Source organism: Streptomyces sp. NPDC005402 (assembly GCF_040606575.1).
Lineage (GTDB): Bacteria > Actinomycetota > Actinomycetes > Streptomycetales > Streptomycetaceae > Streptomyces.
The window spans coordinates 56112-111199 of record NZ_JBEXFB010000026.1 but is presented as its reverse complement, the minus strand read 5'-3'; the positions used below and the strand labels follow the sequence as shown (position 1 = coordinate 111199).

Annotated in this window: 59 protein-coding genes and 1 pseudogene (1 of these 60 only partly in view); 41 read left to right on the top strand and 19 right to left on the bottom strand. The window is 71.3% G+C overall.

Annotated features, from left to right (window positions below):
- The first annotated feature begins 191 nt into the window (after window positions 1-191).
- The 18 genes from ABZT02_RS37465 to ABZT02_RS37380 all read left to right on the top strand — a co-directional run bounded on the left by ABZT02_RS37465 (window position 192) and on the right by ABZT02_RS37380 (window position 17811).
- Complete coding sequence (locus tag ABZT02_RS37465; protein WP_356025890.1) at window positions 192-1211, top strand: beta-ketoacyl-ACP synthase III; 1020 nt, start codon at window positions 192-194, stop codon at window positions 1209-1211.
- 100 nt (window positions 1212-1311) lie between these two features.
- Window positions 1312-1566, top strand: coding sequence for an acyl carrier protein (locus ABZT02_RS37460; RefSeq protein WP_356025887.1), 255 nt, complete (start codon window positions 1312-1314; stop codon window positions 1564-1566).
- A 44-nt stretch (window positions 1567-1610) separates the two neighbouring features.
- A complete protein-coding gene (locus ABZT02_RS37455) occupies window positions 1611-2705 on the top strand; it encodes an LLM class flavin-dependent oxidoreductase (protein WP_356025885.1) in 1095 nt (364 codons plus the stop codon).
- A 52-nt stretch (window positions 2706-2757) separates the two neighbouring features.
- Window positions 2758-4143: an MFS transporter gene (locus ABZT02_RS37450; protein ID WP_356025883.1), complete on the top strand. Its 1386-nt coding sequence runs from the start codon at window positions 2758-2760 to the stop codon at window positions 4141-4143.
- A complete protein-coding gene (locus ABZT02_RS37445; RefSeq protein ID WP_356025880.1) occupies window positions 4140-4850 on the top strand; it encodes an HAD-IB family hydrolase in 711 nt (236 codons plus the stop codon). Before ABZT02_RS37450 ends, ABZT02_RS37445 begins: the two co-directional genes overlap by 4 nt.
- Window positions 4851-5618 carry an SDR family oxidoreductase gene (locus tag ABZT02_RS37440; RefSeq protein WP_356025878.1) on the top strand — a complete coding sequence of 256 codons (768 nt, stop codon included), beginning with the start codon at window positions 4851-4853 and terminating at the stop codon, window positions 5616-5618. It abuts the gene before it with no gap.
- Complete coding sequence (locus tag ABZT02_RS37435) at window positions 5618-6385, top strand: AfsA-related hotdog domain-containing protein (protein WP_356025875.1); 768 nt, start codon at window positions 5618-5620, stop codon at window positions 6383-6385. The genes ABZT02_RS37440 and ABZT02_RS37435 overlap by 1 nt, the downstream gene beginning before the upstream one ends.
- 46 nt (window positions 6386-6431) lie before the next feature.
- A complete protein-coding gene (locus tag ABZT02_RS37430) occupies window positions 6432-7046 on the top strand; it encodes a hypothetical protein (RefSeq protein ID WP_356025873.1) in 615 nt (204 codons plus the stop codon).
- A complete protein-coding gene (locus ABZT02_RS37425; RefSeq protein WP_356025871.1) occupies window positions 7046-7894 on the top strand; it encodes a hypothetical protein in 849 nt (282 codons plus the stop codon). Before ABZT02_RS37430 ends, ABZT02_RS37425 begins: the two co-directional genes overlap by 1 nt.
- A 33-nt stretch (window positions 7895-7927) precedes the next feature.
- Complete coding sequence (locus ABZT02_RS37420; protein WP_356025868.1) at window positions 7928-8416, top strand: flavin reductase family protein; 489 nt, start codon at window positions 7928-7930, stop codon at window positions 8414-8416.
- A gap of 64 nt (window positions 8417-8480) precedes the next feature.
- Window positions 8481-9134 carry an MBL fold metallo-hydrolase gene (locus tag ABZT02_RS37415; protein ID WP_356025865.1) on the top strand — a complete coding sequence of 218 codons (654 nt, stop codon included), beginning with the start codon at window positions 8481-8483 and terminating at the stop codon, window positions 9132-9134.
- Window positions 9113-10420, top strand: a complete 1308-nt coding sequence (locus tag ABZT02_RS37410) for an MFS transporter (protein WP_356025863.1) — start codon at window positions 9113-9115, stop codon at window positions 10418-10420. Before ABZT02_RS37415 ends, ABZT02_RS37410 begins: the two co-directional genes overlap by 22 nt.
- A complete protein-coding gene (locus ABZT02_RS37405; RefSeq protein WP_356025861.1) occupies window positions 10417-10566 on the top strand; it encodes a hypothetical protein in 150 nt (49 codons plus the stop codon). The genes ABZT02_RS37410 and ABZT02_RS37405 overlap by 4 nt, the downstream gene beginning before the upstream one ends.
- On the top strand, window positions 10563-11948 hold the full coding sequence (locus ABZT02_RS37400; protein ID WP_356025858.1) for a YcaO-like family protein: 1386 nt from the start codon (window positions 10563-10565) through the stop codon (window positions 11946-11948). The genes ABZT02_RS37405 and ABZT02_RS37400 overlap by 4 nt, the downstream gene beginning before the upstream one ends.
- A 303-nt stretch (window positions 11949-12251) precedes the next feature.
- On the top strand, window positions 12252-12446 hold the full coding sequence (locus tag ABZT02_RS37395) for a hypothetical protein (protein WP_356025856.1): 195 nt from the start codon (window positions 12252-12254) through the stop codon (window positions 12444-12446).
- Window positions 12447-12559: 113 nt separating this feature from the next.
- Window positions 12560-12982: a DUF3052 domain-containing protein gene (locus ABZT02_RS37390; RefSeq protein ID WP_356025853.1), complete on the top strand. Its 423-nt coding sequence runs from the start codon at window positions 12560-12562 to the stop codon at window positions 12980-12982.
- A 117-nt stretch (window positions 12983-13099) separates the two neighbouring features.
- Entirely contained in the window at window positions 13100-13993 is an 894-nt protein-coding gene (locus ABZT02_RS37385) for a glycosyltransferase (RefSeq protein ID WP_356025851.1), read from the top strand.
- A gap of 362 nt (window positions 13994-14355) precedes the next feature.
- Window positions 14356-17811 carry a BTAD domain-containing putative transcriptional regulator gene (locus ABZT02_RS37380; protein WP_356025908.1) on the top strand — a complete coding sequence of 1152 codons (3456 nt, stop codon included), beginning with the start codon at window positions 14356-14358 and terminating at the stop codon, window positions 17809-17811.
- Window positions 17812-17821: 10 nt separating this feature from the next.
- On the opposite strand, the gene ABZT02_RS37375 is transcribed toward ABZT02_RS37380, so the two are convergent.
- From ABZT02_RS37375 to ABZT02_RS37365, 3 genes are all read right to left on the bottom strand, one after another.
- Window positions 17822-19513 carry a bifunctional 3'-5' exonuclease/DNA polymerase gene (locus ABZT02_RS37375; protein WP_356025849.1) on the bottom strand — a complete coding sequence of 564 codons (1692 nt, stop codon included), beginning with the start codon at window positions 19511-19513 and terminating at the stop codon, window positions 17822-17824.
- 481 nt (window positions 19514-19994) lie between these two features.
- A complete protein-coding gene (locus ABZT02_RS37370; RefSeq protein ID WP_356025846.1) occupies window positions 19995-20735 on the bottom strand; it encodes a Clp protease N-terminal domain-containing protein in 741 nt (246 codons plus the stop codon).
- 49 nt (window positions 20736-20784) lie between these two features.
- Complete coding sequence (locus ABZT02_RS37365) at window positions 20785-21414, bottom strand: LysE family translocator (protein ID WP_356025844.1); 630 nt, start codon at window positions 21412-21414, stop codon at window positions 20785-20787.
- Between the two features lie 66 nt (window positions 21415-21480).
- On the opposite strand from ABZT02_RS37365, the gene ABZT02_RS37360 reads away from it, so the two are divergent.
- Window positions 21481-22647: a DUF2786 domain-containing protein gene (locus ABZT02_RS37360; RefSeq protein WP_356025842.1), complete on the top strand. Its 1167-nt coding sequence runs from the start codon at window positions 21481-21483 to the stop codon at window positions 22645-22647.
- On the opposite strand, the gene ABZT02_RS37355 is transcribed toward ABZT02_RS37360, so the two are convergent.
- The 4 genes from ABZT02_RS37355 to rpmB all read right to left on the bottom strand — a co-directional run bounded on the left by ABZT02_RS37355 (window position 22628) and on the right by rpmB (window position 24408).
- Complete coding sequence (locus ABZT02_RS37355) at window positions 22628-23167, bottom strand: DUF4232 domain-containing protein (RefSeq protein ID WP_356025840.1); 540 nt, start codon at window positions 23165-23167, stop codon at window positions 22628-22630. The genes ABZT02_RS37360 and ABZT02_RS37355 overlap by 20 nt on opposite strands.
- Before the next feature lie 87 nt (window positions 23168-23254).
- Window positions 23255-23776: a hypothetical protein gene (locus tag ABZT02_RS37350; protein ID WP_356025839.1), complete on the bottom strand. Its 522-nt coding sequence runs from the start codon at window positions 23774-23776 to the stop codon at window positions 23255-23257.
- Between the two features lie 68 nt (window positions 23777-23844).
- Entirely contained in the window at window positions 23845-24150 is a 306-nt protein-coding gene (gene rpsN / locus ABZT02_RS37345; RefSeq protein ID WP_356025837.1) for a 30S ribosomal protein S14, read from the bottom strand.
- A gap of 21 nt (window positions 24151-24171) precedes the next feature.
- Window positions 24172-24408 carry a 50S ribosomal protein L28 gene (rpmB, locus tag ABZT02_RS37340; RefSeq protein ID WP_352387865.1) on the bottom strand — a complete coding sequence of 79 codons (237 nt, stop codon included), beginning with the start codon at window positions 24406-24408 and terminating at the stop codon, window positions 24172-24174.
- A 62-nt stretch (window positions 24409-24470) separates the two neighbouring features.
- Here rpmB and rpmG point away from each other — a divergent pair, with 62 nt between their 5' ends.
- From rpmG to ABZT02_RS37300, 8 genes and pseudogenes are all read left to right on the top strand, one after another.
- Entirely contained in the window at window positions 24471-24635 is a 165-nt protein-coding gene (gene rpmG / locus ABZT02_RS37335) for a 50S ribosomal protein L33 (protein ID WP_356025834.1), read from the top strand.
- 2 nt (window positions 24636-24637) lie between these two features.
- Window positions 24638-24886, top strand: a complete 249-nt coding sequence (locus ABZT02_RS37330; protein ID WP_356025832.1) for a type B 50S ribosomal protein L31 — start codon at window positions 24638-24640, stop codon at window positions 24884-24886.
- Window positions 24886-26060, top strand: a pseudogene (locus tag ABZT02_RS37325) (GTP-binding protein). Before ABZT02_RS37330 ends, ABZT02_RS37325 begins: the two are co-directional and overlap by 1 nt.
- Window positions 26060-26305, top strand: a complete 246-nt coding sequence (gene rpsR / locus ABZT02_RS37320) for a 30S ribosomal protein S18 (RefSeq protein WP_356025829.1) — start codon at window positions 26060-26062, stop codon at window positions 26303-26305. The pseudogene ABZT02_RS37325 and the gene rpsR overlap by 1 nt, the downstream one beginning before the upstream one ends.
- A gap of 64 nt (window positions 26306-26369) precedes the next feature.
- Window positions 26370-26741 (top strand): VOC family protein, encoded by a 372-nt coding sequence (locus ABZT02_RS37315; RefSeq protein WP_356025826.1) that lies wholly within the window; start codon window positions 26370-26372, stop codon window positions 26739-26741.
- A gap of 10 nt (window positions 26742-26751) precedes the next feature.
- A complete protein-coding gene (locus tag ABZT02_RS37310; RefSeq protein ID WP_356025824.1) occupies window positions 26752-27120 on the top strand; it encodes a metalloregulator ArsR/SmtB family transcription factor in 369 nt (122 codons plus the stop codon).
- A complete protein-coding gene (locus tag ABZT02_RS37305) occupies window positions 27117-27578 on the top strand; it encodes an SRPBCC domain-containing protein (protein WP_356025822.1) in 462 nt (153 codons plus the stop codon). Before ABZT02_RS37310 ends, ABZT02_RS37305 begins: the two co-directional genes overlap by 4 nt.
- 148 nt (window positions 27579-27726) lie before the next feature.
- On the top strand, window positions 27727-27969 hold the full coding sequence (locus ABZT02_RS37300; protein WP_031042736.1) for a DUF397 domain-containing protein: 243 nt from the start codon (window positions 27727-27729) through the stop codon (window positions 27967-27969).
- A 91-nt stretch (window positions 27970-28060) separates the two neighbouring features.
- Here the strand turns inward: ABZT02_RS37300 and ABZT02_RS37295 are convergent, their stop codons facing one another.
- Window positions 28061-28558 carry an ATP-binding protein gene (locus tag ABZT02_RS37295; RefSeq protein WP_356025819.1) on the bottom strand — a complete coding sequence of 166 codons (498 nt, stop codon included), beginning with the start codon at window positions 28556-28558 and terminating at the stop codon, window positions 28061-28063.
- A 365-nt stretch (window positions 28559-28923) separates the two neighbouring features.
- On the opposite strand from ABZT02_RS37295, the gene ABZT02_RS37290 reads away from it, so the two are divergent.
- From ABZT02_RS37290 to ABZT02_RS37265, 6 genes are all read left to right on the top strand, one after another.
- Window positions 28924-29748, top strand: coding sequence for a helix-turn-helix transcriptional regulator (locus ABZT02_RS37290; protein ID WP_356025906.1), 825 nt, complete (start codon window positions 28924-28926; stop codon window positions 29746-29748).
- Window positions 29749-29890: 142 nt separating this feature from the next.
- Window positions 29891-31351: an aldehyde dehydrogenase family protein gene (locus ABZT02_RS37285; protein WP_356025817.1), complete on the top strand. Its 1461-nt coding sequence runs from the start codon at window positions 29891-29893 to the stop codon at window positions 31349-31351.
- 112 nt (window positions 31352-31463) lie between these two features.
- Window positions 31464-32000 (top strand): DinB family protein, encoded by a 537-nt coding sequence (locus ABZT02_RS37280; RefSeq protein WP_356025815.1) that lies wholly within the window; start codon window positions 31464-31466, stop codon window positions 31998-32000.
- Between the two features lie 42 nt (window positions 32001-32042).
- Window positions 32043-32684, top strand: coding sequence for a PadR family transcriptional regulator (locus ABZT02_RS37275; RefSeq protein ID WP_356025812.1), 642 nt, complete (start codon window positions 32043-32045; stop codon window positions 32682-32684).
- Between the two features lie 82 nt (window positions 32685-32766).
- Window positions 32767-33720 carry an ATP-binding cassette domain-containing protein gene (locus ABZT02_RS37270; protein WP_356025810.1) on the top strand — a complete coding sequence of 318 codons (954 nt, stop codon included), beginning with the start codon at window positions 32767-32769 and terminating at the stop codon, window positions 33718-33720.
- A complete protein-coding gene (locus ABZT02_RS37265) occupies window positions 33717-34478 on the top strand; it encodes an ABC transporter permease (RefSeq protein ID WP_356025808.1) in 762 nt (253 codons plus the stop codon). The genes ABZT02_RS37270 and ABZT02_RS37265 overlap by 4 nt, the downstream gene beginning before the upstream one ends.
- Before the next feature lie 744 nt (window positions 34479-35222).
- Here the strand turns inward: ABZT02_RS37265 and ABZT02_RS37260 are convergent.
- Both ABZT02_RS37260 and ABZT02_RS37255 read right to left on the bottom strand, forming a co-directional pair.
- The gene (locus tag ABZT02_RS37260) at window positions 35223-36629 is read right to left on the bottom strand and encodes a glutamate decarboxylase (protein WP_356025805.1); all 1407 of its coding nucleotides are present in this window, start codon (window positions 36627-36629) and stop codon (window positions 35223-35225) included.
- A gap of 30 nt (window positions 36630-36659) precedes the next feature.
- Window positions 36660-37943, bottom strand: coding sequence for an ion channel protein (locus ABZT02_RS37255; RefSeq protein ID WP_356025803.1), 1284 nt, complete (start codon window positions 37941-37943; stop codon window positions 36660-36662).
- 117 nt (window positions 37944-38060) lie between these two features.
- On the opposite strand from ABZT02_RS37255, the gene ABZT02_RS37250 reads away from it, so the two are divergent.
- Complete coding sequence (locus ABZT02_RS37250) at window positions 38061-38822, top strand: MerR family transcriptional regulator (RefSeq protein WP_356025903.1); 762 nt, start codon at window positions 38061-38063, stop codon at window positions 38820-38822.
- Window positions 38823-38847: 25 nt separating this feature from the next.
- Here ABZT02_RS37250 and ABZT02_RS37245 read toward each other — a convergent pair whose 3' ends face one another.
- Window positions 38848-39213 carry a YbjQ family protein gene (locus ABZT02_RS37245; RefSeq protein WP_356025801.1) on the bottom strand — a complete coding sequence of 122 codons (366 nt, stop codon included), beginning with the start codon at window positions 39211-39213 and terminating at the stop codon, window positions 38848-38850.
- A gap of 127 nt (window positions 39214-39340) precedes the next feature.
- Here ABZT02_RS37245 and ABZT02_RS37240 point away from each other — a divergent pair, with 127 nt between their 5' ends.
- Window positions 39341-40252 (top strand): VTT domain-containing protein, encoded by a 912-nt coding sequence (locus ABZT02_RS37240; protein WP_356025799.1) that lies wholly within the window; start codon window positions 39341-39343, stop codon window positions 40250-40252.
- Window positions 40253-40259: 7 nt separating this feature from the next.
- On the opposite strand, the gene ABZT02_RS37235 is transcribed toward ABZT02_RS37240, so the two are convergent.
- A complete protein-coding gene (locus tag ABZT02_RS37235; protein WP_356025796.1) occupies window positions 40260-41927 on the bottom strand; it encodes a threonine/serine exporter family protein in 1668 nt (555 codons plus the stop codon).
- Between the two features lie 100 nt (window positions 41928-42027).
- Complete coding sequence (locus ABZT02_RS37230; protein WP_007383738.1) at window positions 42028-42519, bottom strand: inorganic diphosphatase; 492 nt, start codon at window positions 42517-42519, stop codon at window positions 42028-42030.
- Window positions 42520-42598: 79 nt separating this feature from the next.
- Here ABZT02_RS37230 and dacB point away from each other — a divergent pair, with 79 nt between their 5' ends.
- The 6 genes from dacB to folE all read left to right on the top strand — a co-directional run bounded on the left by dacB (window position 42599) and on the right by folE (window position 50242).
- Window positions 42599-44239, top strand: a complete 1641-nt coding sequence (dacB, locus tag ABZT02_RS37225) for a D-alanyl-D-alanine carboxypeptidase/D-alanyl-D-alanine-endopeptidase (RefSeq protein WP_356025793.1) — start codon at window positions 42599-42601, stop codon at window positions 44237-44239.
- Window positions 44240-44305: 66 nt separating this feature from the next.
- Window positions 44306-45433, top strand: coding sequence for a zinc-dependent metalloprotease (locus ABZT02_RS37220; protein ID WP_356025791.1), 1128 nt, complete (start codon window positions 44306-44308; stop codon window positions 45431-45433).
- Between the two features lie 192 nt (window positions 45434-45625).
- A complete protein-coding gene (gene tilS, locus ABZT02_RS37215) occupies window positions 45626-46660 on the top strand; it encodes a tRNA lysidine(34) synthetase TilS (RefSeq protein WP_356025788.1) in 1035 nt (344 codons plus the stop codon).
- 53 nt (window positions 46661-46713) lie between these two features.
- Window positions 46714-47274, top strand: a complete 561-nt coding sequence (hpt, locus tag ABZT02_RS37210; RefSeq protein WP_020122574.1) for a hypoxanthine phosphoribosyltransferase — start codon at window positions 46714-46716, stop codon at window positions 47272-47274.
- A gap of 206 nt (window positions 47275-47480) precedes the next feature.
- Window positions 47481-49514: an ATP-dependent zinc metalloprotease FtsH gene (ftsH, locus tag ABZT02_RS37205; protein WP_356025786.1), complete on the top strand. Its 2034-nt coding sequence runs from the start codon at window positions 47481-47483 to the stop codon at window positions 49512-49514.
- A gap of 122 nt (window positions 49515-49636) precedes the next feature.
- Window positions 49637-50242, top strand: coding sequence for a GTP cyclohydrolase I FolE (folE, locus tag ABZT02_RS37200; RefSeq protein ID WP_356025783.1), 606 nt, complete (start codon window positions 49637-49639; stop codon window positions 50240-50242).
- A 12-nt stretch (window positions 50243-50254) separates the two neighbouring features.
- On the opposite strand, the gene ABZT02_RS37195 is transcribed toward folE, so the two are convergent.
- The 6 genes from ABZT02_RS37195 to ABZT02_RS37170 form a co-directional block, all read right to left on the bottom strand.
- Window positions 50255-50740, bottom strand: a complete 486-nt coding sequence (locus ABZT02_RS37195; protein WP_356025781.1) for a DUF3180 domain-containing protein — start codon at window positions 50738-50740, stop codon at window positions 50255-50257.
- Window positions 50741-50808: 68 nt separating this feature from the next.
- Window positions 50809-51420, bottom strand: coding sequence for a 2-amino-4-hydroxy-6-hydroxymethyldihydropteridine diphosphokinase (gene folK / locus ABZT02_RS37190; protein WP_356025778.1), 612 nt, complete (start codon window positions 51418-51420; stop codon window positions 50809-50811).
- Window positions 51417-51776 carry a dihydroneopterin aldolase gene (folB, locus tag ABZT02_RS37185; protein WP_356025776.1) on the bottom strand — a complete coding sequence of 120 codons (360 nt, stop codon included), beginning with the start codon at window positions 51774-51776 and terminating at the stop codon, window positions 51417-51419. Before folB ends, folK begins: the two co-directional genes overlap by 4 nt.
- A gap of 235 nt (window positions 51777-52011) precedes the next feature.
- The gene (locus ABZT02_RS37180) at window positions 52012-52527 is read right to left on the bottom strand and encodes a nuclear transport factor 2 family protein (protein WP_356025773.1); all 516 of its coding nucleotides are present in this window, start codon (window positions 52525-52527) and stop codon (window positions 52012-52014) included.
- Window positions 52524-53429, bottom strand: a complete 906-nt coding sequence (folP, locus tag ABZT02_RS37175) for a dihydropteroate synthase (protein WP_356025770.1) — start codon at window positions 53427-53429, stop codon at window positions 52524-52526. Before folP ends, ABZT02_RS37180 begins: the two co-directional genes overlap by 4 nt.
- A gap of 110 nt (window positions 53430-53539) precedes the next feature.
- Window positions 53540-55088: the 3' portion of a phosphatidylglycerol lysyltransferase domain-containing protein gene (locus tag ABZT02_RS37170; protein ID WP_356025901.1), read on the bottom strand. Its footprint extends 263 nt past the window's final position; 1549 of the gene's 1812 nt are visible here — the last part of the coding sequence; its start codon lies beyond the right edge, outside the window; the stop codon is at window positions 53540-53542.

The window sequence follows — 55088 nt, the reverse complement described above, 5'->3', positions numbered from 1 at the left end:
GTACAACGAGTACAAGCAGCAGGACTCCGAGCACCTCCTGGAGACCACCGGCAAGCAGCTGCGCAAGCTCATGTCGTGGGTCGACGAAGCGGCGTGAAGGAAATCGGGTGTGCATGCGCGGGCATGTACAAACTTCCTGCACGGGGCTTCCGTCGATAAAGTAGTCAGTGAAATCAGCGCGAGGGGGAAAGATGATACGCGCAACAGTCCTGGCCGGAATCGGAGCAGCAATTCCGCCACGTTCGGTGACGAATGACGAACTCGCCCGGACACTGGACACCAACGACACCTGGATTCGTACCAGGACCGGTATCCGTACCCGCCACTGGGCCGACACCGGGACCAGCACCGGTGATCTCGCGACCGCCGCCGGCGCGCGAGCCCTGAAGTCCGCCGGGGTCGATTCCGTGGATCTGGTGATCCTGGCGACCAGCACCGGAAACCAACCGATGCCCGGCACGGCGCCGGAGGTCGCGACCGCACTCGGACTCGGGCACGTCGCCGCCTACGACATCTCCGCGGCCTGCTCCGGATTCCTGTACGCGCTGTCCGCCGCCGCCGGGGCGATCGCGTCCGGCGTGGCGGAGCGCGTCCTGGTCGTCGGCGCGGACGTCTGGTCCACGCGGCTCGACCCGACGGATCGTTCCACCACCATCATCTTCGGTGACGGCGCCGGAGCCGCGGTCCTGCGCGCCGGCGACGCCGGCGAGCCCGGCGCGCTGCTCGGCTTCGACCTGGGCAGTGACGGCACCGGTCACGAGCTGGCCCAGGTGGCCGGCGGCGGTTCGCGGGAGCGGGGCAGCGGACTGCCGGCGCGGCCCGAGGGCGCGTATATGACCATGCAGGGCAAGGACATGTTCACCCACGCCGTCAACAGGATGGCCGCCTCTTCCGAGCAGCTGCTCGGGCGCGTCGGCTGGAGCGCGGCGGACGTCGACTGGTGCGCGGCGCACCAGGCGAACATCCGGATCCTGCACACGGTCGCGGACGTGCTCGGCGTCGAGCGGTCCCGCATGCTGGTCCACCTCGACAAGGTCGGCAACACCTCGGCCGCCTCCATCCCGCTGGCGCTCACCGACGCCGCCGTCAGCGAGCGCGTCAAGCCCGGTGACCGGGTGCTGATGACCGCGTTCGGCGGCGGGCTCAGCTGGGCCTCGACCGCCCTGCGGTGGCCGGAGATCGACGTCATGGAAATCACGACGGAAATCTGAACCGACGGGTTTCTCCACCTCACCGCGTATTCCAGCGGATTTCTTCACCGCTTTGCGCCTGCGCTGCATCCTGCCCTGATTCCTGACTGTAGGGGGACTTATGAATTCCCAAGCGGTAGCCGAGAGCATCGTCACCGTCCTGACCGACAATTTCGACCTGGATCAGGATGTGACCCCCGCCACCCGGTTCAGCGAGATAGACCTCGACTCGCTGATCATGCTGGAGCTTTCCGTGATCATCGAGCGGAAGTACGGCATCAAAATCGCCGAGGACGAGCTGGTCGAGGCCGGCAGCGTCGCCGGAGTCGTGGCGCTGATGGAATCCCGCAGCAGCGTCGACACACCCGCCGGCTGAACCGGCCTTCCCACCCCCTTCCGCCCCCTTCTGGAGGACCCGTCATGCACAGCCGTATCGGAATATTCCTGTCCCCCGTGAACGAGCCCGGGCAGGACCCGCACCTGGTGCTGCGCCGACAGCTCGACCTGGTCGAGAAGGCCGACGCGCTCAACCTGGACGAGGCCTGGTTCGGTGAGCACCACACGCTCGGCTGGGGTCTCGTGGGCGCCCCGGAGACGATGATCGCCGCCGCCTCCCAGCGCACCCGGCAGATCAGGCTGGCCAACGGAGTCGTACCGCTGCCCTGGCACCACCCCTTCCACGTGGCCTCGCGTGCCGTGCACCTCGACCACCTCACCCAGGGGCGCTACATCCTCGGTGTGGGCCCCGGCATCTTCCCGGACGCGCAGATGCTCGGCATCGAGGCGAGCGAGCAACGCACCCGTCTCGCCGAGGCACTGCCCGCCGTGATCGAGCTGGTCAACGGTGAGGGCCGGGTCACAGAGAAGACCGACTGGTACGGGCTGCGCGACGCCAAGCTGCAGCTGCCCCGCTACACCCCGGGCGGCATGGAGGTGGCCATCGCCAGCGGCGGCACCTCACCCGGCAGCCCGCTGCTCGCCGGGCAGCACGGCACCAGCCTGGTCTCCTTCGCGCTCAGCCAGCCCGGCGCGCCCCGGACCATCGACCTGGCCCGGCAGTGGAGCTATGCCGAGGAAGCCGCCGAGGAGCACGGCAACACCATGGTCCGTGACAACTGGCGGGTGGCCCTGCCCCTGCATGTCGCGGAGACCACCGAGCAGGCGTTGGCCGATGTCCGCGAGGGCTTCGACCGCTGGCTCTTCGACTTCTTCGGACGCGCGGCCGGCCGCGACGTGTCCACCCCCGGCGTGCCCGAGGGCCAGGAGCTCCAGGCACGTATCGAGGCGGGTGGCGCGATCGTCGGGTCGCCCGAGGACGTCGTCGAGGGCATCCGGCGACTGCAGGAGCGCACCGGCGGATTCGGCACCCTGCTGGTCTACGTACCGGACTGGTGCTCCTGGGAGAAGACGGACCGGAGCCTCGAACTGCTCGCCCGTTACGTCGCACCGCAGCTGACCGGGGCTGTCTCGCGCCCCAAGGAATCCATCGAGCACATCGTGGCGAGCCGGGGCTGACCCCGGGGCCGCTTCCCAGCCACCCCCCACCCACACCCGAACCGGAGCCTTCATGACCGCCGTCGGCAGGAACACGGCCGAGGTCGCGAAGAGCGCGGAGCCCCAGGTCTCGCGACCCCGGACCCCGCTGCTCTTCGCCAGCCTCGTGGCCGGCAACTACCTTGTCATCCTCGACGTCTCCATCCTGAACGTCGCACTTCCCGACGTGCGCAGCGACCTGCACGCCACCGCCGCCCAGCTGCCGTGGACGGCTGACGCGTACACGGTCGTCTTCGCCGGTCTGCTCCTGGCCTCCGGAGCGGTCGCCGACCGCTGGGGTCCGCGCCGCGTCTACCGCTCCGCCCTATGTCTGTTCGCGCTGCTCTCGCTGGCCTGCGCCGCCGCCCCCAGCGCCGGTGGCCTGATCGCAGGCCGAGCCACCCTCGGCATCGCGGCGGCCGGCCTGGTCCCGGCCTCACTCGCCCTGCTCGCCAAGCTCTACCCGGACCCCAGCAAGCGGTCCCGGGCGATCGGCGCCTGGGGCGCGCTGAGCTCCAGCGGATTCATCGCGGGGCCGCTCATCGGCGGCGGCCTGGTCGAACTCGGCGGCTGGCGCGCGGTGTTCCTGGTCAACCCGGTGATCATCTGTCTGGTGCTGCTGCCCACGAAGTGGCTCAGCGCCCACCGTCCGACAACCTCCAAACGGATCGACTACGCGGGTCTCGTCCTGTCCATCCTCGGGCTCGGCGCTGTCACCTTCGGCCTGATCGACGCGGGCAGCCAGGGCTGGGGCCGGCCCGTGCCACTGGCCGCGCTGGCCGTCGGCGTGCTCGCCTTCGTGGCGCTGCTGCTCGTCGAACGAAAGGTGGAGGCCCCCGTACTGCCACCCCGCCTGATGGCGCTCGGCCGGGTCCGCGCCGACCTGATGGCCGGAGCGATGTCGTGCTTCGTCTTCTACGGCTCGTTCTTCGCACTGACCCTGTGGCTGATCCGGGAGCGGGACCTGTCCCCGCTGCAGACCGGTGTCGCCCTGCTGCCGATGACGCTGCCCGCCTGCGTCATCCCGCTGCTCGCGGGCCGCGCGGTCGTCAAGTACGGCGCCAGGACGGTCATCCTGGTGGGGCTGGGGGCGCATGTACTGGCCGGGCTGGGACTGTGCTTCGTCGGCAGCCACCCGCCGCTCGCGGCGCTGGTCCCCATGCAGATCCTGCTGACCATCGGGGGGACGACGGTGGTGCCCGCAGCCACCGCCGACATGGCCTCGGCCGCCCCGCCGGAGCTGGCCGCGACCGGCCAGGGCGCGGCGACCGCCTCCCGGCAGGCCGGAGTCGCCCTCGGCGTCGCCGTGCTCGGCACCCTGTCCACGCTCGCCTCGACCGGGGTGGTCGTGATGGTCGCCTCCGCGCTGGCGCTGCTGGTCGTCCTCACCGTGCTGCGCAGGCCGGCGGGCGTGGCATGAGCGGGGCGCGCGAACGGTCCGGTGCGGTCCGGGGAGCGGCCTTCTTCGACGTCGACGAGACCCTGATCACCGCCAAGTCCATGTTCGAGTTCCTGCGCTTCTGGCTGGCCCGCGGCGGCGACGACGGCACCCGGTACGCGCGCCACGCCGCCGCCCTGCGGGACATGTCCGCGCTCGGCATACCCCGCGAGGAGGTCAACCGCGCCTACTACCAGTACTTCGCGGGCACCTACGCCGCCGACGTACGGGCGGCCGGCCGGGACTGGTACGCCGCCTACCGCGAACGCCCGGACGCCTTCGTCACCGCGGGACTGTCCGCGCTGGCCCGGCACCGGGCGGCCGGGGACACCGTCGTGCTGGTCTCCGGATCCTTCCGGGCCTGCCTCGACCCGCTCGCCGAAGACCTGGCGGCCGACCGGGTGCTGTGCGGCCAACTCGTCGTGGACGAACGGGGGTTCCACACCGGCGAGGTGGTGGAACCGATGATCGGCCGGGCGAAGGCGGACGCCGTCGCGAAGACCATGCGAGAACTCGGCCTGGCCGCCGGGGACTGCTGTGGATACGGGGATCACGCCAGTGATCTCGACATGTTGCGCGTGGTGGGCCGGCCATCGGTGATCGGGGACGACCCGACCCTCGGTGAGCTTGCCCGCACGCATGGCTGGCCGGTGATGTCATCGGCCCACGGAGCAAGAGGGGAAGAGTAGTTGAGTACGCAGACCACACCGCAGGCCCCGGCCGGGACCGTGGACTTCCGGGACCGGGTCGCCCTGATCACCGGAGCCGATCGGGGCATCGGCCGCGCCCTGGCGAGCAGGCTCGGCGCCCAGGGGTGCCGGCTCGTCCTCCACTCGCACGACGCCGAGGGCCTGGCCAAGACCGTCGCTGACGAGGGCTGGGCGGACGGGCAGGTGCTCACCGCCGTGCATGACGTGGCCGACAGCGCGGCCGTCGAGGCGGCCGTGGCCGAGGCGGTCGCCCGGTTCGGGAAGATCGACTACCTGCTGAACGTGGCGGGGATCGCCCACCCGGGCGGTGTCCTCACCACGAGCCGGGAGATCTGGGACCGCACCCTCACCACCAATCTGACCGGCTATTTCGTGACGGCCCGGGCCGTACTGCCGTACATGAAGGACGCCGGCGACGGGTTCGTCGTCAACATGTCCTCGATCTGGGGCAGGCGGACCGCCCCGCCCGGCGCCATGCTCGCCTACTCCGTGTCGAAGTGGGGCGTCGAGGGTCTGACCAGGGCGCTCGCCGAGGAGGCCCGGCCCTGGGGGGTCCGTGTCTCGGGCATCGTCCTCGACAAGGTCGACACCTCCTTCCGCGAGAACATGCCGGGCGAGCTCACGCAGGAGCAGCGCGACCGGATGCTCTCCGCCGCCGACGTGGCCGACGCCACCTGCGCGCTTCTCGGCAGTTCGCGCCGTGCGCACGTCTCCGCTGTCGAGCTCGACGCCTGGCAGTGGGTCTGATGACGCGACAGAGCCCCCTCACCCGCTACATAGTCGGTGACCGCTTCGAGCCGTTCGCCACCCACGACACGATCCGCACGGTCTCCCGCTTCGTCGCCGACCTGCGCGCCGACCGCCACCGGGACGACACGTCACTCGTCCTCGTCGAGGGGCAGGGCCTCACCTCCTTCGACTGGGACCGCATACGTGACGAACTCGACCGTCGAGGTCTCGCAGATCGCGTGCGGATCCGGGAGAGCGACGCGGGCTGCCTGTGCCGGCAGACCGAAACGCACAAGCACCGTGAGTGCAACGTCCTGATCGCGGGCCTCGAACGGGTCGCCGAGAGCCGCTTCCGGGCGGCCCTGCGCATCCACAACGACCAGGAACTGCTGCTTGACCACCAGGGCGGACATGTCCAGGGCATGGTCGTCCTGGAAGCCGCGCGCCAAATGTTCGTGGCCGTGAGCGAGCGGTACTACCTGTCCCACCAGCCCGAGCGGCACTACAGCTTCGTGCTCGACAGCATGGACAGCAAATTCCTGACCTTCCTGTTCCCGCTGGCCGCCGCGATCGAGTACGAGGTCCTCTCCGCGGACCTGAGCGACCCCGCCCAGCTGTCCTTCGACGTCCGGGTCACCTTCGAGCAGACGGGCCTGCCCGCCGCCACCGTGCACATGGTGTGCGGCGCCCTCGACAGCTCGGCCTTGGCCCAGAAGGAACGCCGCGGCACCGCACGGGCCCTGAGGGTGCTCGGCCGCGAGATGGACCCGGTCCCGGCCGGCTGAACCGTTCCGCCCTGGATTTGTGTACCTGACCTCCGAAGGGATTCCCATGTCATCCGCACTGCTTCTGGTCACCGAGCTCCCCGTCGGCGAGCGCGTCGACGAGGCACTCGCCGCGTGGCGGGACCGGCCCACCGCGCCGGGCTCCGTCCTCTACCGGGGCCTGGAGGCCCCGACCCTCCTCGAACTCACCCCGCTCGACGGCCTCGACGCCCTCGCCGGACTCGACGAGCAGTGGAACCGGCAGGCCAAGGAACTGGCAGAGCTGGTCGTCGGAGACGTACGCCGCCAGGTGCTGCGGTTCGTCGAGGCGCCGAAGCCCGCTCCGGTCGGCGCGGCGCTCCCCGACACCCCCTACGTCCAGCTGCGGCACGTCGAGGTGAAGCCGCGCGTGCACGAGGAGTACCTGGACTGGCGGGACGGCACGATCTTCGACGTTGTACGGACCACGGAGCAGGTCGAGACGTTCCTCGCCTACCACTCGCTGCTGTCCACCGAGCCCGGCGTCATGTTCGTCTCCGGGTTCTCCTGCGACCCCGAGGAGTACCTGCCCGCGTTCTCCTCCGAGCGCTACGGGGAGATCGCCCGCTACGCACATGCCCGCTTCGTCACCGAGGAGGGCCTCTACACCCGCCTGTACCGACGCGTCACCGAGGGCGCCTGATGGGTACGCGGTCCGCGTCGTACGAGTTGAGCCTCACCACGCAGGGCCCGCTGTATCCGCCCAGCGAAGTCATGGATCCCGACGGGAACTTCGTGGTGATCGGGTACGTCAACCGGGAGGCGGCCGGCGGAGGGGTCGTCTCCGAGTGGGGCAGCGCGATCGTCGCCGCGGACAGCCCGCTGCCGGAGCTGGGCGGCACGGCCCCCTACCGGGTCGTGCGCGAACTGGGCTCGCGGCTGTCGGCCGCCGACCAGGACCTCGTCCTGCACACGCTGCCGCTGCCGCTGCCGTGCACCAACTACCCCGAGGTCTTCGCCCCGGACCAGCTTGCCGACCCCTTCTCGGTGGTCCGGCCCAGCTACGCCTTCCACCAGGTGCCGTTGCCGGACCTGCGCCCCGAGGACGGGCCCAAGGTGACGGAACCGATCACGCTCGGCCAGTGGGTGCAGGCGGCCGGCGAGGTGCGGGTCACGCTGGCGGACGGAGGCCGGGCGGCCGACTTCCACTGCGAGTTCACCGGGCTCCTCCCCAACAGCCTCTACACCGTGATGTCCGTGCGACGCCGCGACCTGGCGCCCTCGGGGCCGGTGCGGCCGGGCCCGCTCGGGGTGCCGAACGTGCTGATCGCCGACCACAAGGGCAACGGCAGCTACCACGCGCGCATGCCGAACCCGTTCCCCGACCCGGAGGTCGCGGCCGGGGACCGGATCATGAACGTCGTCCTGCTGTGGATGAGCTACCAGCAGAACTACGTGGGCGCCATCGGACGGTTCGGCCTGGGCGGCGACGTCCACGCCCAGCTCAAGCTGCGCGGACCGAGCTTCGCCGAGTTCGTGACCCACGCCTGACACAGGGAAAGGGAGTAGCAAGTGGAGACGAAGGTGCCGACTCAGCGATCCTTCCGCAACGTGCTCGGCCGCTTCACCACGGGGGTCGTCCTGGTCACGGCACAGACCGAGGACGGGCCCGCCGGCATGGCGGCCAACTCCTTCACCTCGGTGTCCCTCGTGCCCCCGCTGATCGCGCTGTGCGCGGCGCGCACCTCGACGACCTGGCCGGCGATCCGCGCGGCCGGGGGCTTCGCGGTGACCATCCTGCGCGAGGACCACGAGGAGGTCTGCCGGACCTTCGCCACCCGGGGCGCCGACCGGTTCGCCGGCCGTGACTGGGTCCGCACCCCGGCCGGGCACCCCCTGCTGTCGGACGGGCTCGGCTGGCTGGACTGCGCCATCGAGCAGATTCACCCGGCCGGAGACCACGAGCTGGTCGTCGCAAGGGCCCTGGAGTGGTCCACGGAGGGCGGCCCGGAGGCCGTCTCGGGGGCCCCGCTGGTCTTCCACTCCGGGCGGTACGTACGGCTGGCATCGTGACCGGGAGACCCCCAACCACTCCATGACGGACGGGACCTCGTCCCGCGGAAAGGCAAGAGCAACGATGAGCTATACCGGTGAGGTTCAGGCCGGCGGTCCCGGGGACACCCGGGAGACGACCGATCTGGTGATCACGAAGGTCTCGGTCGGCGAGATCGACAACAACGTCTACCTCCTGCGCTGCCGGGCGACCGGCGAGCAGCTCCTGATCGACGCGGCGGCCGAGCCGCGGACCCTGCTGGACCTCGTCGGCGACGGCGGCCTGGCCACCGTGTTCACCACCCACCGGCACTGGGACCACCACCGGGCCCTGGCCGAGGTGGTCGCCGCCACCGGAGCCCGCTCCCTCGTCGGACGCGAGGACGCACCCGGCGTCCCGGTCTCCGACGTCCTGGTGGACGACGGAGACACCGTGCGGGTCGGCGCCGTCTCCCTCACGGCGATCCACCTGGTGGGCCACTCGCCGGGCTCCACCGCGCTGCTCTACCGCGACCCGAAGGGGCACCCGCACCTGTTCACCGGGGACAGCCTGTTCCCCGGCGGGATCGGCAACACGGAGAAGGACCCGGCGCGGTTCGCCTCGCTCCTCCACGACGTCGAGACGAAGATCTTCGACCGGCTCACGGACGACACCTGGGTCTACCCGGGCCACGGCAAGGACACCACGCTCGGCGCGGAGCGGCCCAGCCTGCCGCAGTGGCGGGACCGGGGCTGGTGACGGGCGGTCCGCGACCGGCACCCCCCGCCGGACTGCGCGGACTGCCCGCTGTCTTCTGGTGGATCTGGGCCGGCCTGCTGATCAACTGGCTCGGTGCCTTCGCGGGTCCGATGCTGGCCTTCTCGCTCACCGCGGACCGCGGCTACTCCGCCTCGTACGCCGGATTTGTCGTCTCGCTGCCGGGACTCGGCGCGATCGCCGGCAACGCGCTCGGGGGTGTCCTCGCGGACCGGTACGGGCGGCGCGTCACCCTTGTGAGCGGCCACGTGTGGACCGCCGCCGCCATGGCCGCTCTCGGACTCGCGCAGGACCGCACTGCCGTGGCCGCCGCCGCCCTGGCCGTGGGGATCGGCACCGGGGTGGTGCGGCCGGCCGCGGGCGCGGTGCTCGCGGACGTACTGCCGGCCGCGGACCGGCAGCGGGCCTTCGCTCTCAACTACTGGGCGGTGAACGCCGGTCTGGCCATCGCGGCCGTACTGGCCGGGCTGCTGGTCCGGCAGGGCTACACCCTGCTGTTCCTCGCCGACGCGGCCACGACGCTGCTGTGCGCGCTGGTCGTCCTGGTGAAGGTCCCGGAGACCCTGCCCCCGCGAGCGGCCCGCACCCCGGCGGCCAAGGAACCGTCGGGTGCATCCCCGGGATCCGACGGCACCCCGGTCCGCAGAGACCTGCCCTTCGTCCTGTTCACCCTGCTGACGATGCTGTTCGCCCTCGCCTTCGAGCAGCGCTCCAGCTCCCTGGCGATGGTGATGGCCGCCCAGGGGCACTCGCCGGCGGTCTTCAGCCTGCTCAACGCGGTCAACGCGGTCCTGGTGGTCGTCGTGCAGATCCCGCTCACCCGGCTGCTCAGCAGCAGTCCCAAGGGCATGGTCCTGTGCGCCGGAGGACTCCTCGCCGGGGCGGGCCTCGCGATGACGGCCTTCGCCGACGGGCCGGGGCTGTACGTCGCCGCGGTCGTCGTCTGGACGTTCGGCGAGATGTTCCAGGCACCGGCGGGCAGCGCCGTCGTCGCCGAGCGGGCACCGGCGCGGCAGCGTGGCCGCTACCTGGGCCTGTACGCCGCCGCCTGGTCCACCGCCGGCTTCCTCGGCCCGGCGGGCGGTGGCTGGGTCCTCGACCGATGGGGGTCCGCCGTGCTGTGGACGCTGTCCGCCGTGCTCGCCGGCGCGGCCGGCTGCGGCTGGCTGCTGATCACCGGCGCCCAAGGCTTCCGTACGGCACCCGCCGTACGGGAAGAACGCGGGAGCCCGCTCCCGCGTGTCGCAACAGAGGGGAAACGAGCATGAACCAGCACCTGGTCATCGAGAACTGCGTCCCGGCCCACGTCGCCGAGGCGACGGAGCAGCTCGTCGTCGAGAACTGCGTCCCGGCGCACCTGGGCGAGCAGTTCCTCGTCGAGAACTGTGTGCCCGCGCACGTCGCCCGACGATGACCGATCCCACCATGGCGGAGACCGGCCGGGGCGGCACCGTCCGCCCCGCGCCGGGCTCCGGCCCCGCACCGTCCTTCGCGACGACGACCCGCGTGCTGGCCGGTGTCGCGGGCACCCCGCCCGCACTGCGGCTGGCCGTCAGCGATCTCCCCGAGGCCCCCGACCGGCCGTGGCAGAGCAGTCGGCGCGCATTCGGCACCTCCTGGCAGGACCCCGCGCAGGCCCGCCGGGCCGCCGAGGGCGAGGCCGCGGAACGCCACTGCGAGGCGCATGCCCCCGCGCCCGAACGCCTCCACTTCGGCAGCCACAGCGAGCTGACCCGCCGAGGACTGCGCGCGCTCGACCCGCGCCGGCTCATCCTGTACTCCGCCAGGCAGTACGCCACCCCCGGCTTCCCCTTCCGGCCCTTCGGGCCCGACTCGCCGGCCCACTGGCTCGAGGCCCGGTCCGTCACACGGGGCACGCCGGTGCTGGTTCCGGCCTTCCTCGTCCACTCCGCCTGGCCGCACATGCCCCGGCCGCTCCCGGAGCCGCTGTACGCGTTCCCGGCGGTGGGCGGCGTCGCTGCGGGGCCCACCGAGGATTTCGCTCTGACCAGCGGGCTGGAAGAGGCCATCGAACGGGACGCGGCCGCCGTGTGGTGGGCCAACGCCCACCCCTCGCCCGCGCTTCCCGCCGACGCCCGGCTGCGCCGTCTGAGCGAGGGTGCCGGGCGGGCCTTCGACGTCCGCTGCACCCACTTGGCGAACGACTTCGGCGTGCCCGTGCTCGCCGCCGGCGTCCGCAGCCGCGACGAGGGCAGGCTGACGTACGGTTTCGCGGTCCGCGCCGATCCCCTGCAAGCTGCCGCCAAGGCGCTGGCCGAGGCGTACACCCTGCAGATCACCTGTCAGTCTCTGGACAGCCCGTCCGGGATCCCCCATCCGGCCGGACGTCCCTCCCCGTTCAAGCCGTGGCGCCGGGACCGCCGTTATCTGGACGCCTACCGCGCCGACGGGGGCGACGCCGTCGAGCAGCTGTGCCACCTGCAGCTCTACCTGGACCGCCGGGCGGCCGACCGGGTCGCCCCCTGGGCGTGGGCCCCCGCGGCCGGCACGTGGGACCGGGTTCCCACCCTGCCCGGGCGCTCGGCCGACGTGCTCACGGCCCGGGTGGCCGACGCCGGGTTCGAGGTTCTCAGCGTGGACCTGACCACACCCGACACGGCCGCCATCGGCCTGACCGTGCTCCGCGTCATGGTCCCGGGCCTGGCGGGAGCCGCCCCGGCCGCCTACCCGCCGTTGGGTGGGCGGCGCCTGAGCGGCGCCGCCGTCCGACTCGGCTGGCGGACACGGCAGTTGGGGGAAGAGGAGCTCAACACCTTTCCCATGCCGCACTCCTGAGGAGCCGGGCCGGTCGGCCCCGTCTGACGGACCGGGATCGCAACGGCTCCGGGTCGTCGACGAGAACACCTCGACTGGAGGTGCCGTATGTCAGGAACCGGGTCGTACGGCGGCGAGACGCGCGCACGCCAGGCCGCCGAGGCGCGCTCCTGAAGCGGGCCGAGGCCGAGGGCCGAGCGCCCCCGGCATCGGCATCGGCTCCGGCGTCCTGGCCTTGTTTACGCGTTACCGCCAATAACCGCCCGCCCGCTTTGGCGGTCCGCTGCCCTGCGCCGGCGATCGCGGCCCGGCTAACGTCCCGGCATGAGGCGACGCAAGCGCATCGGGACGAGCCGCGCCCTGTCCTTACGACGGGTGCGGGACAGGACGATCCAGCGCCGGGACGACGTCCGGCCCGGCGGCCGGCTCAGACGGTTCGGGCGCCGGGCCGAGCAGGCCCGGCCCTGGCTCCAGTTCCTCGCCGACCTCGCCACGCTGCTCGCGCGGGTGGTGCGGTAGCGCGACAGCCGGTTCGGCGCGCCTCTCCCGTGACGCCGTGTCCGGACGGACATCCTCCGTCCGGACTGTCACGATGGGGCGGACGGGGCTGGGCCGGTGCGCGGAGGTGCCGTATGTCAGGAACCGGGTCGGCCGGCGGCTACTCCGCCACGCCCCTCGCCAAGAAGCTCGGCATCAAAGCGGGGCACCGGGTACGGCTCGACGGCGCGCCCGAGGGCTGGGACATCCCCGGTCTGCCCGACGACTGCGAGGTGGCCGTCGGCGGCTCGCGCGGCGCGGACGTCGTCCTCGCCTTCCACCGCGAGTACGCGCGGCTCGCCGCCGAGGCGGGTGAACTGGTCGCCGGCCTCGCGGACCATGCCGCACTGTGGATCGCCTGGCCGCGCAGGGCCGCCGGGCACGTCAGCGACATCACCGAGAACGCCCTGCGGGAGGTCTTCCTTCCGCTCGGCGTCGTGGACGTGAAGGTCGCGTCGCTGGGGGAGGACTGGTCGGGGCTGAAGTTCGTGCGGCGGAGGGAGAACCGGCGGGCGTGACACGAGGCCTGCACATTCCCATACCTGAGAAGTCCTCACCGTGAACGGCTAGCATCGCGCCGGTCGATGCCCCTCGGGACGACCGGGACAAGGGGACGCAGGGGACGAGGTGGGGACATGGGCGCGCCGAGGATCGCCGTGGCCGTCGTGACGATGGGGAACCGGCCCGACGAGGTCGACGCCCTGTTGCGGTCCATGGCCAAGCAGGACATCGCCCCGGCCCGGATCGTGATCGTGGGCAACGGCTGCCGGCTGCCCGAGTTCGCCGAACGGCTCTCCCTGCCCGGCGAGGTCACCACCCTCGACGTCGAGGAGAACCTCGGCTGCCCCGGCGGGCGGAACGTGGCCCTGGCCCGGCTGCGGGAGTTCGGCGACGTGGACGTCGTGGTCGAACTCGACGACGATGGTCTGCTCGTGGACGCCGATGTGCTCCGGCACGTACAGGAGTTGTTCGCAGCCGACGAGCGGCTCGGCATCGTCGGCTTCCGTATCGCCGACGAGAGCGGCGAGACCCAGCAGCGGCACGTGCCCCGAGTCGGCGCCTCCGACCCGATGCGCGGCGGATACGTCACCGGGTTCCTGGGCGGCGGCCACGCCTTCCGCATGGCCATGCTCGCCGAGACCGGGGACTGGCCAGCCGCGTTCTTCTTCGCGCACGAGGAGATCGACCTGGCCTGGCGGGCCGCCGACCGCGGCTGGCACATCCTGTACGCGCCCGAGCTGCTGCTCCAGCACCCGAGGACCTCACCGGCCCGGCACGCCATCTACTACCGGGTCAACGCCCGCAACCGCGTCTGGCTGGTCCGCCGCCGGCTGCCCCTGCCGCTCATCCCCGTGCACCTCGGCGTGTGGACGGCACTCACCCTGCTGCGGATCCGTTCGTCGAGCGGGCTGCGCGCCTGGTTCGGCGGGTTCGTCGAAGGCCTGCGGGAACCGGCCGGCGAACGGCGGCCGATGCGGTGGCGAACGGTGTGGCACCTGACCCGGCTGGGACGCCCGCCCGTCATCTGAGAGCCCACGGTCCGAGGACAGGACGAGGGCCCCGGTCGTTCACCTCCGCCGACCGGGACCCTCTCGCGTCCCACGGATCCGGCCACGACGGCGACACTCCCCCGAGTTGCGCGTCGTACGCGCGCGCCCTCGGGCCAGATCCGATGTTGTGATCACATCAGGTTGCGCCAACAAATCGCTAACATGTGGCCATCGCATCTACGTTTTGTTGTCCGCCGGTTGGCGCGAAGTCGACGGCGGCGATGGGGGACCGGCGGTGTGCCACCGCGGGACGACAGCGGATTCCGGCAGTGGCCGGCGTCGGACGGCTGGCGGGAAACCGCCGTGAAGAGGGCGGAATTCCGCCAGAAGTGGGCGGCGTGATGGAGCGCGGATCGCAGTCGGGGCTGCGGTTCGGACTGCTCGGGCCGCCGATTCTGTACGGCGACCACGGCGACCACGACCGCCACGGCGACCACGACCGCCACGGCGACCACGACCGCCACGACGGCCATGGCGGCCACGACCGCCACGACGGCCATGGCGGCCACGGCAGCGCCGCTGTACGGGTCGTCGGCAGTCGCAAGCAGCGGATCCTGCTGGCCGCGCTGCTCCTCGAAGCCGGCAGGGTCGTCTCCACCAAGTCCCTCAAGGAGGCGCTGTGGGGGAGCACCCCGCCCGCCTCCGCGAAGGCGTCCCTGCAGAACCACGTCTCCCGGCTGCGACGGCTGCTCGACGACCCCGAACGGCTGCAGGCGGTGGCCCCCGGGTATCTGCTGCGCGTCGCGCCGGGCGAACTCGACGTCCAGGTCTTCGAGAGCCACGCCGCCCTGGCCCGCGGCGCGCATGCCGCCGGGAACTGGACCGAGACCGTCCGGGCATGCGCGGCGGCGCTCGCGCTGTGGCGGGGCGCACCGCTCAGCGGGGTCCCTTCCGAGCTCGCCGGATACGCCCTGGTCCAGCGCCTGGAGGAGGCCCGGCTGCTCCTCCTGGAGTGGCACTACGACGCCGAGCTCGCCCTCGCCGACACCCGGCCGGACGCCCTCGTCCCCGAACTCTCCGCGCTGGCCGCCGAACACCCGCTGCGCGAGTCCTACCACCGCCAGCTGATGCTCGCCCTCCACCGCACCGGCCGCCAGGCCGAGGCCCTCGCCGTCCATCGCGACCTGCGCACCCGCCTGATCGAGGAACTCGGTGTGGAACCCGGGCCGGCGGTCCGCGAGGCACATGTGCGGGTGCTGCGCGGGGGAGCGGGCGGCGGAAGGACCGACGCCGATCGACGCGGCGAGGCGGACCGGACGGGCGGTGAGGTCACCACCGGACGTCCAGGAAAGGCCGTCGGCCTCGGCGCGGCGAGCGAGGAGAGCCGGTCGCCCTCTTCCGACGCCGTCCCCTCAGCCGCTACGCGCGGAGATACTCCGCCCGCCCTCCCACCGTCGACCCCTGTCCTCAACCCGGCACCCCCTGCCCCCCGTCCGGCGCACCCTGCGGTCGATCCGTTGCCGCCTGCCCCCACCGAGCCGTCGCCCCCTGCGACCGATCCGTCGCCCCCTGCTCCCGAAACCCCTCTCCTGCCCCGCCCCGCCCAACTGCCCCCGCCGCCCGGTCACTTCACCGGTCGGGTCACCACCCGTGACGACCTCCGCCGTGCCCTCTCCCTCGACGGCGGCCCGGCCGTCGGTGTCGTCAGCGGGATGGCCGGCGTCGGCAAGAGCGCGCTCGCGCTGCACGTCGCCCATGGGCTGCGGGAACGTTTCCCTGACGGTCAGCTCTACGTCAATCTCCAGGGCGCCACCCCCGGAATGACCCCCCTCACTCCGGCCCAGGCCCTCACCGCCCTGCTCCGCGACCTCGGCGCCGACCCGCGCGGCATTCCCGAACATCCGGATGCGGCGGCCGCGTTGCTGCGTTCGCTGCTCGCGCCCACCCGCACGCTCATGGTGCTGGACGACGCCGCGAGCGCCGCTCAGGTACGGCCGCTGCTGCCGGCCGGCGGCGGCTGTGCGGTGATCGTCACCAGCCGCTCGCCCTTGACCGCCCTCGACGACGCCCACCGCTTCCCGCTCTCGCCGCTCTCGGCCGAGGAGAGCGCGGAGTTGCTGCGCGCGGTGTCGGGCCGGGACGTCCGGGAGCGCCGGGAGGGCCCCGGCGCCGAGGGCGACGACCCCGCCGACCGCATCACCCCCGGCACTCCCGGCACCCCCGATGCCACAACCGACGCCGCCGCCACCCCCATAGACGCCACGCACCCCCTCATAGAACTCACCGGCCGCCTCCCCCTCGCCCTCCGCGTCGTGGCCGCCCGCCTGGCCGCCCGTCACGCCCTCACTCCCGATGTCCTCGCCGACCAACTGGCCGCCACCGAGGACCGGTTGCGGCACCTGGAGTACGACGACCTCTCCGTCCGCCGCTCCCTGGCCGTCGCCCACGACGCCCTCGCCGCATCCGGCCGCCGTTCCGACCGTGACGCCGCGCTCGCCCTGTGCCGCATCGGGGCCCTCGACCTCCCCACCTACGGCGTCCCCCTCGTCGCCCGCCTCCTCGGTACCGACGGCGCCGACGAGACCCGCGCCGAGGACGCGCTCGACCGCCTCGTCGACGTGGCCCTCCTGGAGGAGAAGGCGTACGGCCGCTACGCCCCGCACGGCCTGGTCCGCGACTTCGCACGGGAACTCGCGGGCACCGGCCACGGCCCCGACATCGCCCGCACCGCCCTGCGCTGGTACGCGGCCGTCGCCGAACGCGCCCTCACCGCCATCGTCGAACCCGGCCTCGACCTGGAGGACCGCCGCCGCCCGACCGCCGCGCAGCCGCCGGAGCACGCGGCGCACGTGCTGGCCATCCCGCCGTTCCCGTCCTCCGAGAAGGCCTTCGCCTGGGGTGAGTCGGAGCTGGAGAACATCGTCGCCCTGGCCGAACAGCACACGGACACCCCCGACGAACGCAGCGCCGCCCATGTCTCCACCCTGCTGCGACTGCTCTCGCCCTTCCTCCAGCGCAGCGGCCGGGTCGCCGAGACCGAGGTCCTCGGCCGCGCCGCGCTCACGCTGGCACGGCGGCTCGGTGACGAGGAGGCCGAGGCGTGCGCCCTGGGCGACCTGGCCGGCCTGCACTTCTTCACCGGCCGGCACAGCGAGGCCCTGGCCCTCAACGACCGGGCCCTCGCGATCTGGCGGCGGCTGGGCAGGGACTCCTGGACGCGCCGCTGCCTCAACAACCGGGGTCTGCTGCTCGAAGGCCTGGGCCGGTACGCCGAGTCGGGCGAGGCACTGCGACAGAGCCTCGCCTATTCACGGCAGTTGAACGACCCCTTCGGCGAGGCCGTCACCCACAGCAATCTCGGCAACCTGTACGAGCACACCGACCCGCGCGCCGCCATCGAGCAGCACCGCCGCTCGCTCGCCATCGGTGAGGAGACCGGCAGCGTGGTCGTACGGCACTCGGCACACTGCAACATCGGCTACGCCCATCTCACCCTCGGCGAACCGGCCGCCGCGACGGCGCACTTCGAGGAGAGCCTACGCATCCTCGGCAGCCCGGGTGACTGGCACGGCGAGTCGCAGAGCCGCCTCGGCCTGGTCCGCGCCCTGCGTCTGATCGGCCACGGCGAACGCGCCGCCGCCGAGTGCGCGGAGCTCCTGCGCCGCGCGGACGCCCGCGCCGACCGCTACACCGGCGCCCTCGCCCGCCACCAGCACGGGCTCCTGCTGCGCGAGCGGGGCAGGACCGAGGAGGCGTACGAGCAGTGGCGGGCCGCTCTCGACGCGCTGGACGGCACGGACGAGAAGACGGTGCTCCAGGAGCTCATCGCCCTGCTCGACGACTCCGGCTTACGGTGAGGGCCGGTGATCATTTCGCGTCGGCATAGCACTCCACCACCGCCGTCGTGAACGGAAACCGCACCGGCGTCTCGCCGAACGTCAGTCGGCCGGCCAGCGCCGACGCCTCCCCGATCGCCGCCACGACCGCCTCGGTCTCCTCCTCGGGACAGTGCACGATCACCTCGTCGTGCTGGAAGAAGACCAGTTCGGCCGCCATCCCCGCCAAGGCCTGCCGCAGCGCGGCGAGCAGCAGCAGGGCCCAGTCGGCGGCGCTGCCCTGCACCACGAAGTTCCGGGCGAACCGGCCGCGGGCACGGGTGTTGCTGGAGGCGTACCCCGGCACCCAGGCGTCCTCGCCGGAAGCGGACTGTCCGGCCGGTTCGTCCTGAGGGATGCCCGCCTCCTCCGCGTCACCCGCCCCGGCCGCCGGCGGGCACGTCCGCCCCAGCCAGGTCCGCACCAGCCGGCCCTCCTCGCCCGCGCGGGCCGCGTCGTCGACGTACGCCACCGCCTTGGGAAAACGGCGTCTGAGCGCGGCGAGGTTCTTCAGGCCGTCACCGGAGGTCTGGCCGTAGACCGCGCCGAGCACGGCGAGCTTGGCCTGGGCGCGGTCGCCGGAGAAGGCTCGGTCGGAGACGGACTGGTAGAGGTCGCTCTCGCGTCCGGCCACCTCCATGAGCCCCGGGTCGCGGGAGATGGCCGCCAGTACCCGCGGTTCCATCTGGTCGGCATCCGCCACGACGAGCCGCCAGCCGGGGTCGGCGACCACCGCACGCCGGATGACCTTGGGGATCTGGAGGGCGCCGCCGCCGTTGGTGACCCATCTGCCCGTGACGGTCCCGCCCGCCAGGAACTCGGGCCGGAAGCGGCCGTCCCGCACCCAGTCCTGGAGCCAGGACCAGCCGTGCGCGACCCAGATGCGGTACAGCTTCTTGTACTCGACCAGCGGCTTCACGGCCGGGTGGTCCAGGGACTCGATCTCCCAGCGGCGGGTCGACTTCACCTTGATCCCGGCCTGTGCGAACGCCTTGATGACATCGGCGGGCAGATCGGGCCGCACCCGCCGCCCGAACGCCGCCGACACCTCGTCCGCCAGCTCGGCGAGGCGCCGTGGCTCGCCGCCACCGGCGTACCGCTCGCCGAGCAGTTCGTGCAGCACCCGGCGGTGGGTCTCGGCGCTCCACGGCAGCCCGGAGCGGTTCATCTCGGCGGCCACCAGCATCCCCGCCGACTCGGCGGCGGTCAGCAGCCGCATCCGGTCGGGGTGCGCGGTGGTGTCGTGCCGCCGCTGCTGGTCGGCGTAGACCTCGACGAGGTCGGTCAGCGGCAGATGGACGCTCTGCGGTTCGAACAGGGGTGACTGCGATCCCGGTTCGGCGGCGCGCTGGGGCGGGTCGGGGGGTACGGGGCCGCCGCGCAGCCGGGCCAGGGCGGCGGCGGCCGAGCGGGGCTCGCCGTAGCGCCCGGCGTGGCCGAGCAGGAGGGTCTCGGCGTCCTCGATGTCGTAGCACCGCTCCACCCGCACCCCCGCGGCGAGCAGACGCGGATAGACCTCGGCGGTGGACCGCCACACCCACCGGGCCACCTCCGGCCGCCCCCGCACGGCCTCGGCCAGGTTCCCCTCCCGCCGCACCGGCCCGACGGGCAGCCCGGCGGGCCCGAGGGCGGCCACCTCCACGCCACCGTCCTCGGCCGGAGCGAGAGCCCAGCGGTCGGTCATGCCTGCGAGTCTGCCAGGCCCTTCTGACAACGGACCTTTCGGACAGCGGCGGGTGCGACCGATCCGGCGACCCGCCGTGTTCGGGGCCTGGTGTGCGAGGCTCCGAGCCGCGTCGGCTCCCAGGACTGGGAGAACGTCCGCTGCCCGCGCGCGGGAACGGCACTCCCCGCCCGCGCGGCGCGAACGCGTCCCCGTCCGAGCGGAACGGCCGTCAGCGGCCGGCACCCGAACGACAGAGCCGACGCCGCCCCCGGCGGAAAGGCGCCGCCGCGTGGACTCGCGCCAAGCACGTCCCGCCGCCCCGGAGTTCGGAGTCCCGGAGTCCCGGAGTCCCATCGGCCTGCCGTCCCGCCGGAAAGACGCCTTCCCGCCAGCCCCCGACGCGTTCTCCCGGCGGCCCGAACGGCCCCGACAGAACGGCCCCTCCACACGAACCGCGCCGGGGCCTCCCAGCTGCCCCGCCCCACCCCGGCGACCTCCCTCAGCCCTGCTCGCCCCCGCCCCCCTGCGCCTTCACATACCCCTCCAGCTCCTTGGCGACGGCACCTTCCACCGCCCCCTTCTCGATGCCGAGGCCGGCCAGGACGCCCGCGCCGTGCTCGAACTCCAGGAGGGCCAGCAGGATGTGTTCGGTGCCGATGTAGTTGTGGCCCAGCCGGAGCGCCTCGCGGAAGGTGAGTTCCAGGACCTTCTTGGCGTCGGAGCCGTACGGGATGAGCTCGGGGACTTCCTCGGCGGCCGGCGGGAGCGCGTCGGTCGCGGCCTGGCGGACGGCGTCGAGGGTGACCCCCTGTGCGACGAGCGCCTTGGCGGCGAGGCCCTCCGGTTCGGCCAGCAGGCCGAGGACGAGGTGTTCGGGACGGCCCTCGGGGTTGCGGGCGGTGATGGCCGCGTTGTGGGCCGACATCACCACGTTGCGGGCCCGGGGGGTGTACCGGCTGAAGCCCTGGTCGGCGTTCAAATCCGCCGACTCCTTCGGCACGAACCGCTTCTGGGCCGCCTGCCGGGTGACTCCCATGCTCCTGCCGATGTCCGTCCAGGAGGCGCCCGAACGCCGGGCCTGGTCCACGAAGTGGCCGATCAGATGGTCGGCCACCTCCCCGAGGTGATCGGCGGCGATCACCGCGTCCTGGAGCTGGTCGAGGGGCTCGACATGGACCTTCTTGATGGCCGTGATGAGGTCGTCGAGCCGTACGGATGACGTGATCTCGGAGTTCGTCATGCTGTCAACCTTAGGTTGACACCCTGCCACTGTCAACCCGGGGTTGCCTCTACTTCGGAGAGGCCGCCAGCCGCACCGCGAGCCCCGTGAACACCGTCCCCGAGGCGATGTTCATCCACCGGTTGACGCGCGCACTGCGCCGAAGGGCGCTGCCGAGCCGCCCGGAGAGCAGTCCCACACTGCCGTCCCAGAGGAACCCCATGACCACGAGCGTCATCCCGAGCAGCAGCAACTGCCCCGGGACGTGACCGAGCGACGGGTCCACGAACTGGGGCAGGAAGGCCACGTTGAAGAGGATCACCTTGGGGTTGAGCAGGTTGGTGACGGCTCCCTGCCAGAAGGCCCGTCGCATCCCCGCCCCGCCGGCGACGCCCGCACCCTCATCCGGAACCGACCGGTCCCGGAACGCCTTCACCGCCAGGTGGAGCAGATAGGCCGCTCCCGCCCAGCGCAGCACGTGGTACAGCGTCGGCAGCGTGTTGAACAGCGCCGACAGCCCGGCCGCCGCCGCGACCGTGTGCACGAGCATGGCGCAGGCCACGCCGAACGCGGCCATCACCCCGGCGGCGGGTCCGCCCCGGCCGCCCATCGCCACGATGAACATCATGTCGGGACCGGGAGTGACGCAGAGCGCGAAGGCGGCCACGAGAAAGGCCGCGTACAGAGACATGTCCACCATGCCGCCATGCTCGAAGCGGCACACGCGCGTGGGCGACCGATTTTCGGGGAGTGAGACGATCGCCCCGTGAGCAGCAGTAAGAGCGACAGCGCGGGCGACGGCCCGACCACCACCGTCGACCGCGCCTTCCGTACCGCCCTCTACGCCGACGACGACTCCGCCCTGGACACCGGTGCCTCCCTTCTCGCCGCCGACCCCACGACGGACGCCGAACTGGCCCGGCGCGGCGGCGAGTTCGTGGCGCAGGCCTGGCGGCGCGGCTGGCAGCCCGCCGACGTCGTACGGATCGTGCGGCGCGAACTGGACGACGCGCATGTGCGCCTCGCCACGGCCCTGATCCGTGCCCAGGCCCCCGACGACCGTCCGCGCGGCCCCCGCTGGACCGCCCAGCTCGCCCAGCTGGAGGAGTGCGACGGGAACACCCCCCGACCCGACCGCTTCACGCACGCCACCGCCGTACTGGAGCTGTACCGCCTGCTGCTGCGCCTGCCCGCGCTGGAGCCGCTGGAGGATTCCCGGCGGGAGCACGGGGGGCACAGGGAGCACAAGGGGGACGCCCGCATGCTCGGCCGTATCCGCGCCCTGCTCGCCAAGGCGGAGGCGACCGGCTACCCCGAGGAGGCGGAGGCGCTCACCGCCAAGGCGCAGGAGCTGATGGCCCGGCACAGTGTCGACGAGGCGCTGCTCGACGCCCGGGCGCCCGCGAAGGACACCCCCGGTGCCTGCCGGATCGGGGTCGAGCCGCCATACGAGCAGGCGAAGGCGGTGCTCCTCGACGCGGTCGCCACCGCCAACCACTGCCGGGCGGTGTGGAACGAACCGTTCGCCTTCTCCACGGTCGTCGGTTTCGAGGGCGACCTGGAGGCGGTCGAGCTGCTGTACACCTCGCTGCTCGTGCAGGCGCAGTCCGCGATGGCGCGGGCGGAGGCGGCCCAGCGGGCGGGTGGCCGCAAGCGCACCAAGACCTTCCGGCAGTCCTTCCTCGCGGCCTACGCCCACCGCGTCGGCGACCGCCTGCGCACCGCCGCCGCAGCCCCGGTGACCGACGACGTGCTGCCCGTCCTCGCCTCCCGCGAGGTCGCCGTCACCGACCGCATGGACCGGATGTTCCCGCAGACCACCACGACCCGGCTGCGCGGCGTCAGCGACGAGGCGGGCTGGACCGAGGGCGCCCGGGCGGCCGACCGGGCGCAGGTCGGAAACCGGCCCCGGCTCAGTCCCCGGCCTGAGTGAAGGCGCTGACGGAGGCGTTCGGGGCGTCGGGGTTGTCGCTGCGGCCCGCGACCGGGCCGTACGACCACTTGTAGCTCTTCGCGGTCCCGGCCCCCGGCAGGGCGATGTTCAGCGTCTTCACGTCGAGGCTCGCCTTGCCGCCCGCCTCGCCGCGCGTGTAGGTGAGGGTGAAGGTGGCGGCCGTGCCCTTGGCCAGGGTCAGCTTCGTGGATTTCGTGCCTTCTTCGGGCGAGACGTTCACCGACGAGTCGGTGGCGTTCAGGTCGATGCCGGGGAAGCCGTCCAGCGTGCACTCGGCGCTCTGGTTGGTGAGCGTGACGGGGATGTTGCCGGTGTCCCCGGCGGCGGGTGCCACGTTTGCGGGTCCGACCTCCACGTCCATGTGGGCGATCCGGCACGTGGTGCCGTTGCTCGGGCTCGCGGCGGCGCTGTCACCGCCGGAGCTGTCGCTGCCACTGGAGCAGCCGGTCAGGAGCAGGGCCGCGGCGAGGGCGGTGGCGGCAAGGGGGGCGGCGCGCATGTGCAGTCCTCTGATGTGAGCGATCCGGTGCATGGATCATCACGCATGGCGGGACGCCACGGTTGCCCGCCCCCGACGAGGCCTTCCCTACGACCCCGGGCTCGCCGTCAGGAACCCGCTCGGCAGTCTGCCGCCCTTGGCCCGGGTGTAGGTCTCCTGGCCGACGCCGCCCTCCCAGTTCACCTTGAGGGTGTTCTTGTCGACCGACACGACCTTCCCGTTCACCCGGTCCTTGCTGCCGTCCGTGCACTTCAGGCGGATCGCGTCGGTACTCGCGGAGCCGCTGCACACCGTGCCGCCGGTGACGAAGAGCCCGGCCTGGTCGCCGTTGACCAGCAGCGCCACGGCCTTGCCGCCGGTGGTCGCCAGCCAGCTGCCCGCCACCTCGCCGGACGCGGACGACGAGGAGGACGACGTACCGCCGGTGCCCCCGGAAGCGGAAGCCGAGGCGGACGCCGACGACGAGACGGTCGTACTGGAGCCGGGCGACGGCTCGTCGTCCGAGCCCCCGCCGCTGCACGCGGTCAGGACGAGCACGCCCGCCAGCCCCGCGGCCGCGAGCCCCGCCCGCCGACGCGACACGGTGCGGGAGAAGGTCGCCGTAGTCACTGGAAGCTCCAAGCTGTAGCGGTCGGCCGTACGGGACCGCAGCAAGCTACCAGCACCACCCGTGAGGGTTACCAGGAGGATTTGCGGACGCCTGGCAGATGTCCCGCGTGCGCCTGCTCGCGCAGACCCACCCGGGACAGCCCGAAGGCCCGGAAGTAGCCGCGCGGCCGCCCGTCGACCTGGTCGCGGTTACGCACGCGCGTGGCGCTCGCGTCCCGCGGCTGCCGGCGCAACTCCTCCCGCGCGGCGAGCCGTTCGGCGTCCGTGGCCGAGGGCCTGCGGATGATCTCCTTCAACTCGGCCCGCCGCACGGCGTACCGGGCGACGATCTCCTGGCGCTTCTCGTTCTTCGCGATCTTGCTCTTCTTCGCCATACCGGTGCTCCCCTCGAATCCTCAGACCCGCACACCGCGCGCGCGGATCCGCGCCACGGCCGCCTCGACGCCGATCGAGTCGACGGTCTTGATGCCCTTGGTGCTCAGGCGCAGCCGCACGTACCGGCCCTCGCTCGGCAGCCAGTAGCGCTTGGACTGGATGTTGGGGTCGAAGCGGCGCGAGGTGCGCCGGTGGGAGTGGGAGATGCGGTTGCCGAAGCCCGGCTGGGCGCCGGTCAGCATGCAGTGGGCGGACACGGGTGATGCACCTCTCTCGGAGCAGATGTGTAAATGGAATTCATTTTCAGTAAGATAGCAGCATGGCACGCAACGAACTCCGCCCGGCCATCAAGCTCCGGTCCACCGCCGGGACCGGCTTCACCTATGTGACCCGCAAGAACCGCCGCAACGACCCGGACCGTATGACCCTGCGCAAGTACGACCCGGTCGTCTCCCGGCATGTCGACTTCCGAGAGGAGCGCTGACCATGCGCGAGGGAATCCACCCGTCCTACGGCCCCGTCGTCTTCCGTGACCGTGCCGCCGACCACGCGTTCCTCACCCGTTCGACGATGACCGGCGAGAAGACGATCGAGTGGGAGGACGGCCACACCTACCCGGTCGTGGACGTCGAGATCTCGAACGTCAGCCACCCCTTCTACACCGGCACGGCCCGCGTCCTGGACACCGCCGGCCGCGTGGAGCGCTTCGAGCGCCGGTACGGAAAGAAGGGCTGATGCTCTCCGTCGTGATCGTCGGCGGGCTGCACGCCGACGCGCGCAAGGCGGCCGTCGCACAGCTCCTCGCCGACGTGCCGGGCAGTGTCGTCCTCCACCACGACCTGGCGACGGCCGCGGCCGGCACGGTCGTCCGGACGATCCGCGACGCCAACGGCCTCCTGTCCGCCGGTGAGACGCCCCTGGTCAACGACTGCGCGTGCTGCGCGCTCCGGGACGACCTGGTCCCGGAGCTGCGCCGCCTGGACGCGGCCGGGACGCTGCGCCTCGCGGTCGTCGAGCTGTGGGACTCCGTCGAGCCCAAGGCGATGGCCGAGGTGGTCGCGGCCGGCGGCCTCACGGTCACCGGCGTGATCACCGCGGTCGACCCGGCGCTCGTCCTGCCCTGCCTCGGCAACGGCGACGACCTCGCCGACCGCGGCCTCGCCGCCGCGGCCACCGACCAGCGCACGGTCGCCGACACCTTCGCCCGCCAACTGGAGTACGCCCCCGTCCTCGCCGTCCTCGACTCACCGGAGGCCGACGAGGAGGACCACGAACTCCTCGCCCAGCTCCATCCGACGGCCCGCCGGGTCCCGATCCGTGACGGCGAGCAGACCGACGAGGCGGGCACCGATCCGGTACGGCACCGCGCGCACTCGCCCCTCGCCCGTGCCGCCCTCGCCGGATTCGACGTGGAGTCCGCCGCGGCCGCCCAGCACCCCGCCTGTGCCCTGCTGCCCGCCGAGGCGGACGCGCACGGGGTCGCCACGCTCGTCTGGCACCGTCGTCGGCCCTTCCCCCGGAGCGGCTGTACGAGGCGCTGGAGGACATCACCTGTGCGGCCGCCCGCAGCCGGGGCCGGTTCTGGCTCGCCGACAAGCCGGACGTCCTGCTGCACTGGGACGCGGCCGGCGGCGCCCTGTGCGTGGAGAGCGCGGGTCCGTGGCTGGCGTCGCTCCCGGACGCGGCCTGGGACATGGTCCCGCCGGTGCGCCGGGCGGCCGCCGCGATGGACTGGCACCCCGAGCACGGCGACTGCTGCCAGCACCTCGTCTTCACCTCGCCCGGCCTCGACCGCGACGGACTCGAGCGGCTCCTGGAGTCCTGCCTGCTCACCGACGCCGAGTACGCCGCCGGACGCGACGCCTGGAAGCGCCTCCCGCCCGCCTTCGACACCCTCCTGGAGGCCTGATGCCTCGCAAGCCCGACCGGAAGTCCGACCGCAAGCCCGCCAAGGACCGCCCCAACCCGCTGGACGCCGCCAAGATCACCTACATCGGCTACAAGGACACCGACCTGCTGCGGAAGTTCATCTCCGACCGCGGCAAGATCCGCAGCCGACGAGTGACCCGCGTGTCGGCCCAGCAGCAACGACAGCTCTCCCGCGCCATCAAGAACGCCCGCGAGATGGCACTGCTGCCGTACTCCAGCAGGTGAGGCCCTATAGGTAGGAGTTTCCCTACGGTTGACGCGTAGGGAAACTCCTACCTATCCTCGGAGTATGAGCATCACTCACGCCTCCTTCGTCACCCTCCCCGTCTCCGACCAGGACCGCGCCCTGCGCTTCTACACCGAGGTCCTCGGTCTGACCGTCACCGCCGACCGGGACCTGCCCCAGGGGCGCTGGCTCCAGGTGGCCCCCGAGGGCGCGCAGACCGTGTTCACGCTCTCCGATCCGGGCATGGGCGGCTTCGAGCCCGGCTCCGCCCGGGGGATCATGTTGGTCACGACCGACGTCGACGCGGACTGTGCGCGGCTCACGGAGGCCGGGACCCCGGTTCAGGGGCCCGACGAGCTCCCGTGGGGCCGCATGGCCTCCTTCACGGACCCCGACGGCAACGGTCTGATGCTGCTGACCGAGGCACACCAGTAGGAAGGCCGGCATGACCGCACCGGGAGCCGTCGAGGCCGGGACCACCGAGGCCGACGCGGACCGCGTCTTCGCCGCGCTCGCCAGCGCCGTACGCCGCGAGGTGCTGCGGCTGCTGCGCGACGGCGGGCCGCAGCCCGTCCAGGCGCTGGCCGACCACTTCGACATGCGGCGCCCGAGCCTGTCCGAGCATCTGAGGGTGCTGCGCGAGGCCGGCCTCGTCGCCGAGCAGCGCTCCGGCCGGCAGCGCATCTACCGACTGGAGGCGGCGCCCCTCGCCGAGGTGCAGGACTGGCTCCATCCGTACGAGCGGTTCTGGCGCGGCCGGTTGAAGGACCTGGGCGCCCTGCTCGACCGCATGCCCGACGATGACGTGACATGAGCAACGCACCCGACGACGACCTCACGGTCATCCGCGTCGACCAGTTCTTCCCGCACCCGCCCGCCAAGGTCTGGCGCGCCCTCACCGAGCCCGAGCTGCTCGTGCAGTGGCAGATGCAGGGGGCGGAGGCGTTCCGTCTTGAGGTCGGACACCGCTACACCATGACCTCCGTCCCGCGACCGAACTCGAACTTCTCCGGCACCGTCGACGTGGAGGTTCTCGCCTACGAGCCGCAGCGGATGCTCAGACTCCGGTGGACCGACGCCGATCCGGCCAACTCCGCGGACTGGACCGTCACATGGAAGGTGGAACAGGAAGGGCGCGGTACGCGTCTCTTCCTAGTGCACGAGGGATTCGATCCCGACGATCCCGCTCAGCTGATGGCCCGGACGATCATGGACGGGGGCTGGCGGACCCATGTGATGCGGGCTCTGGGGCACACGATGGAACGTATCTAGCGCCCCACGCGTCACATCTGTAACCACGGGAACACCCCTCGTGCACGTGCATCTGCTCATGCACCTGCACGTGAACAGAGCTATGATCCGGACCAGTTGATTACTGCATCACTGGCCACAAGGCCACCGCACCACCGGGGAGCGACCTGTGGACCTCGACGTGTACAACGGCATGACGGCCACGGATCTGCGCGGGGTGGCCTGGCAGAAGAGCAGACACAGCAACTCGCAGGGTTCCTGCGTGGAGTTCGCGCGCCTGCCGGACGGGGGAGTTGCGGTTCGCAACTCCCGCTTCCCGGACGGCCCCGCGCTCGTCTACACGCGCGCGGAGATCGAGGCGATGCTGCTCGGCATCAAGGACGGCGAGTTCGACCACCTGATAGCGGGCTGAGCCCGGGTCACCTGTAGGTGACCCGGGGTAACCGAGGTCGGGCGCCGTGTAACGCGCGTAGAACCGAGGCGTGGTGAAACGCTGCCGTGCATCACTCGGCGGAAGCGGCCGGACCCGCGTGCGGCTGGAGCCGGAACAGCGCCCAGACCACCTTGCCGCCCAGCGCCCCCGCCATCGGGTGCCAGCCCCAGCTGTCACTGAAGGAGTCGACGAGGAACAACCCGCGCCCCGACTCCGCCGAGAAGTCGTCGGAATCGCGCGCGACCGGACTGTCCTGGCTGGGGTCGCGCACCGCGCACACCAGTCGGCCGGTCCATCGCATCAGGTGCAGCCGCACGGGCGGGTTGTGCTCCCCGCCGTGCCCGCTGTTCGCCGGCATCGCGTGCCGCAGCGCGTTGGTGACCAGTTCGGAGACCACGAGACAGATGTCGTCGAAGTGGTCGCCCAGCTCCCACTGGTCGAGCGTTCTGCGGGTGAACCTCCGTGCGTCGCCCACCGCTTCGTAGCGGGCGGGCAGGGAACAGGAGGCGGCGTCGGACACGGCCGCGGGATCCAGCGGCGGAAGGCCCTGCCTTAACGGCTCGAGCATGGTCGATCCATTCATCCCCATGCGAGGCACTCCCGGGAACTCGCGGTCGTTGCGATGCAGCGGTTGCGCGGGACCATGGTTTCGGATGAGCGATGCAGATGCAAGGTGCAGATGCACGTGCACGTGACCGAATTGGGCCTACCCGTACCGCTTGTTGGTCATTTTTTCCGCCATCTTCTCTACAGCTTCTTGCCTCTTCCTCCCCTCTATCTGTCTCGGCCCTGTGCAGAATCTTTGGCTTCTTTCCATATCTGTAATCGGACGAGTACTGCTCGGAGTGTTTTAGTGGCAGACTTCGGCCCCTGAAGACGTTGGGGAGGCTGGCGAACGTGAGCGCGGGAGAGCCCGGATCGGTGGTGCGGCGGATGCTGCTCGGCTCGCAACTCAGGCGGCTGCGTGAGGCACGGGGCATCACGCGCGAGGCGGCGGGCTACTCGATCCGCGCGTCCGAGTCGAAGATCAGCCGGATGGAGTTGGGCCGGGTGAGCTTCAAGACGCGTGACGTGGAAGACCTGTTGACGCTGTACGGCATCACGGACGAGCAGGAGCGGTCCTCGCTCCTCTCCCTCGCCCGCGAGGCCAACGTCGCGGGATGGTGGCACAGTTACTCCGACGTCCTGCCGAGCTGGTTCCCCACCTATGTGGGCCTGGAGGGCGCGGCCTCCCTCATCCGTGTCTACGAAGTCCAGTTCATCCACGGCCTGTTGCAGACCGAGGCGTATGCACGTGCAGTGGTGCGGCGCGGGATGAAGGGCGCGAGCGAGACGGACGTCGAGAAGCGCGTGGCGCTGCGCCTGGAGCGGCAGAAGCACCTGGCCGACGAAAGCGGTCCCGAGTTCCACGTGGTGCTCGACGAGGCGTCCCTGCGCCGCCCGTACGGCGACCGCGCGGTGATGCGCGAACAGCTCCAGCACCTCATCGAGATCTCCGAACGCCCCAACGTACGGCTGCAGATCATGCCGTTCGGCTTCGGCGGGCACTCCGGTGAGAGCGGCGCCTTCACGATCCTCAGCTTCACCGAGTCCGACCTGACGGACGTCGTCTACCTGGAGCAGCTCACCAGCGCGCTCTATCTGGACAAGCGCGAGGACGTCACGCAGTACGAGAAGGCGATGAAGGAACTCCAGCAGGACAGCCCGGGCCCCGACGAGAGCCGGGACCTGCTGCGCGGCCTCCTCCAGCTGTCCTGAAGCGCGCGGGACCTCCACCAGACCCCCGAGGGTTCTCCCCAGAAGATTGCTTAGCGTGCCCAACTGGCGGGCTGCGCAAGTACGATGACGTGTGATCAGACCGTGACGTTGATCGTGTGTCTGCTAGTGATTTGGGGATCACATGTCGTCGTACTTCACTGACCTGGCCCAGCAGTACATCGACGGTGAGTGGCGCCCGGGCACAGGCTCCTGGGACATCATCGACTTCAACCCGTACGACGACGAGAAGCTGGCGTCGATCACGATAGCCACGGTCGACGAGGTCGACGAGGCGTACCGGGCCGCCGCCCGTGCGCAGAAGAAGTGGGCCGAGACCAACCCCTACGCCCGCCGCGCGGTGTTCGAGAAGGCGCTCAGGCTGATCGAGGAGCGCGAGGGGGAGATCGCCGAGGCGATCATCGCGGAACTCGGCGGCACCCGCCTGAAGGCCGGCTTCGAACTCCACCTCGCCAAGGAGTTCCTGCGCGAGGCGGTCAACCTGTCGCTGCGCCCCGAGGGCAAAATCATCCCCTCGCCGGTGGACGGTAAGGAGAACCGCGTCTACCGCGTGCCGGTCGGCGTCGTGGGCGTGATCAGCCCCTTCAACTTCCCCTTTCTGCTGTCGATCAAGTCGGTCGCCCCCGCGCTCGCGCTCGGTAACGCCGTCGTCCTCAAGCCGCACCAGAACACCCCGATCGTCGGCGGCTCGCTGGTCGCGAAGATCTTCGAGGACGCGGGACTGCCCGGCGGTCTGCTCAACGTCGTCATCACCGACATCGCCGAGATCGGCGACGCCTTCCTGGAGCACCCGGTCCCGAAGGTCATCTCCTTCACCGGCTCCGACAAGGTCGGCCGCCACGTGGCCACCGTCTGCGCCTCGCACTTCAAGCGCTCGGTCCTCGAACTGGGCGGCAACAGCGCCCTCGTGGTCCTCGACGACGCCGACATCGACTACGCGGTCGACGCCGCCGTCTTCAGCCGGTACGTCCACCAGGGCCAGGTCTGCATGGCCGCCAACCGCGTCCTGGTCGACCGTACGGTCGCCGAGGAGTTCACCGAGAAGTTCGTCGCCAAGGTGCGGACCCTGAAGGCCGGCGACCCGCGCGACCCCGAGACCATCATCGGCCCGGTCATCAACTCCTCGCAGGCCGAAGCCATTTCGGGGGCGGTCCGGCAGGCGATCGCCGACGGTGCGACCGCCCTGGTGCACGGCGGCACGACCAACAACCTGGTCGAGCCGTCCGTCCTCACGGACCTGCCCGCGAACTCGCCCCTCCTCAAGCAGGAGCTCTTCGGCCCGGTCGCCCTCCTCGTCACCTTCGACGGCGAGGAGGAGGCCGTCCGCCTGGTCAACGACACCCCGTACGGCCTCAGCGGCGCCGTCCACACCGCGAACATCGAGCGCGGTGTCGCCTTCGCCAAGCAGATCGACACCGGCATGTTCCACGTCAACGACGGCACCGTCCACGACGAGCCGATCGTCCCCTTCGGCGGCGAGAAGCACTCCGGCATCGGCCGCCTGAACGGCGACACCATGCTGGACTCCTTCACCACCACCAAGTGGATCTCGGTCCAGCACGGCCGGAGCGGCTTCCCGTTCTGATGTCCCGCGGAGGACGGCCGCCACGGCCCTTCAGGACCGAACCTGTCCTGAAGGGTCCGTAGTTTCGTGGGTGTCGGGGGAAGGCCCCCGAGCCCGACGAAAGGCGGCTGTCATGGTCACTCACGTTCCCTCGGAGGAGTACGGCGACGAGCGCGGGGCGCTCCTGTCCTTCCTGGAGGAGCAGCGCGGCGGGATCCGGCGCGCGGTGCTCGGGCTGACGCACGAGCAGGCCGTGAGCCGGCCGAGCGTGAGCGAGCTCTCCCTGGCCGGGCTGGTCAAGCATGTCGCCGAGACCGAGCAGGGCTGGATCGCCCGGGCCAAGGGCGAGGAGCCGGCCGTGCAGCGGGACCCGTCGAACTGGCACGAGTGTTTCGCCCTGGTCGACGGCGAGACCGTCGAGTCACAGCTGGCGTACTGGGAGAAGGTGGCCGCCGAGACGGAGGCGTTCGCCCGCTCGGCGCCGAGCCTCGACGACACCTTCCCGCTCCCGGACCAGCCCTGGTTCCCGCCGGAGGGCCGGGTCTCCGTGCGCTGGGTGCTGCTGCACCTGATCCGGGAGACGGCCCGCCATGCCGGGCACGCCGACATCATCCGGGAGTCCCTGGACGGGAAGACCGCGTTCGAGCTGGTGGCGCTCGCCGAAAAGTGAGGCCCTGACCTCGCCGAAAACCGAGGCCATAACCTGGACCGCATGTCAACGATCCGTCTCCTCGTGCTCGGCGCGGTGCGCCAGCACGGGCGGGCCCACGGCTACCAGGTGCGCAACGACCTGGAGTACTGGGGCGCGCACGAGTGGTCCAACGCCAAGCCCGGCTCGATCTACCACGCACTGAAGCAGATGGCGAAGCAGGGGCTGCTGCACGCGCACGAGATCGCGCCCTCCACGGTCGGCGGCCCGCCGCGCACCGAGTACGAGATCACCGACGTGGGCACCGAGGAGTTCCTGCGGCTGGTGCGGGAGGCGCTGACCTCCTACGACCAGAAGATGGACATCAAGTCGGCGGCCATCGGCTTCATGGTCGAGCTGCCGCGTGCCGAGGCGGTGTCGCTGCTCAAGGAGCGGATCCGGCGCATCGAGGAGTGGCGCTCCGCCGTCACCGAGCACTACGTGCCCGCGGACGGCCCGCAACAGCTCGGCCACATCGGCGAGATCATGAACCTCTGGATCCACACGGCCGACGCCGAGGCCGAGTGGACCCAGGGGCTCATCGCCCGCATCGAGGACGGGGCGTACACCTTCGCGGGGGAGGGCGACCCCTTCGTCGGTGTGCTCGCCGAGGGCGAGGAGAACCCGTACGCGACGGGAGAGCGGCACCCCGGGGACGCTGGCTAATCAAGTTTGACGAGTCTGGTCGGTGGTGTTACTTTGAAAAAGTAGTCAAGTTTGACTACGGGCTGATCTGGGAGGGAGCCCGATGACCGACGTGATCGTCGCGGAAGGCCTGTGGAAGCGGTACGGCGACAAGGCCGCTCTGGACGGGCTCGACCTGAGGGTCGCGCGCGGCAGCGTCCACGGCGTGCTCGGCCCCAACGGCGCGGGCAAGACGACCCTGGTCCGTGTCCTTGCCACCCTGCTGCGCCCGGACGAGGGCCGCGCCGAGGTGGCGGGCCACGATGTGGAGCGCGCCGCCTATGACGTACGGCTGCGCATCGGTCTGCTCGGCCAGCACGCGGCCCTCGACGAGGAGCTCGGCGGCCGCCAGAACCTGGAGATGTTCGGCCGCCTCTACCACCTGGGCGCCCGCCACGCGCGCGTGCGCGCGGACGAGCTCCTGGAGCGCTTCGGCCTCGCCGACACCGGCCGCAAACCGGTCCGCTCGTACAGCGGCGGCATGCGGCGCCGCCTGGATCTCGCCGCCTCCTTGATCCGCGACCCGGAGGTGCTGTTCCTGGACGAGCCCACGACCGGCCTCGACCCGCGCGGCCGCGCCGAGGTGTGGGCCGCGGTCCGCTCCCTGGTCGGCGGCGGTACGACGGTCCTGCTGACCACGCAGTACCTGGAGGAGGCCGACCAGCTCGCCGACCGGATCTCCCTCGTCGACCGGGGCCGGGTCGTCGCCCACGGCACGCCGGACGAGCTGAAGGCGCGCACCGGGGGCGACCGCATCGACGTGGTCCTGCGGGACGCGGGCCAACTGGGCGCGGCGGTCGCGCTGTTGCCGGTGCCGTCCGAGGGCGTCTCGGTCGACCCCGACCGCCGGCTGCTCAGCGCCCCGGTCACCGACCGGATGGCGGCGCTCTCCGGAGTCGTACGGGCCCTGGAGGCCGCCGGGATCGAGGCGGAGGACGTGGTCCTGCGCCGGCCCACGCTGGACGAGGTGTTCCTGCATCTCACCGGTGACGAGAACCGAGTGAAGGAGGCCGTGTGAGCACGTACGCGCTGACCGATTCCTGGATGATGACCCGGCGCGAACTCGCCCACTGGGCACGGCAGCCGGTGCGGGTCCTCGTCGGGCTGGTCTTCCCCGTGATGCTGCTGCTGATGTTCGGCTATCTGGTCGGCGGCGGCCGGGGCCTCGAAGGGGACTACGTCGACTATCTGGTCCCGGGGATGCTCGCTCTGACCATGGCGTTCGGGCTCGAGGCGACCATGATCGCCGTCACCCAGGACCTCAACAAGGGGGTGATCGACCGCTTCCGGTCCATGCCGATGGCCAACGGGGCGGTCCTGGTGGGCCGTTCGGCCGCCGACATGCTGCAGTCCGTGCTGAGCCTGGCCGCGATGATCGGCGTCGGGTACGCGATCGGCTGGCGGGTGCAGGGGGGCTTCACCGGACTCCTGGCGGCAGTGGGCCTGTTGCTGCTCTTCCGCTTCGCCATGCTCTGGATCGGCATCCACCTGGCGATGGTCGCCGGTAAGCCGGAGATGGTGCAGGCGGTGCAGATCCTGGTCTGGCCGGTGGGCTTCCTGTCCAACGCGTTCGCGACCCCCGACACCATGCCCGGCTGGCTGGCCACGGTCGTCGAGTGGAACCCCATGTCCCAGACGGCGACGGCCGTCCGGGACCTGGTGGGCGGCCCGGGCGGCGAACCAGGGCACGTGTGGGCGGCGGTGGTGTGGCCGATCGCGCTCCTGGCGGTCTTCTTTCCGCTGGCGGTACGGAGATTCGCCCGGCTGAGCCGCTAGGACCGGTCGGCGCCGACGGTCCCAGCGGCATTGCCGCGTCGGCCGTCGGCACCCCTCACGCCGGGGCGGCCGGTCGACCCCGGTTCGGTAGCCACCTCAGCACGCCGAACCCGATGGTCCGCCCGGGCACAGCGACTGTGACCTGCGGCGCGGCTCCCGGGGGCACGGAGGGGGCAGGCGGGCACGTCTGTCGTCGTGGTGGCGGGGCGGGAGGGCTGTGTGGTCTCACGGGCGGGCGTGGTCGGGGTGCGGCCTTTATGAGGGGCGGGCGTGCAGGGGCGGGGTGCGGGGACGGGGAAAGGCGGTGGTCCTGTTGTGCCCCGCCGGGACGGGGTGGCCCGGCTGTCGTCTCTAGGGCAGGCGTCGTCGGCGACGCGGCACTACGACCGGCGGCTGTGCAGGGGCGGGATGCGGGGAGGGAGGGCGGGTGGTGGTCCTGTTGTGCACCTCCGGGGCGGGGTGGACAGGCTGTGTCGTCTCCAGGGCACGCGTGGTCGGTGGCGCGGCATGACGACCGGCGGCTGTGCAGAGGCTGGGGGCGCGGAGGGGTGCGGCAGGCGGCACCCCGTTGCCTCCGGGCGGAGCGGACGAGTTGTCGTTTCTCGCGGTCGGCCGCGTCGAGGGCGGGCTCCTCACGGGCAGGCGGCCGCTCAGGGCCGGAGGTGCGCCGAAGGGGCTGACAGGGGCCGAGGGGGCTGACAGGGCGGGCCCTCTCCTCGGCCCCGCGGCGCGGACGGTCCGGATCTAGTGGTGGAACCCGGTCGCCGCACCCTTGTCCCTCGTGAACGGGGCCGGCTGGCGGCGCAGTTCGGGCAGCAGGCTCTCCAGGTCCTCCACGAAGAGGTCGGCGAGGTCGGTCGAGAAGCCGTTGCGGCACACCACCCGCAGCACCGACAGGTCCTCGCGGTTCGGCGGAAAGGTGTACGCCGGCACGAGCCAGCCCCGCTCGCGCAGCCGCCGGGAGACGTCGAACACGTCGTACGCCTCGATGCCCGGAGCCGTCGTGAACGCGAACACCGGGAGTTCGTCACCGCGGGTCAGCAGCCGGAAGTCGCCGAGCGCCTCCACGCGTTCGGCGACGCCCCTGGCGACGTCCCGCGTGGACTGCTGCACGGCCCGGTAACCCTCGCGGCCCAGCCGCAGGAAGGTGTAGTACTGCGCGACGACCTGGGCCCCCGGGCGGGAGAAGTTCAGCGCGAAGGTCGGCATGTCACCGCCCAGGTAGTTCACCCGGAACACGAGCTCCTCGGGCAGCGCCTCCCCGTCCCGCCACAGCGCCCAGCCGACACCGGGGTAGACCAGCCCGTACTTGTGCCCCGAGGTGTTGATCGAGGCGACCCTGGGCAGCCGGAAGTCCCACACCAGGTCCTCGTCCAGGAAGGGCGCGACCATGGCGCCGGACGCCCCGTCGACGTGCACGGGGATGTCCAGGCCGGTGCGCTCCTGGAGGGCGTCGAGGGCGGCGCACAGGTCCGCGATCGGTTCGTAGGAGCCGTCGAAGGTGGAGCCGAGGATGCCCACGACCCCGATGGTGTTCTCGTCGCACAGCTCGGCGGCGGCCTGCGGGTCGAGGTGGAAGCGCTCGCCCTCCATGGGCACCAGGCGAGCCTCCACCTCCCAGAAGTTGCAGAACTTCTCCCAGCACACCTGGACGTTGACCCCCATGACCAGGTTGGGGCGGGCCCCGGGATACCGGTCGGCGTTGCGCTGGGCCCAGCGCCGCTTGAGCGCCATGCCGGCGAGCATGCACGCCTCGCTGGAACCGGTCGTCGAACAACCCACCGCCGCCGAGGGATCCGGCGCGTGCCACAGGTCGGCGAGCATCGACACACAGCGCCGCTCCAGCTCGGCGGTGCGCGGGTACTCGTCCTTGTCGATCATGTTCTTGTCCCGGCACTCACCCATCAGGACCCCGGCCTGCGGTTCCATCCAGGTGGTGACGAAGGTGGCGAGGTTCAGCCGGGAGTTGCCGTCGAGCATCAGCTCGTCGTGGACCACCTGGTAGGCGGTCGACGGCGGCAGGGGCGCGGTGGGCAGCCGGTGCTTGGGCGGGGCCTCGGTCATCCCGCCGACCGGATCGGCCTCGCCGTAGAAGGGATTGACGGACAGCGGGCGCTCGTCGGGCTTGTCGGGACCTTTGTGCAGTGGCATGGGCGTGCCTCCTGAAGAGATCAACGTCGGTCAGCGGACCGGGGTTCCGTCCGCGCGCAACTGCATCTGCGGCCGTCCCGTCACCAGCAGCCAGGCCGGCAGCGAGGCGACGCACAGCAGCGCGAGGATCGTGGGAGAGGCCACCAGCACGGCGGCGACGAACAGACTCACCCAGGCCTGCCGGGTGACGGCGAGCAGGATGCCCAGCACCCCGGCCGCCACGCCGACGGCAGGGTGTACGGCATCCACGAGCGCGTGGGCGCACAGCCCGAACGCGACGCCGACGAACACGGCCGGGAAGATCCGCCCGCCCCGGAAGCCGCAGGAGGCGGCGACGAGCAGCGCGGCCAGCTTCACCACGGTCATGGTGGCGAACTGCCCGGCCGACCAGCCCGCCGGATCGGCCGCCAGCTCGGCGGTCTCGTCGAGCCCTTTGAAGAGCGTCAGATGGCCACCGGCCGCCGCCAGCAGCCCCAGGACGAGCCCGCCGACCGGGAGCATCACCATCGGGTGCCGCAGCCGCGCGAACGTGCCATGGACGTACGGGAAGGCCAGCACGGCCGCCATGCCGAGCAGCGCGGCGGCCGACGCGATCACCAGGGCCGCCAGCAGATCGCCCCAGCCGGGCCGGCCGAACGCCGGCAGATGCAGGTCGAAGGACGGATGGTCCAGCAGGGTGACCGTCAGCGCTCCGGCCGCGGCCGCGGCCAGCGGCCCGAAGACGTTGTCCCACAGCGCGCCCCTGAGCTGCCGCCCGGCCAGCGCCTCGGAGATCACCAGCGCCGCCGCCACCGGCGTCCCGAACAGCGCGCCGATCGTCCCCGCCTCCGCCAGTGCCGACCACAGCCCGCGCGGCATCCGGGGGATCAGCCGGCCCCCCAGCTTGAAAGCCAGAGCCACGTTCACCGCGATGATCGGGTTCTCGGGCCCGAGACTCGGCCCGCCCGCGAGCATCAGCGCGGTTGCCAGCAGCAGCCCCGGCAGCACGGCGAGCGGCAGTACCGGAGCGTCGAGCCCCAGGGTGGCCGGATCGGGCCCGGCATGCCCCGGCACCTTCCACACCACCAGCCCCACAGCCACCCCGGTCGCCGTGAGCACCACCAGCATCCACAGCACGGAGTACCGGCCCACCCCGAGCGCGTCCGGCAGGTTCCGCCACAGCACGTGCTGAAGCTGCTCGGCCGCCGCGCTGATCCCGAGCAGCAGCAGACTCGCGCCCACCCCGACGACGAGAGCGGGGAGGATCAACGGCAGCAAGGCGCGCGCCGGGGTCGCCGGGGCGGCGGCTGCCTGCTGCGCGGTGTCCTGGGCCACCAGCTCACGATAAGCGGACATAACGGGCGGGACATCCGGAGGTGTCCTTGCGGGGCTTGCACCTCACGTGGCGTGAGGAGCCACCGTGGAGCGCGTACCGAGAAGGGAGCGGACGAAGTGGGCTACTCGGTGGGACAGGTCGCGGGCTTCGCCGGCGTCACGGTGCGCACGCTGCACCACTACGACGACATCGGCCTGCTCGTGCCCGGCGAGCGCAGCCACGCGGGCCACCGGCGCTACAGCGACGCCGACCTCGACCGGCTGCAGCAGATCCTGTTCTACCGCGAGCTCGGCTTCCCGCTCGACGAGGTCGCCGCCCTGCTCGACGACCCGGCCGCGGACCCGCGCGCGCACCTGCGCCGCCAGCACGAGCTGCTGACCGCCCGGATCGAGAAGCTGCAGAAGATGGCGACGGCCGTGGAACACGCCATGGAGGCACGCAAGATGGGGATCGATCTCACGCCGGAGGAGAAGTTCGAGGTGTTCGGGGACAAGGACCCGGAGCAGTACGCGGACGAGGTGGAGCAGCGCTGGGGCGGCACGGAGGCGTACGCCGAGTCGCAGCGCCGCACCGCGAGCTACAGCAAGGACGACTGGAAGCGCATGCAGGTGGAGGTGGCCGACTGGGGCGAGCGCTACGACGCCCTGATGGCCGCCGGCGACGCACCGGCCTCCCCCGCGGCCATGGACATGGCGGAGGAACACCGGCAGCACATCTGCCGCTGGTTCTACGACTGCCCGTACGAGATGCACCGGTGCCTGGGCGAGATGTACGTGTCGGACGAACGCTTCAAGGCGTTCTACGACTCCATGCGCCCCGGTCTCGCCGAGCACCTCAGGGACGCGATCACGGCGAACGCGGCCCGGCACACCGCCTGACCTGCCTGGAGCACCTGCCCCGGGGCTACTCCCGGGTCAGGACCACCGCCGTGCCGTAGGCGCACACCTCCGTGCCGACGTCCGCCGCCTCCGTCACGTCGAAGCGGAACATCAGCACGGCGTTCGCCCCACGCGCGCGTGCCTGCTCGACGAGCCGGTCCATCGCCTGGTTGCGGGTCTGCACCAGCGTCTTGGTGAGCCCCTTGAGCTCGCCGCCGATCATCGACTTCAGCCCGGCGCCGATCTGGCTGCCGACGTGCCGGGAACGCACGGTCAACCCGAAGACCTCGCCCAGCACCTCCTGGACCCGGTGACCGGGCACGTCGTTGGTGGTCACCACGAGCACGTCGGGCCGAGGCCCCTGGCCGCCGCCGTATTCGTCAATACCCATGGCTCACAGCTTTGTCCCGGAGAAGGCACAGTGCATCCTGGGGAGCCCCATGGAACCTGGGTCACCACGGCTGCGTTGATACTTTGGGCAGCCAGCCCCGCCTCCCACCAGCAGGAGCCACAATCCCGTGACCACGCTCGCGCTCGGCCCCGAGTGGATCAGTCCCGACCATCTGATCCAGACCTTCAGCCTGCCCGGCATCCTGCTGATCGTCTTCGCCGAGTCGGGCCTCTTCGCGTTCCTGCCGGGCGACTCCCTGCTGTTCACCGCGGGTCTGTTCGTGGCCGAGGGGAACTTCATCAGCCAGCCCCTGTGGCTGGTCTGCACGCTGATCGTGGCGGCCGCCGTCCTCGGTGACCAGGTCGGCTACATGATCGGCAAGTTCTTCGGCCCGAAGCTCTTCAGCCGCCCCAACTCCAAGCTCTTCAAGCAGGAGAACCTGGACAAGGCCCACGAGTTCATGGAGAAGTTCGGCCCCAAGGCCATCGTCCTGGCCCGCTTCGTGCCGATCGTGCGGACCTTCGCCCCCATCGTGGCGGGTGCCGGCCGGATGAAGTACCGCACCTTCCTGACGTACAACGTCATCGGCGGCGTGGCCTGGGGCACGGGCGTCACCCTGGCCGGCTACTGGCTCGGCCAGATCGACGGCATCAAGAAGAACGTCGAGGCGATCCTCGTCCTGATCGTCCTGGTCTCGGTGGTCCCGATCCTCATCGAGTACCTGCGCGAGCGCTCCAAGAAGAAGCGGGCGGCGGCGCAGACTCCGGCGGCCCCGCCCCAGCAGCAGTACCAGCCCATGGACGACGCGACGACCCAGCTCCGCCGCATCCCGTCCCACGACGAGCCGCAGCCGCCCCAGCAGCAGCACAACGGCTACGACCAGTACTACGGCCAGCAGCAACAGCAACAGCAGCCCTACGGCCAGCAGCAACAGCAGCCGTACGCCCAGCACTACCCGCAGAACCACGGCAACCAGCAGTACGGCCAGCAGAACCAGCAGAACCAGAACCAGCAGTACCCGTACAACGAGGGCTACTGACCGAAGGTCAGAACCCTCGCGTCCTCTTGGCCGCCCGCCGCTTCCCCGCGGAACCGACCCTCAGGAACAGCCGGGAGATCTCGGACCCCAGGTTGACCCCGATGGCGATGGCCATGGCCAGAGCCGCCGCCTTAGACAGGGACACCAGCCCCTCGTCGACCTGGTTCCCGGCGATCGACAACAACCCGAAGTACGTGGCGGAGCCCGGCAGCAGGGGCCCGATCGCCGCGGTCGTGTAGGGCAGGGCGGAAGCGAACCGGTACCGGGACAGCAGCTGCCCGAACAAGCCGACCAGCCCCGCCGCCACCGCTGTGGAGGCGACCGGGGAGAACTCGCCGGTGTAGTGCATCGCGCCGTACACACACCACGCGACACCGCCGTTCAACGTGACGGCCAGCACGGTGGATCGTTCCTGCTGCAACAGCACCGCGAAGGTCAGCGACAGCAGCATCGACGCCGCGATCTGCCACAGCGGCCGCGACTGTGTCGACAGCGCCTCGTCGGGATTGAGATGCGCCCCCAGCTGCACCCCGACGTAGAGCATCACCAGCACGCCCACCACGATCCCGACGAAGAAGTACATGACCTCCAGTAGCCGGGCCGACGCGGTGATGTAGAAGCCGGTCAGCCCGTCCTGGACGCCCGCCACCAGCGCCCGCCCGGGCAGCAGCGCGAACAGCCCACCGGTGATGACCGCGGACGCCTTCACGTCCACATGGGCCAGCGTCAGCGCGATCCCGATCGCGGCGGGCGGCATCGCGGCGACCGTGAACTGGTAGAACTCCGGCAGCCCGCGCCCCGCGCACAGCCACGCCAGCCGGTCGCCGAGCATCGCGCCCAGCATGGCCGCGACGAACACCAGCAGGTCACCGCCGACCAGCACGGAGGCCGCGCCCGCGAGCAACCCGGACGCCGAGGTGAGCACCCAGGTCGGGTACGGGTGCCGGTTCCGGCGGATCTCCGCGAGCCGCCGGTAGGCCTCCTCCAGGGAGATGGCCGTCTCCGGATCACTGAGGTCGTCCACGAGCTGGAACACGGCCGCGAGGCGCGTGTAGTCGGTACCGCGCCGCCGTACCGTCCTGGAGGCCGTCACGGGATCGTCCACGAGCGACGGCTGGTACGTGATCGACAGCAGCGTGAAGGTGACGTTCGGCTCGCAGCGGTCCAGGCCGTAGGACCGGCAGACGGCGAACATCGCCGCCTCCACGTCCTCCGCCCCCTCACCGCCCGCGAGCAGCAACTCGCCGATGCGCAGGGTCAGGTCGAGCACGCGCGGGACGGCCGGACCGGCATCGTCCTCGGACTTCTGCACCGGCTCCGGCGCGGGCCGCTCGGCCACCGGCATCCGCAGCATCGTGCGCATCCGGTCCTGCCAGGGCACGTCCTTGGTCAGACTGACCACCGGTATGCCGGTCGGCGGGGTGAACGCGGGCGGCGCGTCCTTCGCGCTGTAGGTGCGGGGCGTACTGAACGCCGACTTCTCCGGCTCCGCGGCCGACGGCTGCGGAACCTCCAGCCCCTTCGGCACCGCGAACTCGGACGTGGCCTCCGACTCGCCGCCGACGGTTCTCGGCATGGCGAGCCCGTCGGGAAGGGCGAACTCGGACGTGATCTCGGAGTCGTAGAAGCTCCTGGCCTCGTCCGACTGCGGCTTGCGGTGCTCCGCCTCCGTCACTCCGTAACGCTCCCTGAACGACACATTCCGTAAGCCTCAGTATGCGCGGGCACACGAACGGGCCGCACGCGTGCGCGTGCGGCCCGTCCGTGGCACAGGGTCAGTGGCCGCCCTGGTCCTTGAAGCGCTTGTAGGACCGCTCGATCTCGGCCTCGGCGTCTACGCGGCCGACCCAGTCGGCACCCTCGACGGACTTGCCGGGCTCCAGGTCCTTGTAGACCTCGAAGAAGTGCTGGATCTCCAGGCGGTCGAACTCGGAGACGTGGTGGATGTCACGCAGGTGCTCGACGCGCGGGTCCGTCGCCGGGACGCACAGCAGCTTGTCGTCGCCGCCGGCCTCGTCCGTCATGCGGAACATGCCGATCGCACGGCACTTGATGAGACAGCCCGGGAACGTCGGCTCGTCAAGAATGACCAGCGCGTCCAGCGGGTCGCCGTCCTCGCCGAGGGTGTTCTCGACGAAGCCGTAGTCGGTCGGGTAGGCGGTCGAGGTGAAGAGTCGACGGTCCAGGCGGATCCGACCGGTCTCGTGGTCCACCTCGTACTTGTTCCGCGAACCCTTCGGGATCTCGATCGTGACGTCGAACTCCACCGGTGACTCCTCCATGATCAACACATAGTTCTGGTGGTTAAGTGTCCCTCACGCAGGTGTGTGATCGCGAAAGGGGCTGTTGGTCGTGCCTGAACTGAGGCCTTGGCGGGCCGCGGGCCCGCGTGTGAAGCGGGTCGCGAACGCCGTACGGCCGCGTCTGACACGCGCCGCGGACGCCGTACGTCCAGGACTGACCCGGGCCACGGACACCGTACGGCCGTATCTCGCACGGACCGCCGCCGCCGTGAAACCGCAGGTCACACGGCTTACCGAGGTGACCCGGCCGAAGACCGTCAAGACCTGGCAGTACACCGCCGGCGCCGCCACCGCCGGTCTGGCGCTGGCCGCCACCGTGGCGACGACCGCCGGTCCGTGGGACTCCTCGGGTCAGCGTACGGCCGAGCGGGACCGGGCGGTCGCCCTCGACCGGACGGGTGGCACAGATCACGGAGCCGGCTCCGGTACGACGGCCGCCGCGCCGCGCCCCGCCCCGAGCGCGGCATCCGTGCTCACCGCACTGGGCGGCGGGGCCATCACGGTGAAGTCCGACCCCACCGGAAAAGCCCTCGCCGACGTCCTCGGCCCGCTCCTCGGCAACACCGCGCTCGGCACCCGCCACACGGCGGCCGTCGTGGACGTCGCCAGCGGCAAGCGGCTCTACGGCGCGGGCGCCGGCACGGCGCTGATCCCCGCCTCCACCACGAAGATCGCCACCGCGGTCGCCGCCCTCTCCGCCCTCGGCGCCGACCACCGCCTCACCACGCGCGCGGACCTGGAACCCGACACCAAGGAACTCGTCCTCGTCGGCGGCGGCGACCCCACGCTCACCGCCCGCGCGGGCGGTGAGGGAGGCTGGGCGAGCCTGCGCGAGCTGGCCCGGGACACCGCCGCGGCCCTCAAGAAGCGGGACATCGCGAAGGTCACGCTCTCCTACGACAAGACCCTCTACGCGGGCCCGGAGATCCACCCGATCGGGGTCAACGACAACCTCGCCCCCGTCAGCGCCCTGATGGTGGACGAGGCCCGCACCGACGACTCCGTGAGCGGCCCCGTCGCGCGCGTGAGCGACCCGGCGGCGGACGCGACCCGCATGTTCGCGCGGTTCCTCGCGGACGACGGCATCAGGACGACGTCCCCCGGCCCCTCCAAGGCGACCGGCCGCGCCGAGAACCTCGCCCAGGTCTCCTCACCGCCCCTGTCCGCCCTGGTCGAACGCATGTTGACCAACAGCGACAACGACATCGCCGAGGCCCTCGCCCGCCAGACCGCCGTCGCGGACAAGCAGCGCGCCGACTTCGAGGGCGGCGGCGACGCCATCCGCGACCGGCTCAGGAAACTCGGACTCCCGCTCGCCGGCGCCGACTTCCACGACGGCAGCGGGCTCGACCGCGCCGACCGGCTCACCGCGAACCTGCTGACGTCCCTGCTGGTGAAGGCCGGCGACCCCGCCCACCCGGAGCTGCGCCCCGTCCTCACCGGCCTCCCGGTGGCCGGCTTCACCGGCACGCTGACCAGCCGTTACACCGACGGCGCGGCAGGCGTCGTACGGGCGAAGACGGGCACGCTGACCGGGGTGAACACCCTGGCCGGGACGGTCGTCGACCAGGACGGCCGACTGCTGGCCTTCGCTTTCCTGACCTCGGACACCACCGACCCGGCGGCGGCCCAGAGCGCGCTCGACCGCACGGCCTCGGCGCTGGCCGCCTGCGGCTGCGGCTGACCCGGAGTCCGCGTTGCCCTCCCGCGCGGCCTGCCCCAAGTGGGACCGCTCACGTACGGTTGACGCATGACGAGCATCGGTGGTGCCGAGATGGTCGACTGGAATCTCGCGGTGGCGACCGCGACCCGGCTCGTACGGCCGGGCCCCGACGTGAGCCGCGACGAGGCCCGGGCCGTCGTCGCGGAACTGCGCCGGCACGCCAAGGCCTCGGAGGAACACGTCCGCGGCTTCACCCGGCTGGGGGCGGAAGGCGTCCACGACACTCCCGTACTCGTCGTCGACCGTCCCGGCTGGGTCCGGGCGAACGTCGCCGGCTTCCGGGAACTGCTCAAACCGCTCCTGGAGAAGATGCAGGAGCGGCGCGGCAACACCCCCGGCGGCGCGGTCCTCGGCGCCGTCGGCGGCAAGGTGACCGGCGTCGAACTCGGGATGCTGCTGTCGTTCCTGTCGTCCCGCGTCCTCGGCCAGTACGAGACCTTCGCCCCGGCCACCCGCGAACTCCCCGCGGGGGAGAACGGCGGCGGCCGACTCCTCCTCGTCGCCCCGAACATCGTGCACGTGGAACGCGAACTCGACGTCCAGCCCCACGACTTCCGCCTGTGGGTGTGTCTGCACGAGGAGACGCACCGCACCCAGTTCACGGCCGTGCCCTGGCTGCGCGACCACCTGCAGGGTGAAATCCAGTCGTTCCTGGGGGAGACCGAGGTCGACCCCATGACCGTCCTGGAGCGCATCCGGGAGGCCGCCCAGTCGCTGGCCGGCGGACGGCCCGAGGGCGAGGAGGAGGACGACGGCGGGCGCTCGCTCGTGGAGATCGTCCAGACGCCGGCCCAGCGCGAGATCCTCGGCCGCCTCACCGCCGTGATGTCCCTCCTGGAGGGCCACGCCGACTTCGTCATGGACGGAGTGGGCCCGGCCGTCGTGCCGAGCGTCGCCGAGATCCGCGAGAAGTTCCAGCAACGGCGGGCCAAGGGCGCCTCCCGCCTGGACATGGCCCTGCGCAAGCTGCTCGGCCTGGACGCCAAACTCCGGCAGTACCGCGACGGCGAACGCTTCGTGCGGGCCGTCGTCGACCAGGTCGGCATGGACGGCTTCAACCGTGTGTGGACCTCTCCGAACACTCTTCCTACCAAGACGGAGATCGCCAAACCGGCGGACTGGGTCGCGCGGGTGCACCGCAAGGCCGAGTCGTGAACCGTGTACGGACGTCGTGAGAGGAATCCGGCCGACGGCAGGCGAACGCCCCTCCAATCACCCGTCCGAGGGACCGTGAGCGATGGGTAGGCGTGCAATGCTCGGGGAACGGCCCGGTTCTGTCACCATCTACACACTCTGAGTGACCGAACCTCGGGCTCACCCCCGAAAACTTCATGAAGGGAACCGGACATGGGTCCCCATCCTGCGGTCGCGGCGATACGCCTGGCGGTCCGCCGCGTCCTCCACGACATCCTCAACGACCACCATGCTTCAACCGAGCAGAACCCGCACGAGCGCCCACCGTCGCCGCTCGTCCTCGTGGCCTGCTCCGGCGGCGCCGACTCCATGGCCCTCGCCTCCGCCCTCGCCTTCGAGGCCCCCAAGCTCGGCCTCCGCGCCGGCGGCGTCACCGTCGACCACGGCCTCCAGCCCGGCTCCGACCTGCGCGCCGAGGAAGTCGTCCTCAGGCTGCGCGAACTCGGCCTGGACCCGGTCGAGTCCACCGCCGTGACCGTCGGCCGCGAAGGCGGACCCGAGGCCGCCGCGCGGGACGCCCGCTACGCCGCCCTCGACGCCGCGGCCCAACGCCATGGCGCGATCGCCGTCCTGCTCGGCCACACCCGCGACGACCAGGCCGAAACCGTCCTGCTCGGCCTCGCCCGCGGCTCCGGCATCCGCTCGCTGTCCGGCATGGCGGCCGTCTCCGGGGGCCCCGGGGCCGCCCGCCGTTACCGCCGCCCCTTCCTGGGGCTCGACCGGCAGACCGCCCGCAAGGCCTGCATGGTCCAGTCCCTGCCCGTATGGGACGACCCGCACAACACCGACCCGGCCTACACGCGCTCCCGGCTGCGCCACGAAGGGCTGCCCGCCCTGGAGAAGGCCCTCGGCAAAGGAGTCGTCGAGGCCCTCGCGCGCACGGCCCAGCTCTCCCGCGACGACGCCGACGCCCTCGACGCGTGGGCCCGCCAGGCCGAGGCGTCCGTACGCGACGCCGCCGGCCTGCTGGAGTGCGCCAAGCTCTACGCGCTGCCCCCCGCCGTACGCCGCCGCATCCTGCGCCAGGCCGCCATCGAGGCCGGCGCCCCGGCCGGATCGCTGTTCGCCCGCCACATCGAGGAAGTCGACCGCCTGATCACCGGCTGGCGCGGCCAGGGAGCCATCAATCTCCCGGGCAAAGTCGTCGCCCAGCGGCAGGGTGGCAGACTGGTGATTCGGCAAGGCTGAACCCTTGCTCCCCTTTGGGGGGTGCTGGGCGGCCGCTGGGACGACCGAAAGTGATGCGGGTGGACGCGAAAGACATGGGTGCCGACCTCAAAGAGGTACTCATCACCAAGGAAGAGATCGACGCGAAGCTCGTGGAGCTCGCCGCGAAGATCGACGCGGAGTACGCGGGCAAGGACCTGCTGATCGTCGGCGTCCTCAAGGGCGCGGTGATGGTCATGGCCGACCTCGCCCGGGCGCTGTCCACCCCCGTCACCATGGACTGGATGGCCGTGTCGTCCTACGGCGCGGGCACCCAGTCCTCCGGCGTGGTGCGGATCCTCAAGGACCTCGACACCGACATCAAGGGCAGGCACGTCCTGATCGTCGAGGACATCATCGACTCCGGCCTGACCCTGTCCTGGCTGCTGTCCAACCTGGGCTCGCGCGAGCCGGAGTCGCTCAAGGTGTGCACCCTGCTGCGCAAGCCGGACGCCGCCAAGGTCGCCATCGACGTCGAGTGGGTCGGCTTCGACATCCCGAACGAGTTCGTCGTCGGCTACGGTCTCGACTACGCCGAGAAGTACCGCAACCTCCCGTTCGTCGGTACGCTCGCGCCCCACGTCTACGGCGGCTGAAACGTGGCTGCGGCGCCCGCTGAGCCAACAGAGCCGTCTTTGTAGGACGATCGGGAACCCCGGCGGGTTTCGCGCCGTTGGAGCATGCAGACGGGTGTGCCAGCCGTCCCGTGCGGCTTCGGGCGACAATGCTGGGGTACCGTCAGAAGAACTGTCTTATCAAACTCACTATGGCAGGAGGGACGGGGCGGCACCGCTCCGTATGGATGGACGTGAAGCGATACTTCCGTGGGCCGGTCATGTGGATCGTGCTGGCCGTCCTTGCCGTGGTCGTGTTGATGCAGGTCGTCGGCTCGTCCGGTGGCTACAAGACGGTGGACACCGGCCAGGTCGTCCAGGCGATCAATGACAACAAGGCCGAATCAGCCAAACTGACCACCGGCGACGAGCAGACCATCAAGGTCCAGCTCAAGGACGGCGAAAAGGTCGAGGGCAGCTCGAAGATCCAGGCGAGCTACATCGGCGACCAGGGCCGTGACCTCGCCACAGTGCTGCAGAACAAGTACCAGGACAAGCAGATCCCCGACGGGTACACCGTCTCGCCGACGAAGCAGAACGCCTTCGTCGGGATCCTGCTCTCCCTGCTCCCCTTCGTCCTCATCGTGGTCGTCTTCCTGTTCCTGATGAATCAGATGCAGGGCGGCGGCTCCCGGGTGATGAACTTCGGGAAGTCCAAGGCGAAGCTCATCACCAAGGACACCCCGAAGACGACGTTCTCGGACGTCGCCGGCTCGGACGAGGCCGTCGAGGAGCTCCAGGAGATCAAGGAGTTCCTCCAGGAACCGGCGAAGTTCCAGGCCGTCGGGGCCAAGATCCCCAAGGGCGTACTGCTGTACGGCCCGCCCGGCACCGGCAAGACCCTGCTCGCGCGCGCCGTCGCGGGCGAGGCCGGCGTGCCGTTCTACTCGATCTCCGGTTCCGACTTCGTCGAGATGTTCGTCGGTGTCGGTGCCTCCCGAGTGCGTGACCTGTTCGAGCAGGCCAAGGCGAACGCCCCGGCGATCGTCTTCGTCGACGAGATCGACGCGGTCGGCCGCCACCGCGGCGCCGGCCTCGGCGGCGGCCACGACGAGCGCGAGCAGACGCTGAACCAGCTGCTCGTCGAGATGGACGGCTTCGACGTCAAGGGCGGTGTGATTCTCATCGCCGCGACGAACCGGCCCGACATCCTCGACCCGGCCCTCCTGCGCCCCGGCCGCTTCGACCGCCAGATCGCGGTCGACCGCCCGGACATGCAGGGCCGTCTGGAGATCCTCAAGGTCCACCAGAAGGGCAAGCCGGTCGCGCCCGACGTCGACCTGTCGGCCGTCGCGCGTCGCACGCCGGGCTTCACCGGCGCGGACCTGAGCAACGTCCTCAACGAGGCCGCACTGCTCACCGCCCGCAGCGACAAGAAGCTGATCGACAACTCGATGCTGGACGAGGCGATCGACCGTGTGGTGGCGGGCCCGCAGAAGCGGACCCGGATCATGTCGGACAAGGAGAAGAAGATCACCGCGTACCACGAGGGCGGACACGCCCTGGTCGCGGCGGCTTCCCCCAACTCCGACCCGGTCCACAAGATCACGATCCTCTCCCGAGGCCGTGCTCTGGGCTACACCATGGTCCTGCCGGACGAGGACAAGTACTCGACCACTCGCAACGAGATGCTCGACCAGCTCGCCTACATGCTGGGCGGTCGCGCCGCCGAGGAACTGGTCTTCCACGACCCGACCACCGGCGCCGCGAACGACATCGAGAAGGCCACGGCGACGGCCCGCGCGATGGTCACGCAGTACGGCATGACCGAGCGTCTGGGCGCCATCAAGTTCGGTGGCGACAACACCGAGCCGTTCCTCGGACGTGAGATGTCGCACCCGCGTGACTACTCGGAAGAGGTCGCCGCGCTGGTCGACGAAGAGGTCAAGAAGCTCATCGAGACCGCGCACAACGAGGCCTGGGAAATCCTGGTCGAGAACCGCGACGTCCTCGATCAGCTGGTGCTCCAGCTGCTGGAGAAGGAGACGCTGAACAAGGAGCAGATCGCCGAGATCTTCGCTCCCATCGTGAAGCGTCCCCCGCGGCCGGCCTGGACCGGCTCCTCCCGCCGCACGCCGTCCACCCGTCCGCCGGTGCTCTCCCCCAAGGAGCTCGCACTGACGAACGGCGCCAACGGCGCGGCCCCGGCGATCACCACCGCCAAGGCCACCGCGTCGGAGCCGGCCACGGAGGCCGTTCCCGAGGAGCGCCCCGAGAGCTGACGCTCCACCTGTCCCGCGCCGGTGACGTCACCGGGCCCGGAATGGATGCCGCGCCCCCCAGGTTTTAGCCTGGGGGGCGCGGCGTTTTTCGGCCGTGAGGGACTCTAGGAACGAGGCACCAGATGACCGACCCCGTGACGCTGGACAGCGAGGGCTCCATCGGCGAGTTCGACGAGAAGCGCGCCGAGAACGCCGTACGCGAGCTGCTGATCGCGGTCGGGGAGGACCCGGACCGCGAGGGGCTCCGGGAGACGCCGGGGCGGGTGGCGCGGGCGTACAGGGAGATATTCGCGGGGCTGTGGCAGAAGCCCGAGGACGTGCTGACCACGACGTTCGACCTGGGGCACGACGAGATGGTGCTCGTGAAGGACATCGAGGTGTACTCGACCTGTGAGCACCATCTGGTGCCGTTCAGGGGTGTCGCTCACGTCGGGTACATCCCGGCCACCACCGGCAAGATCACGGGACTGTCCAAGCTGGCCCGGCTCGTGGACGTCTACGCCCGTCGGCCGCAGGTGCAGGAACGACTCACCACGCAGATCGCGGACTCCCTGATGGAGATCCTGGAGCCGCGCGGCGTCATCGTCGTCGTGGAGTGCGAGCACATGTGCATGTCGATGCGGGGGATCCGCAAGCCCGGCGCCAAGACGCTCACCTCGGCCGTACGCGGTCAGCTGCGGGACGCGGCCACGCGCAACGAGGCGATGAGCCTGATCATGGCCCGCTGACCGCCCGGGCCGTCACGCCGTAGACGTGGCTCCTGTGTTCCGGTCGTCGTCCTCCGGGAGCTTGCACACCCGCTCCAGGAAGATCGCCGCCGCTATCACCGCGATGCCGGCAAGGACCGAGAAGCCGGCGTAGATGGCCTGGTCGCGGCGGGCGGGGATGTCCAGGGACTCCAGGAGGAAGACGCCGGTGCCGCCGTACATGCCGGAGACGAGGGCGGCGACCAGGGCGCTGGCCTGCCCGAAGACGACCGCGCGGGCCGCCATCAGGGGGTCGACGCCCTTCGCCTCGGGGGCGCGCTCGCGCTGGGCCTTGAGGCGGGCGCGGATGGAGAGTGCCGTGGCCACCAGGACCACGGCGATCAGGGCGAGGACGATGGGGGCGGCCAGCGGGACGCTGGGCAGGGTCCCGATCGAGTTCCACAGGCGGGCGCCCGCCCAGGACAGGATCCCGGCCACGGCGAAGACGGCGGCCAGCAGCCTGATGCGCAGCTCTCTCACGGTGCCCCTTCAACTCCCCCGAGGTCCTTGGGCGGTCCCACGGACAGTGGTCGTGTTGACCTTAACGGCTATTCGGGCAGCCGGAGTTCCAGGTCCTTGCGGGGTTCCACGCCGTTTCGCGTGACCGTGCCGAGGAGGGCTGCGACCGGGCCGCGGCCGGGCAGCTGGGCCTCGGGCTCCACGTCGTGCCAGGGGACGAGCACGAACGCGCGCTCGTGGGCGCGGGGGTGGGGCAGGGTGAGGGCCGGGTCGTCGGAGACCACGTCCGCGTACGCGACGATGTCGACGTCGAGGGTGCGCGGGCCCCAGCGCTCGTCCCGCACCCGGTTGAAGGCCTCCTCGACCGCGTGGGCCCGCTCCAGCAGGGAGGACGGGGGGAGCGTGGTCTTCAGCACGACGACCGCGTTGAAGTACGACGGCTGGCTGTCGGCGGCCACGCCCCACGGCTCCGTCTCGTAGACCGGGGAGACGGCCTTGACGCGGACGCCGGGCGTGTCCTCCAGGGCGTCGACGGCCCCCTGGAGGGTTTCCAAACGGTTGCCGAGGTTGGAACCGAGGGAGAGCACCGCGCGCTTGGGGTTGTGGAGCGTGGTGTCGGCGGCATCCACCTGCTGCACGACGGAGGCGGGCACCGGCTGTACGGTCGGGTCGCTGTGACCCGCGGCGAAGGACGCGGTCATACTCGGCTCCGGGTGATGGTGACGGTCACGTCGTCGAAGGGCACGGTGATCGGCGCGTCGGGTTTGTGGACCCTGACCTCGACCTCCTCTACCCGCTCGTGCTTCAGACAGACCTGGGCGATGCGCTCGGCGAGCGTCTCGACGAGGTTGACGGGCTCGCCCTCGACGACGGCCACGACCTCCTCTGCCACGATGCCGTAGTGCACGGTCTTCGTCAGGTCGTCGTCGGCGGCGGCCGGCCGGGTGTCCAGTCCGAGGACGACATCCACGACGAAGGTCTGGCCCTCCTCGCGTTCCTCGGGGAACACCCCGTGGTGCCCGCGGGCCTTCAGGCCGCGCAGCGCGACACGATCCACGCGAATCACTCCTGCAATCGTCGGTGACGGCCGGTCCGTACCGTGTGCGGGCGGTACACCGGCCTCGAACGAATCTACCTGCGAGCACTGACAGGGCCGGGCCACGAGGGCGCGGCCGGTGCCGGGGCCAGGAGGTTTCACCGTGTGTTTTCCCTGGGGAACCCGGCGGCTCACGGGTTGGTAGCCGCCCCTACCCAGGGGTGCGTGATTCCAACCACTTCTTGGTCCCGACGGGTCAGGAAGAGGCTTCCCCGGTCCCGTCCCCGTCCTCGTCCTCGCCGTTCTCGGCCAGTACGGGAGAGGCGTGGTGGGACCACAGCTTCCAGCCCTCGGGGGTGCGACGGAACACGTTCGTGGCGACGACCAGCTGACCGACGAGCGGGCCGAGTTCCTCACCGCCCTCGGGCGCGGGGCCGCCGCTGAGGATGTTCTCGGTGCAGGTCACCAGGGCGGTGTCGCCGGTGACGGAGACATGCACGTCCGTGAGGAAGAACTGGATGTAGTCCGTGTTCGCCATGATCAGCGCGTACGACCTGAGGACCTCGCCGCGTCCGGTCAGCACGGGCCAGCCGGGGTGCACGCAGGAGACCACGCCGACGTCCGCCGGGTCGTGGTAGGTCTCGTCGACGCCGAGGTCGGCAGGGGTCAGCCAGAGCGAGGACAGTTCTTCGAAGTCGCCGCGCTCCAGTGCCTCGTAGAAGGCGGTGTTGGCGGCTTCCACCTGCTCCACGTCGGTGTGGGGGGCGCTCACCGGGCTGCTTCCGCGCTGTTGTCCGCGATGCTCGCGCCCTCGGTGCGCGCCCCTTCCACGGCGCGGGCGACCCGTACCGCGTCGGCCGTGGCGCGCACCTCGTGCACGCGCACCGCCCACGCGCCGGCGTGCGCCGCGAGGGCGGAGACGGCGGCCGTGGCGGCGTCGCGCTCGCGCGCGGGCGGCGGGGCGCCCTCCGGGCCGGCGAGGACACGGCCCAGGAACCGCTTGCGGGAGGCGGCGACGAGGAGGGGGTGGCCGAGGCCGAGGAGGCGGTCGAGGTGGGAGAGCAGGACCAGGTCGTGCTCGGCGTCCTTGGAGAAGCCGAGGCCCGGGTCGACGACCACCCGGTCGGGGGCGATGCCGCCCGCGAGGACGGCGTCCACGCGCGCGTGGAGTTCGTCGACGACCTCGGCGATGACGTCGGCGTAGACGCCCCTGACGTTGCCGCCCTCCAGGAAGCCGCGCCAGTGCATGACGACGAAGGGGGCGCCCGCGTCGGCGACGACCGGGATCATCGCGGGGTCGGCGAGGCCGCCGCTGACGTCGTTGACGAGGGCGGCGCCGGCGGCGAGGGCCTGTTCGGCGACGGAGGCGCGCATGGTGTCGACGGAGACGGTGACGCCTTCGGAGGCGAGGCCGCGGACGACGGGGATGACACGCCGGAGCTCCTCGGCCTCGTCGACGCGGGTGGCTCCGGGGCGGGTGGACTCGCCGCCGACGTCGACGAGGTCGGCGCCCTCCTCGACGAGGGCGAGGCCGTGCTTGACGGCGGCCGCCGTGTCGAACCAGCGGCCGCCGTCGGAGAAGGAGTCGGGGGTGACGTTCACGACCCCCATGACCGCGCAGCGGTCCCATTCCGGAAGGCCGGCGACGCGCCCGCGTCCGCTCTGCTTGCTCATGCGTTCAGCCTAGGCCCCGCGCGGAGCCGCAGGACCGCGTGGCCCGGACGGAAGCCCCCGGGCTGGAGGAGGGGTGGGGCTTCCGTCCGGGCCGGTCCCGGAGCGAGCGGTCACGCCGCTCTCACGTCGCGCTCTCCGACCGCGTGCGCACACGCGCGTGCGGTGTGCGAGCGGCGGCGCAGGAAGCGCGGCAGCGGGAGGGCGAGATTGACGAAGCCCTCCGCCTGCATGGCGGCGAAGCCGATGCGCGGGAGGTCGCCGGAGGCGCGGTAGACGACGAAGCGGGGCTCCCAGCGGGGCTGGAACTTCGCGTTGAACTTGTACAGGGACTCGATCTGGAACCAGCGGGACAGGAAGACCAGCAGGCCCCGCCAGGCGCGCAGCACCGGTCCTGCGCCGATCTTCTCGCCGCGGGCGAGCGCCGAGCGGAACATGGCGAAGTTCAGCGACATGCGCGTGATGCCGAGCTTCGGGGCGGCCTGGAGGGCGGCCACGATCAGCAGTTCGTTCATGCCGGGGTCGGCGGAGCGGTCCCGGCGCATGAGGTCGAGGGAGGCGCCGTCGGTGCCCCACGGCACGAAGTGCAGGATCGCCTTGAGGTCGCCGTACGGGCCGGGCTGGTCGTCCGCCTTGTGGGCGGTGGCGATGAGGCAGTCGCCGTCGGCGAGGTCGCCGATGCGGCCCAGGGCCATCGAGAAGCCGCGCTCGGTGTCGGTGCCGCGCCAGTCGTCGGCGGCCTGCCTCACGCGCTCCAGCTCGGTCTCCCCGAGGTCACGTACGCGCCGTACCCGGGTCTCGTAACCGGCCCGCTCGATGCGCTTGACCATCTGGCGCACATTGCGCATCGCGCGGCCGGCGAGCGAGAAATCCGCGACGTCCACCACCGCCTCATCGCCCAGTTCGAGGGCGTCCAGACCGGTCTCACGGGTCCACACCTCGCCGCCGGTCTCCGAACAGCCCATGACGGCGGGCGTCCAGGAGTGCGCCTTGGCCTCGTCCATGAAGCGCTCGATGGCGCCCGGCCAGGCCTCCACGTCGCCGATCGGGTCGCCGCTGGCGAGCATCACACCGGAGACGACGCGGTAGGTCACCGCCGCCTTGCCGCTGGGGGAGAAGACGACGGCCTTGTCGCGGCGCAGCGCGAAGTGGCCGAGGGAGTCACGGCCGCCGTGCTTGGCCAGCAGTGCCCTGAGGCGGGACTCGTCCTCCTCGGTGAGATGGGCGGCGGGGTGCTCGGGACGGAAGGCGAGGTAGATCGTGGTGATCGCGGTGAGCAGGCCCAGGGCGCCCAGGGAGACGCCGACGGTCCACGAGGTGTCGCCCTGGTAGTCGACGGGGCCCTCGAAGCCGAAGAGGCCGTACAGGACGTGTGTGATGCGGTCGGCCAGGCTCGGGTCGCCGACCATGCGGTTCGGGTGGACGCTGACGATGATCAGCCCGAGGACGAGGGAACCGGCGCCCATGAGGACGAAGTTGGCGAGCGCGCGCCAGCGGCTGCGCGGGTCGGGCAGCGCCTTGAACTGGTCGCGGTGGCGCAGCAGCGGCGCGAGCAGGGCGAGCGAGATGGCCGCCCCGACGAGTGAGTGGCGGTACGTGAACTGCGCCAGCGCGCCCGCCGGCAGCAGGGCCACGGCCGCCCGCCAGGCCCGGCGCTTGCGG

Excerpts from the sequence above, each read along its gene's own strand:
- ABZT02_RS37305 (WP_356025822.1), top strand. The coding sequence starts at position 27,117 with ATGAGCAACGCACCCGACGACGACCTCACGGTCATCCGCGTCGACCAG.
- ABZT02_RS37415 (WP_356025865.1), top strand. The coding sequence starts at position 8,481 with ATGAGCTATACCGGTGAGGTTCAGGCCGGCGGTCCCGGGGACACCCGG.
- ABZT02_RS37370 (WP_356025846.1), bottom strand. The coding sequence starts at position 20,735 with ATGACGAACTCCGAGATCACGTCATCCGTACGGCTCGACGACCTCATC.
- ABZT02_RS37375 (WP_356025849.1), bottom strand. The coding sequence starts at position 19,513 with ATGACCGACCGCTGGGCTCTCGCTCCGGCCGAGGACGGTGGCGTGGAG.
- ftsH (WP_356025786.1), top strand. The coding sequence starts at position 47,481 with ATGGACGTGAAGCGATACTTCCGTGGGCCGGTCATGTGGATCGTGCTG.
- ABZT02_RS37425 (WP_356025871.1), top strand. The coding sequence starts at position 7,046 with ATGGGTACGCGGTCCGCGTCGTACGAGTTGAGCCTCACCACGCAGGGC.
- ABZT02_RS37330 (WP_356025832.1), top strand. The coding sequence starts at position 24,638 with ATGCGCGAGGGAATCCACCCGTCCTACGGCCCCGTCGTCTTCCGTGAC.
- ABZT02_RS37450 (WP_356025883.1), top strand. The coding sequence starts at position 2,758 with ATGACCGCCGTCGGCAGGAACACGGCCGAGGTCGCGAAGAGCGCGGAG.
- ABZT02_RS37400 (WP_356025858.1), top strand. The coding sequence starts at position 10,563 with ATGACCGATCCCACCATGGCGGAGACCGGCCGGGGCGGCACCGTCCGC.
- rpsR (WP_356025829.1), top strand. The coding sequence starts at position 26,060 with ATGCCTCGCAAGCCCGACCGGAAGTCCGACCGCAAGCCCGCCAAGGAC.
- rpsN (WP_356025837.1), bottom strand. The coding sequence starts at position 24,150 with ATGGCGAAGAAGAGCAAGATCGCGAAGAACGAGAAGCGCCAGGAGATC.
- ABZT02_RS37310 (WP_356025824.1), top strand. The coding sequence starts at position 26,752 with ATGACCGCACCGGGAGCCGTCGAGGCCGGGACCACCGAGGCCGACGCG.
- ABZT02_RS37435 (WP_356025875.1), top strand. The coding sequence starts at position 5,618 with ATGACGCGACAGAGCCCCCTCACCCGCTACATAGTCGGTGACCGCTTC.
- rpmG (WP_356025834.1), top strand. The coding sequence starts at position 24,471 with ATGGCACGCAACGAACTCCGCCCGGCCATCAAGCTCCGGTCCACCGCC.
- folP (WP_356025770.1), bottom strand. The coding sequence starts at position 53,429 with ATGAGCAAGCAGAGCGGACGCGGGCGCGTCGCCGGCCTTCCGGAATGG.
- ABZT02_RS37445 (WP_356025880.1), top strand. The coding sequence starts at position 4,140 with ATGAGCGGGGCGCGCGAACGGTCCGGTGCGGTCCGGGGAGCGGCCTTC.
- folK (WP_356025778.1), bottom strand. The coding sequence starts at position 51,420 with ATGACCGCGTCCTTCGCCGCGGGTCACAGCGACCCGACCGTACAGCCG.
- ABZT02_RS37430 (WP_356025873.1), top strand. The coding sequence starts at position 6,432 with ATGTCATCCGCACTGCTTCTGGTCACCGAGCTCCCCGTCGGCGAGCGC.
- ABZT02_RS37385 (WP_356025851.1), top strand. The coding sequence starts at position 13,100 with ATGGGCGCGCCGAGGATCGCCGTGGCCGTCGTGACGATGGGGAACCGG.
- ABZT02_RS37355 (WP_356025840.1), bottom strand. The coding sequence starts at position 23,167 with ATGCGCGCCGCCCCCCTTGCCGCCACCGCCCTCGCCGCGGCCCTGCTC.
- ABZT02_RS37455 (WP_356025885.1), top strand. The coding sequence starts at position 1,611 with ATGCACAGCCGTATCGGAATATTCCTGTCCCCCGTGAACGAGCCCGGG.
- ABZT02_RS37380 (WP_356025908.1), top strand. The coding sequence starts at position 14,356 with ATGGAGCGCGGATCGCAGTCGGGGCTGCGGTTCGGACTGCTCGGGCCG.
- ABZT02_RS37260 (WP_356025805.1), bottom strand. The coding sequence starts at position 36,629 with ATGCCACTGCACAAAGGTCCCGACAAGCCCGACGAGCGCCCGCTGTCC.
- ABZT02_RS37365 (WP_356025844.1), bottom strand. The coding sequence starts at position 21,414 with ATGGTGGACATGTCTCTGTACGCGGCCTTTCTCGTGGCCGCCTTCGCG.
- ABZT02_RS37295 (WP_356025819.1), bottom strand. The coding sequence starts at position 28,558 with ATGCTCGAGCCGTTAAGGCAGGGCCTTCCGCCGCTGGATCCCGCGGCC.
- hpt (WP_020122574.1), top strand. The coding sequence starts at position 46,714 with ATGCGGGTGGACGCGAAAGACATGGGTGCCGACCTCAAAGAGGTACTC.
- ABZT02_RS37460 (WP_356025887.1), top strand. The coding sequence starts at position 1,312 with ATGAATTCCCAAGCGGTAGCCGAGAGCATCGTCACCGTCCTGACCGAC.
- folE (WP_356025783.1), top strand. The coding sequence starts at position 49,637 with ATGACCGACCCCGTGACGCTGGACAGCGAGGGCTCCATCGGCGAGTTC.
- ABZT02_RS37245 (WP_356025801.1), bottom strand. The coding sequence starts at position 39,213 with ATGGGTATTGACGAATACGGCGGCGGCCAGGGGCCTCGGCCCGACGTG.
- ABZT02_RS37220 (WP_356025791.1), top strand. The coding sequence starts at position 44,306 with ATGACGAGCATCGGTGGTGCCGAGATGGTCGACTGGAATCTCGCGGTG.
- tilS (WP_356025788.1), top strand. The coding sequence starts at position 45,626 with ATGGGTCCCCATCCTGCGGTCGCGGCGATACGCCTGGCGGTCCGCCGC.
- ABZT02_RS37405 (WP_356025861.1), top strand. The coding sequence starts at position 10,417 with ATGAACCAGCACCTGGTCATCGAGAACTGCGTCCCGGCCCACGTCGCC.
- ABZT02_RS37465 (WP_356025890.1), top strand. The coding sequence starts at position 192 with ATGATACGCGCAACAGTCCTGGCCGGAATCGGAGCAGCAATTCCGCCA.
- ABZT02_RS37315 (WP_356025826.1), top strand. The coding sequence starts at position 26,370 with ATGAGCATCACTCACGCCTCCTTCGTCACCCTCCCCGTCTCCGACCAG.
- ABZT02_RS37275 (WP_356025812.1), top strand. The coding sequence starts at position 32,043 with ATGTCAACGATCCGTCTCCTCGTGCTCGGCGCGGTGCGCCAGCACGGG.
- ABZT02_RS37270 (WP_356025810.1), top strand. The coding sequence starts at position 32,767 with ATGACCGACGTGATCGTCGCGGAAGGCCTGTGGAAGCGGTACGGCGAC.
- ABZT02_RS37395 (WP_356025856.1), top strand. The coding sequence starts at position 12,252 with ATGAGGCGACGCAAGCGCATCGGGACGAGCCGCGCCCTGTCCTTACGA.
- ABZT02_RS37280 (WP_356025815.1), top strand. The coding sequence starts at position 31,464 with ATGGTCACTCACGTTCCCTCGGAGGAGTACGGCGACGAGCGCGGGGCG.
- ABZT02_RS37290 (WP_356025906.1), top strand. The coding sequence starts at position 28,924 with ATGCTGCTCGGCTCGCAACTCAGGCGGCTGCGTGAGGCACGGGGCATC.
- ABZT02_RS37285 (WP_356025817.1), top strand. The coding sequence starts at position 29,891 with ATGTCGTCGTACTTCACTGACCTGGCCCAGCAGTACATCGACGGTGAG.
- ABZT02_RS37390 (WP_356025853.1), top strand. The coding sequence starts at position 12,560 with ATGTCAGGAACCGGGTCGGCCGGCGGCTACTCCGCCACGCCCCTCGCC.